This is a genomic window from Aureimonas sp. AU12 (genome assembly GCF_001463705.1).
In the GTDB taxonomy this organism is placed as follows: Bacteria; Pseudomonadota; Alphaproteobacteria; order Rhizobiales; family Rhizobiaceae; genus Aureimonas.
On the sequence record NZ_BBWH01000023.1, the window covers coordinates 1 to 54,635 of the forward strand.

The following is a 54,635-nucleotide window of genomic DNA, read 5'->3' on the forward strand; positions in this document are numbered from 1 at the left end:
CTCTGCTCGTCGGCGGCAATCCGTTCGCGACCTCCTCGATCTACGCGCTCATCCATGCGCTGGAGCGCGAATGGGGCGTCTGGTTTCCCAAGGGCGGCACCGGCGCGCTCGTGCGCGGCATGCTCAAGCTCTTCGAGGATATCGGCGGGCGGGTCGAGCTGAACGCCGAGGCGGCGCGGATCGAGACGGAGGGTTCACGGGCCACCGGCGTCACCACGCTCGACGGGCGTCGCTTCGCGGCCGACCTCGTGGCCTCGAATGCCGACGTCGTCCACACCTACGACAAGCTCCTCGCCGGCACGCAGCGTGGCATGAAGGAGGCCAAGCGGCTGAAGACGAAGCGCTTCTCGATGTCGCTCTTCGTCATCTATTTCGGGCTGAAGCGCCACCAGCCGCAGCTGCGCCACCACACGGTGCTCTTCGGCGCGCGATACCGGCAGCTCATCGACGAGATCTTCAAGGGCCGCGAACTGGCGGGCGACTTCTCGCTCTATCTCCACAGCCCCTGCGCCACCGACCCCTCGCTCGCGCCCGACGGCATGGGCAGCTACTATGTGCTCTCGCCCGTGCCTCATCTCGGCAATGCCGAGATCGACTGGTCGGTCGAGGGGCCGAAATATCGCGACCGCATCTTCGACTATCTGGAAGAGCGCTACATGCCCGGCCTCAAGGCCGATCTCGTGACGAGCCGCATCTTCACGCCGCTCGACTTCCAGTCCGAACTCAACGCCCACCACGGCTCGGCCTTCTCGCTCGATCCCGTGCTGACGCAGTCGGCCTGGTTCCGCACCCACAATCGCGATGCCGAGATCTCCAACCTCTTCTTCGTCGGCGCCGGCACGCATCCGGGCGCCGGGGTGCCCGGCGTCGTCGGGTCGGCCAAGGCGACGGCAGGCCTCATCCTCGGCGAACGGGTGGCCTGACGATGGCGGCGGGCGAAACACGCGATGTCGCGGCCTTCGCGGCGCGCTCGATAGCGGCGGGTTCGAAGAGTTTCGCCGCCGCCGCCCGTCTCTTCGACCCCGCGACGCGCGACAGCGTGATGATGCTCTACGCCTGGTGCCGCCATTGCGACGACGTGGTGGACGGGCAGGAGGGCGGGCGGGGCCAAGTCGCGTCGGCGCTTTCGGCCGATGCCCGCATCGCCGGCCTGCGGCGCGACACGCACGCCGCTTTGGGCGGCCAGACCGAAGGTCTCGATCCAAGCTTCCTGGCGCTGGCGGAAGTGGTGCGCCGGCATGCCATCTCGCCGCGCCTGCTCGACGAGCATCTGGCCGGCTTCGCCCTCGACGTCGCCGAGCATCGCTACCGAACGCTCGACGACCTCCTCGTCTATTGCTGGCATGTGGCGGGCGTCGTCGGGGTGATGATGGCCGAGGTCATGGGGGTGACGGACGAGGCCGTGCTCGACCGCGCCTGCGACCTCGGCCTCGCGTTCCAGCTCACCAACATCGCGCGCGACGTGGTGGAGGATGCGCGCGAGGGCCGCGTCTACGTGCCGCTGGACTGGCTGGCGGAAGAGGGTGTCGGCGCACCGGATCTCATCGACCCCGCCCACGCGGCGGCGCTCGCACGCCTGCGGGCGCGGCTCGTGGCGGCGGCCGAGCCCTATTACGCCTCGGCCCGCATCGGGGTGGACGCCCTGCCGCGCCGTTCGGCTTGGGCCATCGCCACCGCCCGCCTCGTCTATCGCCGCATCGGCACCAAGCTGGTGGCAGCAGGGGAGAGGGCGCAGGCGCAGCGGATCTCCACATCGACCCCGGAAAAGCTCGCGGCGATCGCCTCCGGCGGCTGGGCTGCACTGCGCTTTCGCGACTATGGCGGGCTTCCGCGCGATCCCGCGCTCTGGACCCGGCCCCGCCTCGGCGGCTGACCGACGCCCGGGTCGGAGCCTGTCAGATGCCGCTGCGGCGCTCGTCCGCCTGCTCGGCCCGCACCCGGCCCGATGCCTTGAGTTCGGCCGAGAGTTGGTCGACCGGCGGGGCATAGAGGAAGCCGAAGGAGACGCAGCCCTCGCGGCCCTTCACCGCGTGGTGCAGCCGGTGCGCCTGCACGAGGCGCTTGGCGTAGCCCTTGTGCGGAATGTGCCGGAAGGGCCAGCGCTGGTGTACCAGCCCGTCATGCACGAGGAAGTAGAACAGCCCGTAGAGGGTGATGCCGACGGCAATGGCTGTCACGACCGGCAGTTCGGCGAAGCGCCCGATGGCAAAGAGCGTGATGGCGAAGCCCGCGAAGACCACGGCGTAGAGGTCGTTCTTCTCGAACATCCCCTCGTGCGGCTCGTGATGGCTCTCGTGCCAGCCCCAGCCCCAGCCGTGCATGATGTATTTGTGCGCGGCCCAGGCGACGACCTCCATCACGAGGAACACCGCGATCGCGATCGCGCCGAAACCGAGCCAGCTGTCCGCCATGTCGTCGTCTTCCATTCTCGCGGGGGCTTCGATCGCCCTGCCGCGTTCGATTTGGGCCGCGTTCGATCTGGGATGGCCTTGCGTCGCACGCAAGACAATGCGGCGCTAGCGCGCGGCCTCGTGCTCGAGCACCGGCTCGTCGGCGGCCTCCGCCGGGATCGAGCCGGCGAAGATCGCCGCGACCATGGCATGAAGGCGCGAGCCCGGCCCGAACACGGCGTCGAGCCGCGCATCGGCCGCCGCGACGTGACGCTCGATGTGGCGGCGGACCTGCGTCGGCCCGATCATCGAGACGATGGTCGACTTGCCCCGGTCCTTGCCGACATCCTTGCCGATCGACACCGCGCTCGGCGCCCCGTCGAGAAGATCGTCGAGAAGCTGGAAGGCGAGGCCGATCTCGGCGGCGAAGGCGCGAAGGTCGGTGCGCACCGCCTCGCTCGCCTCGGCCGCGACGGCGCCGAGTTCCACCGCGGCGGTGAACAGCGATCCGGTCTTCAGGCCGTTGGCATCGGCGATCTCGGCGAGCGGGCGCTGGCCGCGCCCGCCGCGCAGATCCTGGAATTGCCCGGCGACGAGCCCGCGCGTGCCCACCGCCTCGGCCAGCACGGCCACCGCCTCGCCTCGCCGCGCCGGCGCCAGGCCCTCGACGCGGGCGAGCGTGCCGTAGGCGCCCGACAGGATCGCGATGGCCGCCAGCACGGCGACGTCCTCGCCATGGGCGCGGTGCAGCGCCGGACGCCCGCGGCGCAGCTCCGCATCGTCCATGCAGGGCAGGTCGTCGAGAATCAGCGAGGCGGCGTGCACCATCTCGAGCGCGCAGCCCGCGTCGAGCGCGGCGTCGGACGGACCGCCGAGATCCTCGGCGACGATCAGCGTCATGATCGGCCGCAGCCGCTTGCCGGGCGCCAGCACGCTGTCGCGCATGGCCGTGTCGAGGGCCGACTGCCCGGCCAGGACCGGCGGCATCAACGCATCGAGGCGCGCGTTCACGCGCCGCAAAAGGGCGTCGAGGCTGGAATCCGGCTCGGCTGTCATCGTGGCGTCGTCACTTTCCCGGCGTCGTCGACGCCACCATTTCATGTCCGATCGAATGCGGATACGGATTTCTAGCACGGACTGTAAGAGCGCGAAGCGCCCGCACGCCGTTCATGCCGCGTTCTGCGACGAAACGACTTAGCGCCAAGCCCCGGTGCGAATGCCAAGCCGCGGGCAGGGCAGAACGCTATCGTATGAAGCGAATCGAGCCGAAGGAAGGGACGGACAGCATGCCGGGAGAGGACATCCGATCGCGAAAGGGTGATCACCTCGACATCGTCCTCAAGCCCGCGCTGGTCCCGCCGCGCGCCGAGACCGGGTTCGAGGCCGTGCGTTTCGAGCATGTCGCGCTGCCCGAGATCGACCTCGACGCGATCGACCTCTCCGCCGCGTTCCTCGGCCGGCGGCTCGCCGCGCCGATCCTCATCTCGTCGATGACCGGCGGGCCTGAGCGCGCCGCGCGCATCAACGCCCGGCTCGCGGAGGTGGCGGAGGCGCTCGGGCTGGCGCTTGCGGTGGGCTCTCAGCGCATCGCGCTGGAGGGGCGCGGCAGTGGGGGCCTCGACCGGTCGCTGCGCTCGCTCGCGCCATCCGTGCCGATCCTCGCCAATATCGGCGCCGCCCAGCTCGGCCTCGGCTACGGCCTCGACGAGGCGCGTCGCGCCGTGGAGATGATCGATGCCGATGCGCTCATCGTCCACCTCAACCCGCTACAGGAAGCCGTGCAGCCGGGCGGCGACCGGCGCTGGAGCGGCATTCTCGGACGGATCGAGGCGCTGGCCCGCGATCTCGGCTGCCCGATCGTCGCCAAGGAGGTCGGCGGCGGCATTTCCGGCGCGGTCGCCCGGCGGCTGGTGGATGCGGGCGTCGGCATCGTCGACGTGGCGGGAGCCGGCGGCACGAGCTGGGCAGCGATTGAGGCCGAGCGGCTGGCCGATCCCCGCGCCCGTGCCGCCGCGCTACTCTTTGCCGACTGGGGCATTCCAACGGCGCAGGCGATCCGCGACGTGCGCGCCGCCTGTCCCGAGGCGGTGGTGATCGGCTCGGGCGGCATCCGCAACGGGCTCGACGCGGCCAAGGCGATCCGCCTCGGCGCCGATCTCGCGGGACAGGCGGGCGCCAGCCTCGCGGCCGCCGACGATTCGCTCGAGGCCGTCGCGGCGCATTTCGCCGGCGTCGTCGAGGAACTGCGCATCGCCTGCTTCTGCACGGGGTCCGCCGATCTCGAGGCGTTGCGCTGCGCCCCGTTGCTGCCTCCGAGGGGGTGAGGGGCCTCGGCGCCGGGCAGACGCCTGCCATGCCAATCGATTCAAGCTGAGTGCTCCGCCCTTTTCCGTTTGCCGCCCGATCCTCCCATCCGCTAAGCCGGACGCCGACTGGACGAACGATCCGATCCCGGAGGACGCATGAGCGCGACGCTGCAAGACCATCTCGCCCCCCTCGTCTCGGCTGGCGGCAGCCGGCGGGACGTCGCCGGTCTCATCACCGAGCTCGCGAAAGCCGCGGCCTCGCTGCAGCGGCTGATCTCGACGGGCGCCTCGGCAGGCGGCGCGGTGGCGACGGCTGCGGATGGCGGCGCCAACGGGGGCGGCGACATCCAGAAGGTGCTCGATCTCGAGGCCGACCGTCTGTTCCTGGCCGCCGCCCGCGCCGCGCCCGTCGCCTTCTACGGCTCGGAGGAGCAGGACGAGGCGGTGGCGCTGGGAACCGAGGGAACCCTCGCACTCGCCATTGACCCGCTCGACGGCTCGTCGAACATCGAGACGAACGTCTCGATCGGCACGATCTTCTCCGTCCTGCCGGTGGAGGAGGCGCACCGCGCCGATCCCGCCAGCGTTTTCCGCCAGCCCGGCCGGCGCCAGCTCGCCGCCGGCTTCTTCGTCTACGGGCCGCAGCTGCTTCTCGTGATGACGGTGGGCGAGGGCACCCACGTCTTCGGCTGGTCGCCAGAGACGGACGTCTTCACGAAGACGATGACGGTGACGATCCCCGCCGACGCCAAGGAATATTCGATCAACGCCTCGAACGCGCGCCACTGGGACGCGCCGATGCGCCGCTACATCGACCATTGCCTCGCCGGCAAGGACGGCCCGCGCGGGCGCGACTTCAACATGCGCTGGGTGGCCTCGATGGTCGCCGACGCCTATCGCATCTTCGTGCGCGGCGGCGTCTATCTCTATCCCGGCGACAGCCGGAAAGGCTACGCGCAGGGGCGGATCCGGCTCTGCTACGAGGCCAATCCTGTGGCCTTCTGCGCCGAGCAGGCGGGCGGCGCGGCGAGCGACGGCCTCAACCCGATCCTCGACCTCGTGCCCGAAGGCCTGCACCAGCGCACGCCTGTCGTCTTCGGTTCGCGGAACGAGGTGCTGGAAGTCGCCCGCACGCTTGCCGATCCCGCGAGCCTTTCGGAAGCCTCGCCGCTCTTCGGCGACCGGCCGGTCGGCGGCTTCTGACGATGGCCGGCGACATTCTCATCGCGCCGTCCATCCTGTCGTCGGACTTCTCGCGCCTCGGCGAGGAGATCGCGGCGGTGGACCGGGCCGGCGCCGACTGGATCCATCTCGACGTGATGGACGGGCATTTCGTGCCCAACGTCACCTTCGGCCCGCCGATCGTCGCCGCCGTGCGCAAGGCCTCGCCGAAGTTCTTCGACGCTCACCTGATGATCGAGCCGGCCGACCCCTATCTCGACGCCTTCGCCGAGGCCGGCTGCGAGGGCATCACCGTCCACGCCGAAGCCTGCCGGCATCTCGACCGCTCGCTTCAGCGCATTCGTTCGCTTGGCTGCAAGGCCGGCGTCGCGCTGAACCCGGCGACCTCCGAGACGGCGATCGAGCATGTCCTAGACCGGCTGGATCTCATCCTGGTGATGACCGTCAATCCCGGCTTCGGCGGCCAGCAGTTCATTCCCGCGATGCTCGAAAAAGTGCGCCGCGTGCGCGCGATGATCGGAAGCCGCGCGATCCGGCTGCAGGTCGACGGCGGCGTCGCGCCGGACACGATCGGTGATCTCGTTCGAGCCGGCGCGGACTGTTTCGTGGCGGGCTCGGCGATCTATCGCGGCGGCGAGGAAGCGGCCTACCGGACGAATATCGAGGCGCTGCGCCGGGCGGCGAAGGGTTAGCGGTAGGTTATCGGCCGGCCTCCAAGTGTAGCGCTCAAGATTTCGTGAGCGCGAGGTGAAGATCCCGCGTCTTTGCCAGTCTAGCTTAGGGACCGGATCGAAGTTCGCGGCGATCAGCTCGCCAAGACTGTTGCCGCCTCTCCCTGTCGCGCATCTTTTTGCGACGCACTGCGGAGAAAACCTTGCGCGACGACCGCGACATCACATCTAAGGCGCGCGGCGACGTTTGGGCGCAGGGCGGCTCGATGGGCTTGTCCGCCCCGGCATCGGAGCGGACGCGGCGAGACCGGATGGGCGAAGAGCGGCCCCGCGGGCTCGTCTTCATCGAATGGGAACGGCGGCCCGTGCGGCGTGCCACACGGGTTGAGGAGGGGTGAAGTTTGGAACCGACGCTTTCGGAGGCGGCACAGCAGACCGCGTTGACAGGACTGGCGACGGCCGATGTCGTGCCGACCTGGGTCTGGCTGGCGACCATCGGCGGCATCGCCGCCCTCTTCATCTTCGACTTCGTCACCCACGTCCGCAAGCCGCATGAGCCGACCTTCAAGGAATCGGCCCTATGGTCGACCTTCTACGTCACGCTGGCGCTTCTGTTCGGCTGGGGCGTCTGGCACTTCTGGGATCGCGAGCACGGCATCGAGTATCTCGCCGGCTTCATCACCGAGAAGTCGCTGTCGGTCGACAACCTCTTCGTCTTCGTGATCATCATGAAGAGCTTCCGGGTGCCGGCGGCCTACCAGCAGAAGGCGCTGCTCATCGGCATCGTCATCGCGCTGGTCATGCGCGGCATCTTCATCGCGCTGGGCGCGGCGGCGATCGAGCGCTTCTCCTGGGTCTTCTACCTGTTCGGCCTCTTCCTGCTCTACACGGCCTACAAGCTGGCGGTGGAAAGCTTCTCGCACGGCGCCAAGTCGACCGACGAGGAATACGAGCCGAACGCGCTGGTGAAGTACTTCCAGAAGCACCTGCCCACCACCGACGACTTCCGCGGCAATGCGCTGACGATCGTCGAGAACGGAAAGCGCTTCTTCACCCCGATGTTCATCGTGATCCTTGCGCTCGGCATGACCGATCTCCTGTTCGCGCTGGACTCGATCCCCGCGATCTACGGCCTGACGGATGCGCCCTACATCGTCTTCACCGCCAACGCCTTCGCGCTGCTCGGCCTCCTGCAGCTCTACTTCCTGCTCGGCGGCCTTCTCGACCGGCTGGTCTATCTCGGCCTCGGCCTGTCGCTCATCCTCGCCTTCATCGGCGTGAAGCTGATCATCCACGCGATGGAGGCCAACACGCTCTCCTTCGTCAACGGTGGCCAGCCGATCGATGGCCTGCCCCACATCACCACGGGCTTCTCGCTCTCGGTGATCCTCGGCATCCTCGTGGTCACCACGGTGGCCAGCCTCCTGAAGAGCCGTTCGGACGACCGCAAGGCCGGCTGACCCGACGCTCCCAGACGACAAGACGAGAAGCCGGCCCCGCGCCGGCTTCTTGCGTTTGGAGGGGTCAGACCCGAACCGGGTTCGACCAGGCATGGCGCCCGGCGGTATCGGTCGCGACGACGCGCAGCCAGTCTCCGGCAAAGCGCCGGACGGGCAGGCGCGCTTGCGTAATCGCCTCGCCGAAGAGGTTCTCGGCACGCGAGCCGCGCCCGACCAGCGCCACGTTGCGCGCCGGCGAGCAGCGCACCACGACCTCGTCGCCTTCGATGGCGATATCGTCGAATGTGGGTCCCATCGTCGAATAGGAATGCCCGGCCTTCATCGCCGCGAGGATCGCCTCCGGCTCGTCGCTCTCCGACTTCACCATCAGCCAGCCGCCGAAGGCGTCCATGATGCGAAAATGCGCGTCGTCGGCCGCGTAGGCGGTGAGGTCGTGGCCCTCGTTCCACAGGGCATCGAGAAGCTGAAAGCCGTCGGGCCGCGCGCATTCGAGGTCGCAGCCGGTGTTGTAGATCTCCACCGCATGGGCGATGCCGGCGAGCGCCCGTCCGTCCTCGATCGTCAGCGACGACCATTGCGGATGGGCGATCGCGACGAAGGCGCCGGCTTCGCGCGCCCGCCGCGCCAGTGCCACGCCGTCTTCGCCCGGCGCATTGGCCGCGAAATCCAGCGGCAGGCCGCAGGCGAGAATGTGCCAGACCTCGCCTTGCGAATTGACCGGCGCATGCAACTCGGCTCCGATGATCGTGGTGAAGTCCGCCGCCCGAAAGGCGCGCGTGTCGGCGAGCGGAAAGCCGAAGCGCTCCGCGAAATGGTCGGAGAGGCAGAGGAAGTCGTATCCGGCCGCGCGGTAGGCCTCGCAGACGTCGGACGGCGCGCGGGTGCCGTCCGACAGGGTCGAATGCGTATGGATGTTGCCGCGCCGGAACCGGCCGGGCGCGCGGAAGGCGTCGAATGTCATGGAATGCTCCTTCAGGACTGGCAAAAGCGTCATCGCGGCAGTGGAATGCCAATTCTTTTTGCTTGCCTCATTTCTGATAACCCGCTCACATGCAACCAACGTGACGGCCGGTTGAACGAGCGATCAATCGACACCGGACTGTCATGTGACGGTGGTAGGGCGGTGCCGGCGGGCGGCATGGCCCCGTGAGCGAGTTGGGCGCCGGCGTATCGAACGCCACGCGGCGCATGAGGGAGTTGGCATGGTTGAGATGTTGAAGCGCAGTGTCTCGTCGGTGGCGCTCGCCGCCTTCGCCCTCGGTGCGATCGCCGTTCCCGGCGCGCAGGCCCAGTCGATGGACGAGCTCGTGGCCGCCGCCAAGAAGGAAGGCCAGCTCACCACGATCGCGCTGCCGCACGACTGGTGCAACTACGGCGGCATCCTCGAAGGCTTCAAGGCCAAGTACGGCATCACGGTCAACGAGCTGAACCCCGACGCCGGCTCGGGCGACGAGATCCAGGCCATCAAGGCCAACCAGGGCAACACCGGCCCGCAGGCGCCCGACGTGATCGACGTCGGCCTGTCCTTTGGCCCCGCCGCCAAGACCGACAAGCTGATCCAGCCCTACAAGGTCGCGACCTGGGCCGACATTCCCGACGATGCCAAGGATGCCGAGGGCTACTGGTACGGCGACTATTACGGCGTCCTCACCTTCGAGGTGAACAAGGATATCGTCGAGACCGTGCCGCAGGATTGGGCCGATCTTCTCAAGCCCGAATACGCCAACTCCGTCGCGCTCGCCGGCGATCCCCGCGCTTCCTCGCAGGCGATCCAGGCGGTCTATGCCGCCGGTCTATCGAAGGCGCCGACCGGATCCGCGGTCGACATCGCCGCTGCCGGCCTCGACTTCTTCAAACAGCTGAACGCTGCCGGCAATTTCGTGCCGGTCATCGGCAAGCCCGCCTCGCTGGCGCAGGGCACGACGCCGATCATGATCCGCTGGGACTACAACGCCCTGTCGAGCCGCGACACGCTGGCCGGCAACCCGGCGGTCGAGGTCGTGGTGCCCAAGACCGGCGTCATCGCCGGCGTCTACGTCCAGGCGATCAGCGCCTACGCGCCGCACCCGAACGCCGCCAAGCTCTGGATGGAGTATCTCTATTCCGACGAGGGCCAGATCGGCTACCTCAAGGGCTACTGCCACCCGATCCGCTTCAACGCCATGTCCAAGGCCGGCAAGATCCCGCAGGACCTCCTCGACAAGCTGCCCCCGGCGGCCGCCTACGAGACGGCGAAGTTCCCCTCGCTGGAAGACCAGAACGCCGCCAAGACCGAGATCACCACCAAGTGGGACGGGGTCGTGGGCGCCAACGTCCAGTAATTCGGCATCGATCGAGGGGCCGCCGGATCTGTCCGGCGGCCCTGTCTCGAAAGGTGGAGGAAGCGGCAAGACCGGAGGCGCGGGTGTCGGCCATCACAGGATCCATCGACGCGACGACGCGCACCGGCACGCTGGGTCCCGCGGCCGATCGGGTGCCCAAGCGCTCGCTCGCCTGGCTCGGTGTCGTGCCGTTCTTCCTCTTCGCGCTGCTCTTTCTCGTCGGGCCGACGCTCTACCTCATCGTCGGCGCCTTTCAGGATCCGGCGGGCAACCTGACGCTCGCCAATCTCGTGGCGCTGGCGCAGCCGCAGATCCTCGCCGCCTACTGGATCTCCATCCGCATCAGCCTCGCCTCGGCCGCGCTCGGCGCGGTGATCGGCTTCTTCCTCGCCTATGCCATCGTCCACGGAAACCTGCCGGGCTGGATCCGGCCGGCGATCGTCACGTTCTCGGGCGTCGCGTCCAATTTCGCGGGCATTCCGCTGGCGTTCGCCTTCCTGGCGACGCTCGGGCGGCTCGGCCTCGTCACCGTCTTTCTCAACGAGGCCTTCGGCATCAACCTCTACCGCATGGGCTTCAACCTCCTGTCCTTCTGGGGGCTGACGCTCACCTATCTCTATTTCCAGATCCCGCTGATGGTGCTCATCATCGCGCCGGCCCTCGACGGATTGAAGCGCGAATGGCGCGAGGCCTCCTCGATCCTCGGCGCGTCGAACTGGCAGTACTGGCGCATGGTGGCGCTGCCCGTGCTCTTCCCGAGCCTTCTCGGCTGTTTCCTGCTGCTCTTCGCCAACGCCTTCGGCGCCATCGCCACCGCCTATGCGCTGACGGGGTCCTCCCTCAACATCGTGCCGATCCTCCTCTACGCGCAGATCCGCGGCGACGTTCTCTACAACCCCAATCTCGGCTACGCGCTGGCCTTCGGCATGATCGTCATCACCGGCTGCTCCAACATTCTCTACATCTGGCTGCGCTCGCGCGCCGAGCGGTGGCTGCGATGAGCGCCGTGACGGCCAAGGCCTCCGCGCCCAAGGCGCCGAGCGTGATGCTGTCGCGCATCGGGCCCTGGGCCATGGTGATCGTGGCTGCGCTCTACTTCCTCCTGCCGCTGGTCGCGACCTTCCAGTTCTCGCTGTCGATGATCCGCGGCACCTGGAGCTTCCAGTCCTATCGCGTCGTCTTCGCCGACGACGCCTTCCAGCGGACCTTCCTGTTCTCCACGGTCTGCGCGCTGGCGACGATCGTGATCGGCGCGGCCCTCGTGGTGCCCACCGCCTACTGGGTGCGCCTGCGCCTGCCGCGGCTTCGCCCGGTGGTCGAGTTCGTCACGCTCCTGCCGCTGGTGATACCGCCGATCGTTCTCGTGTTCGGCTATCTCCGGCTCTACAATTCCTCGTCCTGGCTGCCCTTCACCGGGTCGGTGGCCGGCACCAACGTCATCCTAGTCTTCGGCTATGCCGTGCTGGCGTTGCCCTACATGTACCGGGCGGTGGACACCGGCATGCAGGCGATCGACATCCGCACGCTGACGGAGGCCGCCGAAAGCCTCGGCGCCAAGCGCGGCGCCATCCTTTGGCAGGTGATCCTGCCGAACGTGCGCCCGGCCGTCATGTCCGGCGCCTTCCTCACGTTTGCCATCGTCATCGGCGAGTTCGTGCTCGCCAGCCTCCTCAACCGCCCGGCTTTCGGCCCCTACCTGCAGAATGTCGGCGCCAACCGCGCCTACGAGCCGGCGGCGCTGGCGATGATCTCCTTCGCGATCACCTGGGGCTGCATGGTGCTGCTGCAGATCGTCGGCGGACGGGCGCCGGGGCGGCGCAGCGCCGCCTCGACGAGACGATCCATCTTCCAGTTCGCAAGGCGGGCCCCGCGATGAGCTTTCTCGAGATCGCGGGCGTCCGCAAGTCGTTCGGCCCGACCACCGTCGTCCAGAATTTCGACCTCTCGGTGGAGCGCGGCGAGTTCATCTCGTTTCTCGGGCCGTCGGGTTGCGGCAAGACCACGATGCTGCGCATCGTCGCCGGCTTCGAGCGGCCGAGCGCCGGCACGGTGCGCATCGATGGCGAGGACGTGACGGACCTCGCCCCCAACGCCCGGCGCATCGGCATGGTGTTTCAGGCCTACGCGCTGTTTCCCAACATGAATGTCGGCGACAACGTCGCCTTCGGGCTCAAGATCGCCGGCATGGGCCGGGCGGAGCGTGAGGCCCGCGTCGACGAGATGCTGAAGCTTATCGGCCTGCCGCATGTGCGTGACCGCTATCCCTACCAGCTCTCGGGCGGCCAGCAGCAGCGCGTGGCGCTCGCCCGCGCCATCGCGCCCAAGCCCCGTGTCCTGCTTCTCGACGAGCCGCTTTCGGCGCTCGACGCCAAGATCCGCGTCTCGCTGCGCGAGGAGATCCGCGAGCTGCAGCGCGCGCTCGGCATCACCACGATCTTCGTCACGCACGACCAGGAGGAGGCGCTCTCCATGTCCGACCGCATCGTCGTGATGTCGGACGGGCGGATGGAGCAGGTCGGCACGCCGTTCGAGATCTACAATCGGCCGCGCTCGCGCTTCGTCGCCTCCTTCGTCGGCACGCTGAGCCTTCTTGAGGGCCGTGCCGAGATCGGCGGGCGCGTGGCGGTGGCGGGCCAAGAGATCGAGGCGGAAACGCCGGGCGCGCGTCCGGGCGACACCGTGACGCTGGCGCTGCGCCCCGAGGCGCTGTCGCTCGTGCCCTCGGCCGAACGGCGCAACCAGTTGACCGGCGAGATCGCCGATGTCGCGTTCCTCGGCTCGGTGGTGCGCATCCGCGCGCGCTTTGCCGCCAACGAACTGCTGATCGACACGTTCAACGATCCCGCCAGCCCGCCGCCCTCGCGCGGCCAGCCGGTGACCGTGCATTTTTCGCCCGACGACATCCAGTGCCTCGACGCCGCCACCGGCGCCAGCCATCGCCCCACCTCGCAGCGCCAGGCGCTGGACCTGCGGGCCGTCGAGCCCGTCTGAGGCAAGACCCGGACGCACGGAGGGTCCCGCGCACCCTTGTTTCCCGCGCGGGACGACCGACATCTGCGGCTTCGCCCCCATTGGGGCCGACGCCGGAGCCTTGCCGTCCTTGACCCCGTCCGATCGTTTGCCGTCGCTCGAAGCCGGTCCCGTTCTCTATGCCCGCGGCGCGACGCCCGTGGAATCGCAGCTGACCGTGCTGGCCGTGACGCGCGAGGGCGATCCTGCACCGGTGCTGGAACCCGAGGGCGGCGCGGCGCGCGCGATGACCCGCCGCGCCATGCTGTTCGGCCACGCGGTCTGGACCTCGGACTTCACGCTTCCGGCCAAGGACGCCGCGGCCTACCGCGTCAACGGCGAGCCGCACACGGTGCGCACGGACCTTGGCGGCGACCTGCGCGTCGCCTTCGTCTCCTGCAACGGGCAGGAGGAGGGCGACGAGGACCGCTCGCACGAGGACCGCGACGTCATGTGGCGCCGGTTGGCGCAGGAACACGAGAGCGACCCCTTCGTGCTGCTGCTTCAGGGCGGCGACCAGCTCTATGCCGACGAGGCGGTGAAGGCCCATCCCGAGACCGCCCGCTGGCACGAACTGCCGGTCGAGCGCCGGCCGGAGGTGGCGTGGGAGCCGGCGATGGCGGAGGCCGTGCGCGGCTATTTCTTCCGGCGCTATCTCCAGCTTTTCCGCCAGCCCGCGATGCGCATCCTCTCGGCCGGCGTGCCGACGATGATGATCTGGGACGACCACGACATTTTCGACGGTTGGGGCAGCCATCCCCCCGCGCTGCAGGAGAGCCCGGTGGCGCTCGGCCTGTTCGCCGCGGCGCGTGAGATGTTCGTCCTGTTCCAGCTCGGCGCCGGCCCGGATGCGTTGCCGACATGCGTGCCCGATGCCACGGGCGCCAGCCTCACCCACGCCGCGCGGTTTCCCGGCTTTGCGGTGATCCTCCCGGATCTGCGCTCGGAGCGAACGCCCGCCCGCGTCATGGGCGAAGCCGGCTGGCGGGCGCTGACCTCGGTGCTGGCCGAGGTTCCGGACGGCGACCGGCGGATCGTCGTTTCCTCGGTTCCCGCGCTCGGGCCCCGTCTCAGTCTCGTCGAGGCGCTGCTCGACTTCTATCCCGGCCAGCAGCAGTACGAGGACGACCTGCGCGACCAGTGGCAGAGCCGCGGCCACCGCGCCGAATGGATCCGCTTCCTCACCGCGCTGGAGCGCGAGGCGATCGAGCGCGCGGGACCTTTGACGGTGGTGTCCGGCGAGATCCATCTGGCGACGCGCGGCGAGATGCGCCTTCGCGACGGCACGGCGATCCACCAGCTCGTGGCGTCGGGCATCACCCATCCCAAACCGCCGCGGGCGATGGCGATCGGCCTCGGCCTCCTGTCGCGCCTCGGCCACGCGCCGCTGCGCGGGCGCCCGGTGCGCCTGAAGGCTCTGCCCGGCAAGAGCGCAACCTACACGGCCGAGCGCAACTATCTGGTGCTGACGCGCCGCGCGGATCGCTGGAGCGCGGCCTGGGAACTGGAGGAAAGCGGGCGCACGCCCGCCCTTGACGTCTGAGAGCCGAGGTCTGCAAGCCGGCTCCGACGAAGGGAGGGGTGGCGAGGGGCGGAGACGAGCGTTAAGGAGGGTCGATAGCCCACGATCCACCTTGCCCGTCCGCGCCGCTGCGCGGGTTTTCCGAGCGTCCATGATTTCGCAGAGAGCCAAGTATGCGCTGCGCGCGCTGACCCTTCTGGCCCGCCGGGGAACGGCGATGAGCACCGCCGAGATTGCGGAGGCGCAGTCGATCCCCCGCAAGTTTCTCGAGCAGATCCTCGTCGATCTCAAGCGCGACGGCCTGCTGCAGAGCCGGCGCGGCCAGCATGGCGGCTACGCGCTGCTGCGCCCGGCTGAGGCGATCACCTTTGGCCATGTGCTGCGGCTCGTCGACGGGCCGATCGCGCCGCTCCCCTGCCTCAGTCGCACCGCCTACCGGCGCTGCGTCGACTGCGCCGACGAGGGGACCTGCGAAATCCGCCGCGTCTTCGCACGGGTCGCCGCCTCGGCGCGCGAGGTCCTGGATCGCACCACCCTCGCCGACGCGCTGGCCGAAGATCCGGCGCTGGACGAACTCGTGGCGTGACGCTCAGCCTGCGGCGTTGACGCCGAAGGAGAAGTGCGGCGCGTGGGCGACCGAAGACAGCGCCGGGCCGGCGGCGGTCGCGTAGCGCTTCGGGTCGGGGCCCCGCAGGCTTTCGGCGAGGATCGCGGCGTCCTCCCAGCGTCCGAAGCCGCTGGCCGGGTTGATGTGGCCGGCGCGGCCGAGATCGAGGAAGCCCGATCCCCAGGCATCGGCGAAGGACCGCGCGGTGGCGATGGTCATGAACGGATCGTCCTGCGAGGCCACGACGATCGAGGGGAAGGGCAGGGGCTCGCGCGGGATCGGCGCGAAGCTCTCGAACCGGGCGTCGGCACGGGCCATGCGCGCGGCATCGGCCGGCGCCACGAGAAGCGCGCCCGCGACATGCGCCGCGGCCGGGCGCCGCGCCAGATGCGCCACGAGCACGGCGCCGAGACTGTGGGCGACGAGCACCGCGCCGGGCGTCGCCGCCAGATGCGCCTCCAGCGTGTGCAGCCAGTCGGAAAGACGCGGGGTCTCCCAGTCCTCCTGTTCGACGAGCACCGCGTCCGGCTCCTCGTCGGCCAAGAACCGCTGCCAATGTCCGTTCTCCGAACCCCGGAAGCCAGGGATCACAAGGGTCCGCGTCATCGTCGTCGCTCCTGCCGCCTCACTTGGGGCCAAGCTACCGAATGCGACGGATGATCCCCAACAAAAGCATACTGAATTGGTGGGGATATGGAGGCGATCGTTTCTGCCCCGTGGCCGATCGCAGGACGAGGCCGGTTTCCCTCACGGCATGACCGGCCAGAAGAAGGAGATGAGCGGCACGCCGACGAAGAGAACGATGAGCGAGAGCGGCAGGCCGAGGCGCCAGTAGTCGCCGAACCTGTAGCCCCCCGGCGCCATCACGATCGTGTTGCACTGGTGGCCGATCGGCGTGAGGAAGTCGCAGGCCGAACCCAGCGCCACCGCCATCAGGAAGGGATCGGGACTCAGGCCGAGGCGCAGCGCGATGCCCGCCGCGATCGGCCCGAGCATCAGCACGGTCGCGGCATTGTTGAGGAAGGGTGTCACCGCCATGGCGAGGATCGTCACCATGAAGAGCGAGGTGAGCGGCGACAGGCCCTCCAGGATGCCCGACAGCCAGCCGGCGATGAGGTCGGTGCCGCCGGTGGTCTGGATTGCCTCCGAAAGCGGGATGAGCGCGGCGAGCAGCACGATCACCGAGGCCTCGACCGTGTTGTAGGCCTCGTGCATGCTCATGACGCGCATGAGAAGCAGGATCACGGCGGCGCCGAAGAAGGCCGCGACGGCGCTGACGAGCCCGGTGGCGGTGAGGATCATCGCGACGGCGAGAACGCCGAGCGGCAGGAAGGAGCGACGATTGCGCCCCAGCACGATCGAGCGCTCGGCAAGCGGCAGGATACGCAGGGCGGCGAGCGCCTGCGGCACCGTCTCGCTCGTACCCTTCAGCACGAGGACGTCGCCCTCGCGCAGCCGAACGGACGCGAGGCGCTGCTCGATATTGGTGTTCGCCCGGCTGACGGCGAGGATCGAGACGCCGTGCGCCGATTCCAGGCCCAGCTTGCCGATGCGCGACCCGATCACCGGCGATTGCGGCGTCACCACGCCCTCGACGACGCTCTCGCTTTCGATGTCGGTGCGCCCCGCCGGCAGGTCTCCGGTGAGTTGCAGGCCGGCCCGCGCCACGGCGCGCTCGATGCCCTCGGGCTCGCCGCCGATGAGAAGGAGATCCCCGGCCTTCACAACCATGCCGGGTTCGGGCGCCATGCGGCGGAAGCGCTCGCGGATGACGGTGCGCACGAGAATGTCGTTGTCGGCGGCGGCTTCCAGGTCGGCGATCGTGCGCCCGGCGATCGGCGAGCCCTCGAAGATCTCGGCCTCGGCGGTGTAGGCGTCCATCGCGAAGGCGTCGCCCATCGAGCCGCCGGCCCGGCGCTTGGGGATGAGGCGTGAGGCGAAGGCGAGGAAGATGAAGCCGACGAACACGACGCCGAGGCCCACCGGGGCGTAGTCGAACATGCGAAAGGGCTCGCCGGTGACGTCCTGCCGGATCTTCGAGACGATGATGTTGGGCGAGGTGCCGACGAGGGTGACGAGGCCGCCGATGAGCGAGCCGAAGGCCATCGGCATCAGCAGCTGCGAGACGGAGGTGCCGTTCTTGCGCGCGACCTGCGCGGCGACGGGCATGAACATGGCGAGCGCGCCGACGTTCTTCGTCACCATCGAGAGGAGGGTGACGGCGCCGACGAGCACGGTCACCTGCCGCTGCGCCGTCTTCATGTGCGGCATCAGCGGGCGCATGATGTCCTCCACCACGCCCGAGCGTGCGATGGCGGCACTGACGAGGAGCGCTGAGACGACGATCACCACGACGTCGTCGGAGAAGCCGGAGAACGCCGCCTTGATCGGCACGATCCCGGTCGCCACGCCGGCGAGGAGGCCCAGCAGCGCGATGAGGTCGTAGGGAAGACGCCCCCAGACGAATCCGGCGACGGTCAGTCCGACCAATCCGAAGGCCAGGGCTTGGTCGAGGGTCATGAAGCCAGCGTCTCGCATGAAAAAAGGCGTTGCGACGAAGGCCGTCCCGTCGAACGAAACGCCGGGTTCGGCGTTGTCGCACGTGGCGCGGCATCCAGTCCCGCTTCGCCCGGGGGATGATGATGACGAAGAATGGCGTCGGAAACGGTTCCGACAATATGGCCGCGGGCGATGGGGCGCCGGGATTGGGCCGAACCGCGATCTTCGCGGGCCTGCTCCTGATGATCGCCATCGGCGCCTTCGGCTGGACCCTCTGGCAGTCGAGCCAGCGTGATGCCATCACGCAGGCCAACACGCAGGTGATCGCGGAGGCCGAGCGGCTTCTCTCGATGATGGCGAGCCTCGAATCCTCGACGCGCGGCTACGTGTTGGTCGGCACGCAGGAATTCCTCGATCCGTTCGCGCAGGCCGAGGCCGGCCTGGAGGCGCAGTTCACCCGTATGGCGGCGCCTTGGGCGCTGGCCGACGCCGATCCCGATCGCCTTCGGCGGCTGGAGACGCTGGTCGCCGAGGAAACCGCCTTCGAGAACAGGGTCGTCCAGGCTCGCCGCGAGCAGGGCTTCGAGCCCGCCGCCGAACTCGTGCGCAGCGGCCAGGGCAAGGCGATCATGGACCAGATCCGCGCCGAGATCGCCACGGCGCAGCGCAATGCGGTGATGCGCGTCGATTCCGGGTCCGCGGTCGCCGCGCGGAATGCGACGATCTCGAACATCGCGTTCCTCGCCGCCATACTGTCCGCTGCGGCGCTCGCCGTCCTCGCCTTCCGCCGCCACCTCGAAGGTCAACGCGCCGCCAGCCTCCTCACCTCGGTCCTTCAGAACTCCCCGGTCGGTGTCGGCTTCGTCGATAAGAACCTCAAGATCGGCCGCCTCAACGCCGCTTTCGTCAATGCCGGCGGCGCGCTCGGCCGCACGGTGCGCGTCGGCGACAGTCTGCCCGATCTCTTTCCTGACGAGCGCAAGCGTCTGGATCGTATGCTGGATGAGACGATGCGCCGGGGCACGGTCCATTCCGACATCGAACTGCGCACCGGCGAGGGAGACGCGGAGGCGATCTATCTCGCCAGCTTCTACCCGCTGCGGAACGAAGGCCGGGCGGCGGACACGATGGGCATCGGCGTTGTCCTGATCAACGCCACCAAGCGCATCCGCGCCGAGCGCTTTCTCGCCCAGTCCGAGGGTCGCTTCCGCTCGCTCATCGAGGCCACCTCCGCGATCGTCTGGTCGGCGCCCTCGTCCGGCCGGTTCAGCGGCGATCAGCCGGGCTGGGCCGCCTTCACGGGACAGAAGGAAGAGCAGTTTTCCGACTATGGCTGGACCGACGCTATTCATCCCGACGATCGCAAGCGCTCCTCGGAAGCGTGGACTAAGGCCGTCGCGTCGAAGTCTCCCTACAAGGTCGAGCATCGCGTGCGCCGCTCCGATGGCGAGTGGCGCGACATGCTGGCGCGTGCCGCCCCCATCGTCGGCGAGGACGGCGCGATTCGCGAATGGATCGGCACCCACACCGACGTGACCGATCAGAAGCGCACGGCCGCCGAGCTTGGCGAGACCAATCTCCAGTTCCGGGCAATTGCCGATAATATCCCGCAGTTCGCCTGGATCGCCCAGCCGAATGGCGAGATCCACTGGTACAATCAGCGGTGGTTCGACTACACCGGCAAGACGTTCGCCGACATGAAGGGGTTCGGCTGGCAGAGCGTCCACCATCCCGACCACATCACCCGCGTCGCCGAGGGGCTGAAGAGCCGCTTTGCCGCCGGAGAGCCCTGGGAGGACACGTTCCCGCTGCGCGGCGCCGACGGCGCCTATCGCTGGTTCCTGTCGCAGGCCAACCCGATCCGCGACGAGAACGGGGTGATCGTACGCTGGTTCGGCACCAACACCGACGTCACCAGCCAGCGGGCCGCAGAACAGGAACTGGCGGCGGCCAAGGAGGCGGCCGAGAACGCCAACCGCGCCAAGAGCCAGTTCATCGCCAACATGAGCCATGAGCTGCGCACGCCGCTTTCGGCCGTCATCGGCTATGCCGAGATGCTGGAAGAGGAGGTCGAGGACCTCGGCGAGAAGCATCTTCTCGCCGATCTCAAGAAGATCGAGGGCAATGCGCGCCATCTCCTGAGCCTCATCAACGACGTCCTCGATCTTTCGAAGATCGAGGCGGAGCGCATGGACACCTACGCCGAGACGTTCGATCTCCAGACGGTGATGGACGAGGTGGCCTCCACCGTCGGCTCGCTCGTCGCCAAGAAGAACAACCGCCTGACGGTGGAGCACGACGGTCAGCTCGGAAGCGTCCACACCGACCAGGTGAAGCTGCGCCAGTGCCTCATCAACCTCCTGTCGAACGCCTCCAAGTTCACCGAGGAGGGCGAGATCACAATGCGTGCGCGCCGCACCTCCGACGACGGGCGCGACTGGATCTCCTTCGAGGTGTCGGACAGCGGTATCGGCATGAGCCAGGAGCAGGTCGGCCGTCTGTTCGAGCGCTTCGCGCAGGCCGACAGTTCGACCACGCGCAAGTTCGGCGGCACCGGTCTCGGCCTTGCCATCACCCGAGCCTTCTGCAGACTGCTCGGCGGCGATATTGGTGTCCGGTCGACGGAAGGGCAGGGAACGACGTTCACGATCCGCATTCCCGCGCAGATCTCCGACACGCCGGACGAGGATGCCGCTCCCGCCCCGGAGCTTCCGGTCGAAGCGTCGGAGCGCCACGCATCGGCGGGCCTCGTCCTGGCGATCGACGACGATCCGCATGCCCGCGAACTCGTGGTGCGCTTCCTGACGAAGGAGGGCTTCGCCGTCCGCACTGCGGCGGATGGTCTTTCCGGACTCGAGATGGCGCGGCTGCTGAGGCCCGACGTGATCCTCCTCGACGTGACCATGCCGAAGATGGATGGCTGGACGGTGCTGACCGAGTTGAAGGCCGATCCCGAGCTCGCCGGCATTCCCGTGGTGATGATCACCATCCTCGACGAGCACTCGCTTGGCTACGCGCTCGGCGCCTCCGACTACCTGCTGAAGCCCGTGGAATGGAACCGGCTGAAGTCGGTGATGACGCGCTACCGCACCCCCGACAACTCGCTGATTCTCGCGGTGGACGACGACGAGGACGCCCTCCAGCGCACCGCCACGATGCTGGAGCGCGAAAATCTCAACGTCGTGACGGCGCTGAACGGCGAGGAGGCGCTGGAGCGCGTTGCCCTGGAACGGCCCGGCCTGATCCTTCTCGACCTCGTCATGCCCGTAATGGACGGCTTCGGCTTCCTGCATGCGCTTCGGTCGCGCGAGGAATGGCGCGACATTCCCGTCATCGTCCTCACCTCGAAGGATCTGACGACGGACGAGTTCAACCAGCTTCAGGGGCAGACGAAACAGATCCTGACGAAGGGCGACGTCGACCTGAGGGACCTTGCGGCGCAGATCCGCGTTATGGTCCAAGCGAACACACAAGATGATGATGGCAAGGACCCGCAGGCTCAGCAGGTCGAACTGGAGGTTCTCCCATGACACGTATCCTGCTCGTCGAAGACCACGAGGAAATCTGGGACTTCCTGTCGCGGCGTCTGCAGCGGCGCGGCTACGAGGTGATCCTTGCCCATGACGGCCAGGACGGGGTCGACAAGACCCGCGTCGCCAATCCCGACATCGTGCTGCTCGACATGAATCTGCCCGTGCTCGACGGCTGGACCGCGGCCAAGACCATCCGGGCCGACAGTTCCATTCCGCGCGTGCCGATCATCGCGCTCACCGCCCACGCTATGTCGGGCGACCGTGAGAAGACGCTGGCGGCCGGCTGCGACGACTACCATGCCAAGCCCGTCGACTTCTCCCGCCTGCTCGGCCAGATCGAGGCGCTGCTGCCGGCCAAGGCGGAAGCGGCGCAGTAGTCGTGCGCGGCGGGGCAGGGGATTTCTCATGAGCTTCGAATGGCTCTGGCGTTTCGCCGGCCGGGCGGCAGGTCCGCGCGACGGGCAGGGCCTGTCGCTGGAGGCGATCGACGCCGACCTGTCGCTGGGCTCGGCAACGGCGTCGACGTTGGCGAGCGCTCCCGCGCCATCTACGGCCGTGCCGGGGCGCAGAGACAGCGTCGAGGCGACGATTGCCGCCAAGTTGCTGGGAGCCCACCTTGCCAACCGGCACCAGACGTCCTTTCCGCTAACGCTCGATTTCGGATCCCTGTCGGAAGATGAGGGAGCAATGCTCGTCGATTTTGTGGCGGCGGCCCTCGCGGCCGACGGCATCGACGATGCCGAGCGGACCCGGCGCGCCGGCGAGATGCTGCGACGTGTCGGCGCATCGGCCGAGCAGGTCGGGCGACTGATCGAGGGACACGCCGCGATCGCCACTGGCGATCTGGCGACCGCCGCGCTCCGCCATGACAAGGCGGCCCATGCCTATGCGGTTTCGCTCCTCACCGTCGGCTCGCGCTCGACGGTCGGGCAATTGTATCTGACCTATCTCGCCGCCCGCCTCGGGCTGACGCAGCAGGTGGCGGGAAGCCTCAACCGGCGCTTTCGCGGCTGAGGTCCTGCAGGGCGGACTGAACCGTCTGCGATTCCACCAGAAGCTTGCGCGAAAGATCGGCGAGCGTCACCCAGCCGACCACCGCCCCTGCCTCGTCGCGCACCACGAGCCGCCGGACGCGGTGGGCGCCCATGAGGTCCATTGCCGTCTGAATGCTGTCGTCGCGGCGGCACCCGATCACCGGCGTCGACATGATGTCGGTTGCCGTCACCGCCTTGGGGTCGAGCCCGCGCGCCACCACCCGATACAGAATGTCGCGGTCGGTGACGACGCCGAGGATTTCGCTCTCCGACCCGATCGGCAGGCCGCCGACGTCGAGATCCCCCATCATCACGGCCAACTCGCTCGCGGGGTCTTCCGCACCGGCGAATTCGACGTGCCGGGTCATGACGGATTCGATCTTCAAGGCAGGTATTCCCGATGGAGGAGAGACGCGGACACAACGCATTGCACTGCGAAGAGTTCGAGCGATCCGAGGAACCAAAGCGCCGATCGCCGCTTTTCCCCGTGCAGCATTCCATCTTAGAGGCGGGACATCTCCTTGAACATCCTGAACACGGCGAAGTCGTTCGCGTCGGACCACGGCAAGCCGGGCGTCCAGAAATCACGCGTCGAGGCCGGACGGCCACACCCGCGCGGCGCCAACTGGGACGGGCGCGGCGTCAACTTCGCGCTTTTCTCCGCCAACGCGACGAAGGTCGAACTGTGCCTGTTCGACGAGACGGGCACGACCGAACTCGAGCGCATCGTCCTCCCGGAATACACGAACGAGGTGTTCCACGGCTATCTGCCGGACGCGCGCCCCGGCCTCGTCTACGGCTACCGCGTCCACGGCCCCTACGAGCCTGCCGCCGGTCATCGCTTCAACCCCAACAAGCTTCTCCTCGACCCCTATGCCAAGCAGCATGTGGGCGAACTGACCTGGGATCACGCGGTCTTCGGCTATACGATCGGCCATCCCGACGGCGACCTGTCGTACGACGAGCGCGACTCCGCGCCCTTCGTGCCGAAGTCGCAGGTCATCGATCCCGCCTTCACCTGGGGTGACGAGCGCCGTCCGAACGTGCCGTGGGAGCGCACGATCTTCTACGAGACCCACGTCAAGGGCTTCACCCAGCGCCATCCGTCGGTGACGGACCGCGAGCGCGGCAAGTTTGCCGGTCTCGCGAACCACGACGTCGTCAAGTATATCCAGAGCCTCGGCGTCACCTCGGTCGAGTTGCTGCCGATCCACGCCTTCGTCGACGACAGCTATCTCGTCGAGAAGGGTCTGCGGAATTTCTGGGGCTACAACACGCTCGGCTTCTTCGCGCCGGATCCGCGCTACATGGCCGGCCCGTTCGTCAACGAGTTCAAGGAACTCGTCTCGACCTTCCACCATGCCGGGCTCGAGGTCATTCTCGACGTCGTCTACAACCACACCGCCGAGGGCAACGAGAACGGCCCGACGCTCTCCTTCAAGGGCATCGACAACGCATCGTATTACCGGCTCATGCCGGACAACAAGCGCTACTACATCAACGACACCGGCACGGGGAACACCGTCAACACCAGCCACCCTCGCGTCATGCAGCTGGTGACGGACAGCCTGCGCTATTGGGCCGGTGAGATGCGGGTCGATGGCTTCCGATTCGATCTCGCGACCATTCTGGCGCGTGAGCCACATGGCTTCTCGGAAGAGTCGTCTTTCCTCCACGCCTGTATGCAGGATCCCCTGCTGACGCAGGTGAAGCTCATCGCCGAGCCGTGGGACTGCGGTCCGGGCGGCTATCAGGTCGGTCGTTTCCCGCCCGGCTGGGCGGAATGGAACGACGGCTACCGCGATACGATCCGCTCCTACTGGCGCGGTGACGAGGGCAAGGTTCCCGCCGTCGCCTCGAAGATCAGCGCGTCCGCCGATCTCTTCGACAAGCGTGGGCGTCGTCCGTGGTCGTCGGTGAACTTCATCACCGCGCATGACGGTTTCACCCTGCACGATACCGTCTGCTACAACGACAAGCACAACGAGGCGAACGGCGAAGACAACCGCGACGGCCATTCGCACAATCTCTCGAACAACTACGGCGTCGAGGGTCCGTCCGAAGATGCCGCACTGACGGACGTCCGCTTCCGCCAGCTGCGCAACTTCTTCACGACCCTTCTCTTCTCGCGCGGCACGCCGATGATCCTGGCGGGCGACGAGTTCGCCCGCACGCAGAACGGCAACAACAACGCCTATGCGCAGGACAACGAGATCGGCTGGGTGAACTGGGACGTGACGCCGGACGGCGTCGATCTCGCCGAGTTCGTCCAGAAGCTGATCATGGTGCGTCAGGCGCTGCCGATGCTGCGTCGCGGACGCTTCCTGCACGGCACGTTCGACGAGGAGATCGGCGTCAAGGACGTGACGTGGATCTCGCCTGGCGGCGGCGAGATGCAGGACTCCGAATGGAACGACAAGGGCGCGCGCTGCTTCGGCGTTCTGCTCGACGGACGTGCGCAGGACGAGGGCATCCGCCGTCTCGGCTCGGACGCGACGATGTTGATGGTGCTCAACGCCCACCACGACGTCGTCAACTTCAAGCTGCCTGCCGCCCCCGGTGGCCTGCGCTGGCGCTCGGTCATCGACACCAACGCCCCCAACCGCAGCGACCTCGTACCGTTCGAGTTAGGCACCGAGTACATGACCACGGGCCGCTCGTTCCTCGTCTTCCTGCTCGAGCCGGAAGATGGTCACCCGACTTCGGAGGCGTCGCACCGGGCGTTCACGCATGTGAGCGAGGCCTTCGACAAGGCTTCGAGCGATCGGGTGCATTTCGTGGAACCCGCGAAGGGCTGAATGAACGTCCTTCGGATGGAATGATGAAAGGGCCGCATCGTGGGATGCGGCCCTTTCTCTTTGGGTGAGGCCAACTGTGAGGGGGACTTACGAGGTCGCACGGGGTGCCGAACCACTTGCCTGTCCGTGCAAGAAGGGACGTCCGCCCTTGAACGGTTTTGTGGTGCGCGCGGGTCGTCTAGGCTATGCGACGGGCATGTCGCGCTTCACTATCCTCCTCGCAGGCCCGATCCTGCCGACGCCGGCGCTGCGCAACGCCGTTGCCGGGACGCGAGCCATCGCGGCCGATGCGGGCATCCGCCACGCGGCATCGCTCCACCTCGTGCCCGAACTCTGGATCGGCGATTTCGACTCGGCGCCCGACCCTGCCGTCGGCACTGGTATTCCCCGTGAAACCTTGCCGCGCGACAAGGCGCTGACCGATGGTGAACTGGCCATCGCCGCGGCTCTTGCCCGCGGCGCGACGTCGCTCCTTCTTGTGGGCGCGCTCGGTGGACGGAGCGACCATGCGTTCTCCAACCTCGTGATCGCGTTGAGGGAGGCGGAGGCCGGACGCACGATCGAACTCTTCGACGGGCGCGAACGAGGCTGGCCGCTGGCACCGGGCTTCCGCCGATACGACGCAGCCCGGGGCGCCCAGTTCTCGATCCTGAAATTCTCCGACCTCGCCGGCCTGACGATCCACGGCGCCCGCTTTCCGCTGGACGCCGTGGATCTTCCCTTCGCTTCGATCCTCACCCAGTCGAACGAAGCCGAAGGCCCACTGGAGATCGGCCTTACCCATGGCCGCGCGATCCTCCTCCTGCAGGCCGACCCGACGGTCCGTTGACCACCAGACAGCGTCTCGCGACCCATCGCCCCCTTTGCTCCCGTGCAAGGGATCGCGTATAAGCGACCGCAGGGTCCCATAGCTCAGCAGGATAGAGCACCAGATTCCTAATCTGGGGGCCGCTGGTTCGAATCCAGCTGGGATCACCAACGAATTCAGTGCGTTAGCCTGCTGGCGGCGTGTTGCGTTCCTACACCGTTCCTACAGGCGTTCCTACAGGCCTGTTTGCGGCTTGTTCCGGGCGGCCAGGCGCATGACCGCGACGCCCCTCGTCTTCTCCAGCGTTTTACGGCTGTAGAGGGCTGTGGTCGCGATCTGACTGTGATTCGCGTGATGCCGCATCGCCTCCAAATCGGCACCCGCATCCGTCCCTTCGGTCACGCCGCCGGCGCGACTGTCCCGGTTCCAGACCGTGAGCGGAACGCCCGCCTTCGTCGCGACTGCGCGCCACATTTGGTAGAAGTTGCGATAGCGATAGGGGAGGCCGGTGGTCTCGTTCTTGATCACTGGGCCGATCCTGCGATCGGGCGGGATCAACGCGAGGACATGAGCGACGAGCGGATAGGCGTTCGTGTCATGAACGGCATCCTGACCGGTCTTCGTCGTCTTCTTTCGCAAGATCCCGGCCGCGTCGATCTCACTCCAAAGCAAGCCCCCCGACCAGCGTCGGCCGCGCGCAACGATGCCGGCGGTGCTGCCCTGTTCGGCCTTCGCCCATATGCCGATCACGTCGATCTGGCGGAGCGTCAGCTCGAACTGCAGCGCCTGCGCGATGGCAATGCTCGGCCGCCCCATCTCGATCGCCTTCTCGATGATCGCCTTCGACTGCTCGAAGGTGACAAAGGCCTGACGGGTGCCGGGTGCCTCGAAGCGCATCGCCGCCAGAATGATCGCGAGCCTGGTGCATTCAGGCACGTCGACGGTGACGCCGAACTTGATCGCGATCCGTAGCAGCTGCATCGCCTTGAACGCGCGGCGGATGCGCTCCGCACCGATCGGTGCATCGTCCGTCTTCGCCGGCGCAGGCTCGCGCAGCTTCTTATACCAGCGTCGGAAGTCGCCCCCGTTCAAGCGAACGAGCTGGCGATCGCCGACTGTTCGTTCCAGGAGGTCCAGCGACTCGTCATACATGGCGCGCGAGTTTGGCTTGAGATCCCGATAGGGACTGTCGGGGCTTTTGCGGTAGAGCGTGATCAGGCCGCGTAGGGTCCCGTCGAAGCGCTTCGGCTTCGCGCCCTTGTCGTTGCTGATCCACTCCATCAGCTCGGCCGTGTAGCGCTGGCAGAGCGAGGCGATCTCGGCGGGGTCTTCGGAATGGATGCGGATGGTCGGCGTCGGATAAGTTTTGGCCTCGCGCGAGATCGCCGAGGCCACCCAATAGAGCGCCGTTCCGTCCTTCCGCCCCCGCCTTCGCAGGCCGGGTGTTCCTGTCATGTCCAGTTTTCCTCTCCGTCAGGATTGAGGGGCGCCATCGCCCCGCGATCATCCTGACGGACGCCATGCCGGCGGTCGAGATAGGTCCGGCATGCCGGCCAGTAACGCTTGCCTTCGAACAACGGGTCGCGGCGCGGGAAGCCGTCCTTCTCCAGCGTCTGTGCGATAGCGGGAAACAGGTCGCCCTTCACGCCGAGGCGCGTCGCAATCTCCTTGTCGCTTAGGAAGAGCTTGTCAGTCACGGCGCCCTGCCTCAGGACCGGCTGGTGCCGCGTCGACCAGGCCGAGAGCCATCCCGGCCGCGTCGGCCGTGTACCAGTGCTTGTCCCGCAGGAAGCGATAGTCGTCATACTTCTCGTCCGGGATCGAGAAACCCCGCCGCAGGGCGTCCCGCCGACGCCTGGCCGCCGTCGCCTTGGCCTGATTTTCAGCGGACGCCAGCCTGTCCAGCGTCGCCTTCTGGAACTCGAGGTCCTGCCAGCGCCGGCGGTTCTCGCGCGCCACCGCTTCCCTGTGCTCGGCCGTCATCGGGACACCCGTCAGCCGCTGACGCTGGATCGCCGCTGCACGATTCCTGTCGCCCCAGCCGAGCTTGCGGACGCGGGATTTGATCCCATCGGGGGAGCATTTCATGATGGCCTCGATCTCACGATAGGAGAGCATGGGATCGCGCCGGTTGAGGAGGCGCCGCAGCCAGCCGTCGTACTTCTCGTTCCATGGGAAGCGCTTGGCGGTGTCCTTCTTGTCGATGCTCGTCACGCCCCTCGGCATCACCGATCCTCCATCTCGGCCGTCTCGGGTGGGACGGCTGCAAGGGCGGCGCGGCCCTTGATGAGTGATTGTACGGCCTCCAATGCGGAGGGCAGATCATCGGGGCCGTAGCTGTCCGCAAGAGCCTGAAACCCATCATCGTGCTCTTGGCATAGCTCAAGGATCGCATCGCTTTCGACCTCCCAACATTCGGGACGCCCTTGTAACGGATCGTCGCCGAAATGAGCCGACGCGCTCGCCCATGTCGTGAACGTCTGCGCGCAGTGGAAGCACGTCCAACCATGAGGCGGAGCCGGGCGCTCGTCGTTCTCCATCTGCCACCGCAGCTTATCGGCATGGACGCGAAGCTCCATGATGTGCCGCTCTTGCAGACTGGTGGCGTCGATCTCGACTGTCTCCCGCAAGCTCCCATCCCTGCCAGACAGGGGCGCGGGGGCGGTGGAGGCGATGATGGCTTCCGCTTGCTCTTCATAAGCCATCCAACACGGCAAGGGCTCGTTGTTTGGGCCACATATCTTACCGATGGGAGCGTCTTCATCGGGATCTTCGCCGTAGGATGCGCTGATGATGCGCGCGATACGTTCGGCTTCCCGCAGCCCCTCCGCAGGCGTCTCGACAGGTTGGTGCATCGGGCAACCATCCAGAGCGTCACGCTCGGCCTTGAGCGCAGCCATGGCGCGGTTCAGCGTCTCGGCCGGATCAGCCCCGGCAACGACCTGAACGCGGAGACTGTCACCGTCCACCCGGAGGTCGATGGTGATCCTCGTGGCGTTTTCCGCAGGCGTCTCGACGGGAAGGACGGGGCGAGCGACGAGGGCGTGACGAGCCGCGCGAAATATCTTCGGCGCATGCCATTTCGGATCGTAGATGATGGTTTCCGGCCCCGGGTAGTTCTTTTCAAAGTATGCGAGGAACTGCGGATAGGCCGGATCGTTCGTTGCATCATCCGGCACGGCTTGGGGCTGATCGGGGGTGACGGTCGGGGAAAGCGGATCGTCGCCGTTCATGAACTGATAGTCGGTGATGTCGTGGCGCGCGGCGTCGGCTCGCAGGACAGCGCGGACGCGAGCCAAGAGCGAGGGCGGCTTGGCGCTGGTGACCAAGCGCGCGTGGTAGGCGTCGGTGGTCTCGTCAGGGCGGCGGGTCATGGTTGGGCGTCCTCTCGACGAGTATTGGTGTGGGTGGCGGTAAAGCGGCTGATGGCGAGGCGCAGCTCGTCCGTCTTGCGGATCGTCTCGCGCGAGATCAGGCCACCGTTGCCGCCTCGGCCGTGGGTGCCGCTGTCGTCGAAGGTGATCGCGTCGACGGCAGCCTTCGCGGCCTTCAGGAGGGGTGCGAGGTCTGACGTCATCCTCAAACCTTCTGCGGCATGAGGACGAGTTCCCGGCGATCGTCGCCGAGATCGAGGACCATCGTCGGCGCCGATGGATCAAGGAAGCCGAACTGGATCTGCGAGCCCTTGAAGCTCTCCAGAAAGTCCGTCACGTATTTAGCGCTAAAGCCGATCTTCAGTTCGAAGTCGCAGTCGACTTCCATCTCGTCGGCTGCCTCCCCGAGCTTCGACGAGCTGGAGAGGCGCAGAAGGCCCGGCGTGAAATGCCAAGTCACCGTCCGATCCTTACCAATCGCGTAGACACCGACTCGCTCAACCGCTTCTCGCAAGGGCGCGACGGCAATCTTCGCCTTCAGTTCGTTGCCGCGTGGAATGAACCGGTTGTAGTCAGGGAACGTGCCGTCGATAAGCTTCGACGTGATGGAGAGCCGAGGCGTCCTGAACCGAATGAAGGCGTCGGTCACTTCGATCTCGACTGGATTGTCGCTCTTGCCTGCCAGTAGGCCGAACAGCTCCGTCGCGAGCCGAGGAACGATGACGCCCGGCATACCAAACGCACCTTCGGGCGGCTCCAGACTAAGCTTCGAGAGCCGGTGCCCGTCTGTCGCGACGGCCGTCAGCGCGCCGTCAGGGGCATGCATATAGATCCCGTTGAGGTAGTAGCGGGTTTCCTCTTTGCTGATCGCGAAGCCGACCTTGTCCGAGATCGTCGTGAGGTCGACGGCCGGGATCGTGAAGCTATGAACGTCGCCTCGATAAACGACATCCGGGAAGTCCGAAGCCGGAAGGGTCTGGCACTTCGCGCGGGAGCGGCCTGACGACATCGTCAGCCAAATATCGCCGACCTCAATCTTAACAGGCGCGTCCGGCATCTTCTGTAGGGAGTCTTGGAAGAGATCCTTGTGGACGCAAATCGCCCCGGGAATTGCGACATTCACGCCTTCGGCCGAGGCGACGGCCGTGATGTCGATATCCGTCGAGGTGACCGACACGAGCCCATTTGCCTCGGCTCGAAGCAAAACATTCGAGAGGATCGGGTGGCTGTCCTTTTTAACGACGACCTTGGACATGTTCTTCACGAGCGGCAGGAGCGCGTCGCGATGCATGGTGAAAGCGAGGACGAGTGCGCTCACAGGAAGCGCCTCGCGGGCTCGGCCTGGCGATCGGCAACAATGCGCTTGACCGTCGACGGCAACGGGACATCACCCGGCGCTAGATCCCGCAGAAGATCTAGCACCGCGTCCATATCGCCAGAGGCTGCGAGTTCTGCCAAGCGAGGAAGTTCCTCGGTGACACGATACTGAAACTCGATCGCGCGTTCGGCCTGCGGTGAATCGCTGATGACCTCGATATTGAGGTCGCGCTCCTCGACCTCTCGCATCACCTGATCGTCCGACAGGCCGGAAAGATCGACGACGATCGCGATCGGCGCCCTTGCAGTCTCGCGGTCGCCAAGCTCGATATCGACGAAGCGCTGAATGACATGCGTGCGGCCGCTCATCGGTCGAACCTCACGCCAGTCACAGGGAAGGCGCCAGGCTCGTCGCCGCTGTCGCAGAACTCGAAGAGCTGTTCGCGCGGGTCCTTCGCCAGCGGCGGCTGCGGGCGCATCCAGTGCTGGCGAACCGGCAGAGGCTCCGTCCGAAGCCGCTGCAGCTCCTCATCGGCGACGAGGCCTTTGAAGGCGGTCTCAATCTGAAGGAAGTCCGCCGGCGACACGGGCACGGGGCGAACGTGCCCCTCGACGTAGGCCGAGTGCATCTCCCCGTCATCTGTGGTGAGACAGATCCACTTAGCCATCAGGGTTGCTCCCCGATAGTAGCCACCGGCTCGTAGAGCCCGCCAATGACGTCGACGACCATCATAGCCATGTTGGCAGTGTCGACGGCTTCTCGAATGGCGGCGGTGCGATTGGCTTCCAGGTTGCGCACGCCCTGGCATACAAGCAGGTCAGTAGCCGTATGCGCCTTACAGGCCTCCTCGAACACGCGATAAGCGAGGTCCTGCGGCTTGTCGTTTTTCCAGCCGCCCTTGTGCTCGTTGGCTCGCAGCTCGCGTTTCATCAGAAAGGCGAAGCGATCGACCTCGGCATAGTCCGAGGCCGGGACCGCGATCGGGGCCAAGGCGAAGGCCGGAAGGCGCGCGGCAAGGTGACGGGCGCGCTCGCGGAAACCCTCGTGTAGATCCGGGGCATCGATCCATAAGGTTCGCTCGCCCATCTCAACGCGCACGGTTGGATTGGCGAGCGCGTGGGCGTCGTTCTCGTCCTCGTCGGCCTCGAAAAGGGCGCGTGCCAGCGTGTCGATCTGGTCGGGCGTCGGGGTCGCCGGCTCCACCGCGATCGGCAGGGCCGAGCCGGTCGGCTTTGCGGCCTGCTTGGCGCGGATCTTCGCCATGGTTGCCGGCTCGCCGACGCGCGCCAGCTCGCGGCGGGCCTCGTAGCCGATTTCTATTCCGAAGGTGTTGCAGAGCGCGGCGAGCGTCACCATCGTCCCGCCAACCTCTTGGCGCTGGTCGCCCTTCGGACGAGCGTAGACGTAGGCTGCAAGGGCGATGACCCGCTCGGCCGGGAGGCCGCAAGCCTGGACCAGCTCCAGCGCCTCTTCGACGAAGCGGTCGCATCGCTCGGTGGCGTCCTCGGCCACTGCCGCAGGAAAGCACTCGGCCATCCAGAGGCCGACACCATTCTGGAAGTCGTCCATCAGCGTGCCTCCGCGATCATGACGGCGCCGATCGGTGCGCTCGTCGAGTGAGCGATGGCGCCGGCGGCGACCATGCCGACGAAGGCAGCGACGGCCATGAACTCCAGTGCGAGGCGGCCGAGGCGGCGGGCGGGGCGAAGATGGGCCGCGATGCGGCGGATCTCGACGAGTTCGCGGGAGAGAGCGCGCATCAGACGATCTCCCGCAGGAAGGCGAACACGAAGACCGAGCCGACGAGGACGAGGGCACCGATGATCGCCTGTTCGAGGTAGTCGTCGCCCGTCTGGTCGGTGGACTGGCGCGCCATCGGCTTTGCGGCGCCGTCTCCGATGGGTTCGGCGTCGGCCTGCGTGACAAGGCGGACGCCGGGGAGCTGGTAGGACCGGGCGCTCATCAGGAAGCCGCCCGGTTGGCACGGCACATGTCGGCGACGGCGTCGGCGACTTCGCGGCCGAGGTCCGTCAGGTCGGCGCGATCGAGAGCGCGGCGACGCCCGGCGCGGACCTTGCAAAGGTTGCGCATTGCGAGCTGCGTGACGTGCTCGGCCGGGACCATCGGGCCTTCCGGCGGGGTCCAGCCACGCGGGCCGCGATGGTGCGTACCAGCGGCAAGGCGCTTCAACGAGTTGTGGAGGTGGGGCGGGACTTCAACGCGGCCGATAGTGCCGCGTAGGAGCGAGGGTTGCACAGGCATGCTGGGCTCCATTCATTGAGAACGGATATCTGTAACGCTGTACGTGACAGCGGTCAACATGATCGTAACGCCCCACGTGACGGACCGCATTCCTAGGTTTTCCACAGGCAGGAATAAGTTCTTGATTTGTTCTTTTTAGCGGGTCAGGTTCTGCCATCCGAGGTAACCAAAGGGAGTGGTGCCGTGAAAACCTACTACGTCGTGCAAACCTATTCGGTGAATGCCAAACGGAAGATCGAAGCGGACACGCCGCGCCAAGTCTCAACCGAGAGCGAAGCGCTGCGGCTTTCTGGGCGTCTAAGCGAGACTAAATTTGGGGTAGTGGCATTCAGCCGAACCGGCGACCCGGAATCCGGTGACTGGGAAGATGCGAAGATCCTCTTCCAGTTCGGCGACTTCACTCAAGAAGACGCTGACGCTATTCGCGCTGCAGCTTAGCCCGTCTTGCCGGCCAGTGCGCGGAGGACGGCCATCGTCTGCTCGTCTCGCCGCTGCGCAAGTATACGAAGGAGGTCGACAACCTCGCCCTCCTTCGTCGGATCTTTCGTCAATAGATCTGCTGGCTCAACGCCAAGCGCCCTTGCCGACGCCTCCAGAAAGTCCTGGGTATATGGTTGGGCGCCGGTCTCTATGCGTCCGATGTTGGCGTGCGTCATCAGCGGAACGCCAGGCGCGCTTTCAAGCATGTCAGCGAGCTTACGCAGCGAATAGCCGCGATACTCGCGCCACGCGCGAATGAAATGCTTCTCTCTGGCCGGACCCGTCATGTCGCGATGATATCTCGCCACCCCGAGCCCGTGGTCACGTGGGGCGTTACAGATTTGAATTGCCATCTGTCACGCTCAACGTTACAACGCTTTTATGCAAAGCCACCCCCTCAAGACCTACGCCCGAGAACACAAGGTCACCCTCGCTCAAATCGCGGTGGCCGCTAAGACAAGCCGGATGACGCTTCACCGCGTCATTCGAGGCGAGAACACGACACTAGATCTGCTCGGCCGTATCAGTGATGCGACTGATGGGGCCGTGTCGGTTCAGGCGCTCGTTGCCGCCAGGAATGCCTGTCTCGAAGGCGAACATCACGAGAAATCGGCAGCCCTTCTTTCGCAGAGGGCTGCGTCTTGAGCGCCGCTGTCCGCCGGCTGTCCGCCCCCGCAAACGACAATCTCGGCGCAGTCGACGTCTTCTTGCGGCGCTGCCGGCCAGACCCGTCGCGGTCAGCCGTCGAGGTGCTGGCTGCCTTCTGCGCGCAGTCGAGCCTGATGGACTGCGTTGGCGATATGCTTGATCGCCTCGGCATGGATGGGGTGGGGCCGAAGACCCTTGTCCACCAGATGGCGCTCCATGCGCTTCACGGCGTTCACCTCAAGGTCCGTCAGGAACTCGTCGGGATCGAGACCGGCGCGGCGGAGGGCGACTGCCATGTCCGCTAGCACGTCCGCCATGGCAATGAGCGCCATGAGGGCGGAGGCGTCCGCCTCCCCCAGCGTCATCTCGTGTTTCGGCATTTCAAGTCTCCATCGCGTGGGTTGCGGCGCACCCGCGATGGTGATGCGCGCGACGGCGGGAGTCCAGCACGTCCGCCGTCGCGCGCTTTCGTTTCCGATCCATCCTGAGGTTTCGGCATGACAGACCGCCTTGCTCCCGACGAGCGCGCGTTGAAGGCGACCGGCCACGCGCTGATGGTCGCCGCCGGCGGATGCACGGCCGCGCAGATCATTCTCGGCCATAAGAGCCCGTCAACGATCAGCGCGCAGGCCTCGATGTCCGAGCCGGATCGCTGGATGAACGTCCGCGACGTGATGACGCTCGAATATCACGTTCAAGAGCCGATCGTGTCTCGCTGGATGGTCGACCGGCACAGTGCCGACGCCCGGCGTGTGTTCGCCCCGATCGACGATGGTTCGATTATGCATTTCGTCCGCGAGTGCGGCGAAGCCAAGCTCGCCCTTATTGCCAGCCACGAGCGCCGCCGGTGCGACGGGACCTATAGCGCCGCCGATCGCGCCCTGACGATCCGCGAGTTGCGCGAACTGGAGGAAGGCGCGCGGGATCTGCGCGAACGGCTGGAGGCGCAGCTATGACGATCTGGCAACCGGGCATGCGCTGCGTGTGCGTGAGCGCAGGCCGCGTCCTCTACGATTTGCCGTTGAAACGGCCGGTCAAGGGAAACGTCTACACCGTGCGCGCCGTGGACACCTGCGCCCTGACCGGGGCGGCGAGCCTGTTGCTCGATGAACTCGACAACCGGGATTGCATTGAGCGGGTCGTTCGTATCCAGGGCCAAGCCTACCGCCTGGGTGTCGAGCCGGCCTATCTGGCGAGCCTGTTCCGCCCGCTCTCCGAGACCCGTCTCGACCAGTTTCGACAACATCTCGCCCCGACCCCGCGTCGGAAGGCCGACGCCTGATGACGGCCGCAACGCGTGTCATCATCGCGGACGGCATGACGGATGCTGGCGGCGACGCCGGCGCCTTCATCGCGTCGGTGGTCGACGAGGTCAACGCGGCCTGGGCGCGGCGCGGCGTCGCCGGCGTCGAGATCGTCTGCGCCGAGTGGGAGAACGCCCGCCGCCGCATCTTCCTCGAAACCATCCCCGGCGCGCAGTCTCTCACGGTAGGCCGCGTCAGCGAGCATTTGAAGGCGGAACGCGCCAAGGTGGCCGAGCGGTTCGCGGACGGCATGGGAAAGCTCCTGTGACGATCCGTTTAAACGCTTGCCTAGAGTGCGGTCTCGACTTGGTGCCTGGCGCACGTGAGCGCGAGTTCTGTGCCTCGCCCTGCCGGATGGCCTGGAACAACCGGCGCCGCGATCGGGGCGCCGAGCTGTATGACCTTTACATGGCGCACCGTTGGGAACGGTCGGACGCGCAGGCGCGCGGCGTGTTCCAGGCGATCAATCGTCTCGCCAGCGAGTTCCGCCGCGAGGATCGCGATCGGCGCAGCGGACGCCGCTCTTGGCGCCGGACGGAAGTCGTCCTGTCCGAGCGCCCGCACCTGAAATCCACGACCTATTGCATGAGGCCTGGCCGGTGAATGTCGTCTGCGATGCGGGCGCTTCGGCCCGTCGTGATCCCTTCGACCTGGCGCTGGAGGATGGCGCCGGGTGCCTTGCGTATCTGATGAACGCGGCGGTGCGCGGCGGTGGCTCTGTGGCCGACGTCGTTCGTGGCCGACCGATCGCCCATCTCTCTGCCCGCACGCTTCGCACGATGGGCGTCGCGCTGGAGCCGGTGCCGGGTTCGAAGTTCATCGCCGTCGCGACCGCGCACCCGGCGCTGGCCGAGATCTTCGCGCCGACGCTTTGGATCGGCGATTGGGCGACGGCGCTCCTGACGCTGCCAGGCGCCATTCGGTCGGGGCGCATGTCGTTCGGCCGCGTCTATGCGCCGATCGTCCTCGTGCCGCGCCAGCTCCTGCCAGGGTCGCTGCAATGAGCGCGGTCGCCGCCCGGCTGCGGGATCTGTTCGTCGAGGAGGCGCGCGGCGTTGGGATCGGCGAGGCCATGCCCTTGCTGCCGCTCGGCGGCTTGCGGGCTATGTCCGTCACGGGCGAGCATGTCGGCCCGTGTCCGCTTTGTGGCGGCCGGGACCGGCTGCAGGTGAAGCCCGGTGTCGGTTGGCTTTGCCGTGGCGCGGCCGAGGGCCGTGATGCGATCGGCCTGGCCGCGCATGTGCTCGGCCTCGACTTGAAGCGCGGTGGCGACTTCCTCGAAGCCTGCGCGGCCGTGCTCGGCCGATCTGTGCCGGATGGCCGCGACGAGGACGAGGCGGCGACGCGCGAGCGGGCCGAACGCATCGCGGCGCGTAAGCAAGCGGCCGAGGCGTCGGCGGCGCAACGCGAAGGCGAGGCGCACGACTTCCGGGCGGCCGAGCAAGCCAAGGCGCGCGGCAAGTGGCAGCACGGCGAGCCCGATGGCCTGCACCTGACCTATCTCGCGCGGCGCCTGCAGCGCTACATTCGCGATCTGCCGGTGGCGCCCTTCCTGCGGACGATCGCGGCCGAGACCTACTGGCATGGCCGGGACGAACGCGACCCGCGCCGCGTGCCCGTCGAGCTGTTCACGGGTCCGGCCATGGTGGCGCCGTTCGTGGCGCCTTCCGGGCATGTCATCGGCTGTCATCTGACGTGGATCGATCTCGCGCGGCGGCCGAAGTTCCGCCCGCTCATTCTCGACCCGGCGGCACCGCGCGGCGACCCTCTGCCGTCGAAGAAAATGCGCGGCACGAAGAAGGGCGGGCTGATCCCGCTCATCGGGTTCTACCAGCATGACGGGCTGATCCTGCCCGATCCGCACCGCCCGCGCTTCGTCAGCGGCGAGGGGATTGAGAACACGGTGATCGCGGCGCTGGCGGAGGGGCCTCGCGCCGACACGATCTATGCCGCCGCCGGCGACCTCGGCAATCTCGCCGGCCCCGCCGATCAGACATCGCGTTTCACGCATCCCGAGATTCGCAAGCCGGACAAGAATGGGGTGATGCGCCCCGTCTTCGTCAAAGGGCCGATCCCGCGCGCCGATCAATCGCCCGACGACGCGATGCAGGTGCCGCCCTGGGTGAACGAGATCCTGCTGATCGCTGATAGCGACAGCGAACCTTACGCCACCGCCTCCGACATGGCGCGCGGCAAGGCTCGGCTCGGAGCGGGCGGCGCCATCGTCGGCATCGCCTGGCCGCCTGCGGGAATGGACTTCTCCGATATCGTCTCACTCTCTCCCCTCGGAAACTGACATGGCCAAAAAAGACGATCCGAACCTTGCGATCGTGCGCGAGGCCCTGGCGGCCGCGCAGGCGCAGGCAACCGCAACGGCGAGCGCCGAACCTGCGGACGCTCCAGAGGAGGGCGAAGCCCTTCCGGTTGCCCGATCTCTCGACATTCCGCGGGCGCGCCAGACCGAGACGCCAGAGCCGAACACCGTCTGGTGGTGCTCGCATCTCGATCAGTCCGACACCGACAACGCGCGGCGGCTGATCGCTCACTTCGGCAGTGATCTCGTCGTGCTGAAGCAGGAAGGCGGCAAGGATGCAGCCTATGGCGTCTGGAACGGCCAGCATTGGGACCTGTCCAACGGCAATCAGGCGGCGCTCGGTCTCGCGCAGCTCCTCGGCGAGCGCATCCAGTTGGAGGCCGCCGAGCTGGTGCCAACGAACGGCGAAACGCGCGTGATCGAAGCCGCGATGGAAGCCCGCGATAAAGACGAGGACGCGCGCTCGCCCGCCGAGATCATCAAAGTCGCGCGTGCCGACGACGTGCTGGAGAAGCTATCGGGACGGATGGGCAAGCGGATCCAGTGGGGCATCGCGGCAAAGAACGCCAACAAGCTGACCGCAATGCTTAAGTGCGCGGCGCCGCACCTGATGCGCCCGGCCGACGCCTTCAACTCGCATCACCACAAGGTCGCGGTGAAGGGGCACACTCTCACGTTCCACCACGGGACGGAGCTGGTGCCGAACCCCGACCTGGAGCGCGAGGACGCCCCGGCCGATGCGCCCGACGCGATCCCCGCGAAGTATGCGCGCGTCAGCGTGAAAGTCGGTCATGAGCGCGAGGATTACTCCACGGCCGTCGTGCCGACCGCCTATGACCCGAACGCGAAGTGTCCGCATCTTACGGCCTTCCTCGAGGAGTTCGTACCCGACGCGGCCAACCGCCGTTTGATCCAGGTCGCCTTCGGCCTCGGCCTTCTTGGCGTGACCGTGCAGAAGCTGTTCTTCCATCTCGGCAAGGGCGCGAACGGCAAGTCGATCCTGATGGAAGTCATCTGCCGGGTGCTCGGCGGCTATGCCGTGACGCTGGAGGCGAACAGCTTCTTCGGTGATAGCGGCCAAGCCGGCGCGGCATCGCCGGATCTCGCCCGGCTGCACAATGCCCGGCTCCTGCGCGTCCAGGAGCTGCCGGAAGGCGAGGAACTGCGCGTCGACCTGGTGAAGAAACTGACGGGCGGTGAGAAGATCCCGGTTCGTCAGCTGTTCCAAGGCTATTTCGAGTTCTGGCCGATCTTCACCGCGCATATGAGCGGCAACGGCTATCCAAAGATCTCGGACATGAGCAACGGCATCTGGCGCCGCATGACCGTCATCTATTGGCCGATCGTGCTCGACGACGCTCGCCAGCGCAACTTCGAAGAGGTCGTCGGCGAGTTCGAGCCGGAGCATTCCGGCATCCTGAACTGGCTGATCGAAGGCGCACTGATCTACCTGCGCGAGGGGCTGACGATCCCGGAAGACGTCGTGCGTCAGACCCGGAAGTATCAGGCCGCCATGGACCCGACCGCGGCCTTCCGCGAGCGCTGCGTGCTGCACAGTCAGGGCGAGGCTGTCACGGCTATGGAGATGTATGAAGCCTATGTCGCCTGGGCCGAGGACACGGCGAACAAGCCGATCTCGATGACGGGCTTCGGCAAGATCATGGTGAAGCATCACGAGCGCGAGGACGGGCGCACACGGCGCTATCTGAACGTCCAGCTCGTCAACGTGCCGGAGCGCCGGCGGCGGAGCAAGACGGAAGCCGAGCAGCCGGACGATTACCCGGAAGGCTATGCCGGGCCGGAGCCAAGGGACGGCGAGGAATAGCCATGCCCTCCTGCTCCCTCCCTTTGCGCCCCGCTGCGCGTGGCGCTCATTCTCGGCCCTGCCTGGGGATCTGTGCCATGCCGCGTCCGCCCTGATCCTGTTCGGTCTCGGGTTTCGATCGGTCGGTTGCTTCCGAACCCTCTTCGCGAGGGATCGGGAAAGGTGCGCCTTCAGGGCGCGAGGGTTTGCGAGGGTTGGAGAGGGTTTGCGAGAGTGAGGGGAAACGTGGCAACGCCTTGTGGCGCCGAGGTTTGCGAGGGTCTGCGAGGGTTCCTCGCGTATACGCGCGAAACGACTATTCCGGCCTAGTCTCGGTCTTATGCTGATGGACCCCGAAAACTATCGCAACCCTCTCTAAATCCAACCAAGCCACTGAAATCAATAGATCTATCGATCTTCTGCCAACCCTCTCAAACTCTCGAAAACTATCGTTCAACTATCGCAAGGCTTGGCTGTGAGTAAGAAACCCATCGAAATTAGTGCTTTGCTGGCTTGGACCTATGGGGAGGAGCTTCCGAAACTGGAGCGGTTCCTCGACGACGAGCGGGAGGAGTTCCTAGCCAGCCCGGCGCCCTGGGACTCGATCACGCGGCTGGCGATCCTCGGCGTTCGGGTCGATACGTCGGGCAGGGCGCCGGACGTTCGGGCGCTGGAGTACCCGGACCCTGATGCGCTGATTGTTCACGAGGCGGTGCAGGGGCTGGCGTCGTGGGAGATCGCCATGCCGGAGGGGTGGAGCGCCCTCGGCGACTGCACAGGCCTGACGGCGGCCGAGATGGCGGACGCGCACCGGGACGGCCTTGCCATCGCGGCACCGAAGGGGGACCGCCTGGCGGCGCTTATCCGGCGGCTCGCCATGACGGGTCGCACTCCGCCATGGCACGACCATGGACCTATCTTCCGTCGGCTGGTCTGCGGTGCCAACGGCAAGCCCGCTTGGTTTCGGATGGTGCGCCAACCGATCGGGCAGGGGCGCCCGTCATGCGACGTCGAGGTCGACGGCTACAACAAGTCCCGGCAGCGGCCCTATGAGGGCGCCTATCGGAAGCACTATCTCGATCCTTCGCCTTCGGTGCTGGTGTCCGAGCGGGTCGATTATCAGCTATGGGCGCTCGCCCTGCATGCGTTGGCGGGTGATCTGGCTCGCCGTCTCGGACGCTTCACGGTTCTACCCTGCCGCGTTCCCATGTGGCCTTGGGAGGGTGAGGAAGGGCCTTCGCAGCCTCGGGTTCTCGTCGCGGCGAAATCCACAGAGCCGCGTCAGGCGGGCAATGAGGCCGCTTGACGCGCGGGTGGAATTTGACATACCTCTCATGGTGCGAGGAACCCAACCCCGGAGCGGAGACGCTGCCGGGGTTTTCGTTTGAGGAGGACCGATGCCGACACGGCCAGCGTCCTTCCGTCCTCGTCATCAGCCAACGCGCATCGTCCTCGAACGAGAGTACGAAGCTCGGCGGCGCCAAGCGCATCCATGGCGCGCCCTCTATAAGACGCCGCAGTGGCAGGCGATCCGCGTCTCGGTCTTCGCGGCCGAGCCGCTATGCCGTCGCTGCGCCTCGTCCGGCCTCGTCGTGCCGGCGACCGTCGTCAACCACGTCGAGCGCCACCACGGCGACCCGGTCAAGTTCTTCGCCGGCCCCTTCGAACCCCTCTGTAAGCCCTGCCACGACGGCGAGGTGCAGCGAGAGGAGCGCCGCGAGGCCGCCTCAGGCCCCCCAGTCACCCGCCGACCCGGCCTGTGACCGAAAAGTGACACGAGGGGGAGGGGGGGGTCGAAAGTCGGGGGCCTAAGGGGCGGGACCGGCAGGTTAACTCGCTCTTTGTCTGCGCGAAATTTCCGCTGGCGAAACTTTTTCTTTTGAACTGCGGGGTCGGATCGGCCTCGCCAAGGGGTTCACGATGGGTCGACGCAAGGATGATCCCGCCTTGCAGGCGGCCAAAGGATACCCCGGCAAGCGCAAGCCGATGACGGATCGCCGGATCAATGCCGCTGCGGACCAGGCCGAGCGCGAGGCGAGCGAGGCTCACCCGTTCGCCGTGCCGGTGCTCTTCACGAAGGCGCCCGCCTACTATCGGCGTGCGATCGAGCTGTGGAAGTCGCTCACCGAGACGCTTCTCGCGTCCGGGCGGCGGCGGCCTGGCTATCGGGCGGCCCTCACGCGCTACTGCATGTGGTCGCAGATGTATGAGGGCGCGGCGGAAGACCTGCGGCGCGACTGTCCGAAGGGCGGCTTCACCATGAAGTGGACGCCGGTCGGCGGCGCCGAGCGCGTCATCCAGCATCCGGCGATCAAGATCATGCAGCAAGCCGAGCCGATCCTGCGCGCGATCGAGGATGACTTCGGCTTCAACCCGCGCTCCGATGGCGCGCTCGTTCGGGTCGAGAGCTTCAACCGCTCACAGCAAGGCGACCTGTTCGGCGCGTCCCGCCCGGCGGCGCCGGCGGCGGATGCGCCCGGCGTGGCTGCGACTGCGCACGACGCCTCGGCCGACCCGATGGACCTCATGAACGGCGCGGACGCTCGATCGCCGTCGACGATGCAGTGACGCGATGACGGACACGCTCGCGACGGAGCTGCCGCCCTGGCTTCATCCCGTCGCGAGCGATCCCGCCTATGAATGGGCGGTGCTCGCCTGGCGACGGGCCGGCAAGGTCGAGGGATCGTGGTTCGATACTGCCAAGGCCGACGCGGTGGTGCTGGCCTGGCCGCGCATCTTCCGCCTGACGAACGACCGCTTCCGGGGCGTGCCGTTTAAACTCCTGCTCTGGCAGGAGATTACGGTTCGCCTCCTGGTCGGCTGGAAGATGCCGATCGAGATCGTCGACCCGGCGACGCATCTGCAAGCGGTCGCGCAGGTTCGCGTGTTCCGGCGGCTGGATCTCTGGATCCCGCGCAAGAACGGCAAGTCCGAGTTCCTGGCGGCGCTCGGTGTCCTGTTCTTCTGCCTCGAAAAGGTGCCGGGCGCCGAGGGCTACGTCTTCGGCCGCAACGAAGACCAGGGCCGGGTCGCCTTCGACAAGATGGCGGCCATCATCTCGGAAGGGGTGGGGCTTCGCGAGGATCGGCATGGCAACGTGCGGATCATCCTCATGAAGAAATCGATCTTCCTGCGGGAGACCGGATCGACCTTGCATCTCCTCACCGGGAAGCCGGATGGAAAGCATGGCCGATCCCCGACCGTGATCGTCGGCGACGAGATCCACGAGTGGATCACGCGCGAGCTGGCGGACACGCTGCGGCAGGGCACGGGCGCTCGCCTGCAGCCGATCGAGTTGTACGCCTCGACGGCGGGGCGCAAGTCCGGGCGCGTCGGGTGGGAGTGGTACAACGAAAGTCTGGAGATCATGTCGGGGGTCGCCGACGATCCCCGCATCCTCGTCGTTCACTTCGCGATCGGCGAGGAAGATGACTGGACGGATGAGGCCATCTGGCGGAAGGCGAACCCCTCGCTCGGCCTGACACCAACGCTCGATTACCTGCGCACCGAGTTCAAGGCGGCGAAGGGCAAGCCGGTCAAGGAAGCGATCTTCCAGTGCTACCATCTGAACCGATGGGTCGACCAAGTCGGCGGCTGGATTCCGAAGTCGAAATGGAAGCTGTGCGCGATCGAGCCTGACGGCTGGAGGACCCTGCGCGAGCGGATGCGCGGGCGCCGCGCGTTCTCGGCTTGCGATGTGTCCGCGACGCGCGATCTCACGGCGCAAGTCGTGATGATTGAGCCTGAAGGCGACGACGATCGGTGGACGCTGATCCCCCGGTTTTGGGTGCCGGAGGGGACGCTCGACGAGCGCGCCAGTCAGGATCGGCGCGTCGACTGGAAAGGATGGGTGCAACGGGGCGCGCTCATGACGACGCCAGGCGATAGCGTCGATCAAAACTATGTCCTGAAGGCCATCGAAGAGGACGCCGCGCACTTCAATCTGGTCGCGCAAGGCTTCGATCCCTGGAACGCCGTCAAGCTGATGACCGATCTCGAAGCCAACGGCTTCCCGGTCGAGCTGATGGTGCGCATGCGGCAGGGCACGGCGACGCTCGGCGAGGCGACCAAAGAGTTCGAACGAATGGTCTTCGCCGGGCAGATCGACCACGGCGGGCACCCGGTCCTCGCCTGGATGGCGGGGCATTGTCAGGTCCGCTTCGACGAAAACCTGAACTACGTGCCGGCCAAAAAGGGCAGCGCGGACAAGATCGACGGCATCGTTGCCAGCGTCATGGCAACCGCCCTGGCGACCAACAGGGAAGAGGTCCCAACCATGGACGAGTTCCTGTCCAACCCGGTGTTCGGCTGACATGGGCGTTCGCGATGCCATTGGCGGCTGGCTGATCAAGTCCGGCCATAACATCAGCACGACCGACGCGAAGGCGTCGCGGATCTGGAGCCGGGTCCTCGGCGGCGGCGGTGAAAGCGACGCCGGCGAGACCGTCACCGTCGACGTGGCGTTGCAGCTGGCGACCGCCTGGGCTTGCGTTCGTCTGATCTCGGAAACGGTGGCGACCCTGCCGTTCATGCTCTACCGCGACGAGCGGGACGGCAGCCGGACGGTGGCAAAGGATGATCCCCTCTATGGGATCCTTCACGACCAGCCGAACGCGGACCAGACGGCGGTCGAGTTTTGGGAGGGCGTTGTCTTCTGCATCCTCACCTGGGGCAACGCCTACGCCGAGAAGGTCTTCATCGGATCGCGCCTGGTGGCGCTCCTGCCGCTTCGGGCGGACTGGATGCGGGTCGGCCGCGACGAGAGCGGCGCCCGTGTCTACCGTTACGGCGACCCGAAGGGCCGGCGCGAGCTGACCGAAGACGAGGTCATGCATGTTCGAGGGTTCGGCAACGGCGGCGACGTCGGCCTGTCGCCGATCCTCTACGGCCGCCAGACGCTCGGCGCGGCCCGTGCGGCGGACAAGGCGGCGGCAAAGATGTTCGCCAACGGCGTTCGGCCGAGTGGTGTCCTCGAAATGTCGCAGATCCTCAAGCCGGACCAGCGCAAGGATATCCGCGAGAACGTGATCGCTCCCTTCGCCGGCGCCATGAACGCGGGCGGCGTGTTCCTGGCAGAAGGCGGCATGAAGTTCTCGCCGGTGACGTTCACGCCGGAAGACGCGCAGATGCTGGAAACGCGCGCCTTCCACGTCGAAGAGATCTGCCGGTGGTTCAACGTCCCGCCGATCCTGATCGGTCACTCCTCGTCGGGGCAGACCATGTGGGGATCGGGCGTTGAACAGATCATGCTCGGCTGGCTGGTCCTCGGCCTGCGCAGCATCCTGAAGCGGATCGAGTCGGCGGCGAAGCGCTCGCTGATCACCCCCGATCGGCGCGCCGGGCTGCACCCGGAGTTCAATATCGAGGGGTTGCTGCGGGCTGACAGCAAGACGCGGGCCGAGCTGATCTCGACCTACGTGCAGAACGGCATCTGGAGCCGCAACGAAGTCCGCCAGCGCGAGAACATGCCGCCCTATGCCGGCGGCGAGATCTACACGGCGCAAACCAACCTGTCGCCGGTGGATCGGCTCGGGACGCAAGTCGCGGTGAAGACCGCACCTGACGACGACGCCTGACGGCGCGTCCGATCGCGCTTCGGCGCCCTGCCACAATCGAGGGAAGACAATGGACGGTAGCAACTTCGTTGCGCCGCTCGAACTCAAGTTCGCGTCCGAGGGCGTGGGCGAGTTCGAGGGCTATGGCGCGATCTTCGGCAACATCGACAGTCACGGCGACCTGATCGCGCCGGGTGCCTTCGCGGCGAGCCTCGCGCAGCACAAGGCCAAGGGCACGATGCCGGCGATGTTCGTCCAGCATGGCCCGGCACTCGGCGGCGACAGTCTGCCCTCCGGTGTCTGGCAGGAGGTCGAGGAAGACTCGCGCGGCCTGAAGGTGAAGGGCAAGATCAGCGCGCTCGACACCGATCACGGGCGCCGGCTGCGCGGACTGATGCAGGACGGCGCCATGCGCGGCCTGTCGATCGGCTATCGGGTGGCGCCGGGCGGCGCCGCGACGGGGCGCAAGGCGGGGCAGCCCCGCCGGACGCTGAACACACTCGATCTCGTCGAGATCTCGATCGTCCGCGATCCCTCGAACATCGAGGCGCAGGTGTCCGGGATCAAATCCGAGAGCGACCCGCTCCGCGCCTCGACCGCCATCGCCGCCGCCATGCGGCTGCACGACAAGTCGATGGGCGAGAATTACGCCTATTCCAGCCCGCGCGATAAGGCGCTGCTGATGAACCATTTGCGGGACGCGCACGAGGCCCTGACGGGCACGCGCGCCCCGACCGATCTCGACGGCTGGAAGGAAATTCCGACCGTTCGCGAGATCGAGCGGATGCTCCGGGAGGAGTTCAGTCTGTCTCGATCCGAGGCCAGCGCCGTTGCCGAGCGCCGGTTCAAGTCTGTCCCTCGGGATGAGGGCGGCGAGACGAAATCCGAGGACACGTCGGCGCTCCGCAGTGTCCTCGACGGCTTCAAGCTTCCTTCCTTCTCTTGAGGACATTCCCATGACCCAGCGTATTCTGCGCGGCGCATCCATCGCCGCGATCTTTGCCTCGCATGTCGGTCCCCGCATCATGCTCGCCCCGCCGAACGAGGGCGGCGGAGGGGGCGGCGACGATCGCGATCTCGGCCAGCTCGCCAAGGATCTGAAGACCGCCACCGACGAGGTGAAGACCTTCGCCGAGAAGGCGAACACCGAGATCAAGAACCTCGGCAAGGTGACGGACGAAACCAAGGAAGCGGCCGACAAGGCGCTCGTCGAGATGAACGGGATCTCGGCCCGTCTCGGCGAGGTCGAACAGAAGCTCGCACGTCGCCCTGGCGCGAGCGGCGCCACTGAACACAAGTCGGCGGGCGAGATCGTCGTCGAGAGCGAGGAATACAAGGCGGCCTCGCCGCGCGGCACGTCCTTCAAGGGGCAGTTCCGCGTCGAGGTGAAGGCGATCACCTCGGCCAGCGCGACCGGCGCCTCGGCCTCGACCGCGCTCGTGCCCGCCGATCGCCAGGCCGGCATGGTCGAGCTGCCGCGCCGCGGTCTCGTCGTTCGCGATCTCCTGACGCCCGGCCGCACGGTCTCGGCCTCGATCGAGTATGCGCGAGAGAAGGTGTTCACGAACAACGCCGCGACCGTCGCCGAGAACCCCTCGGCGCCGAAGCCGGAGTCGAACATCACCTTCGAGCTGGTGACGACGAACGTCCGCACCATCGCGCACTGGATCCCGGCCTCGAAACAGATCCTCGCCGACGCGCCGCAGCTGCAGAGCGTCATCGACGGTCGCCTTCGCTACGGTCTGGCGTACCGCGAGGATGAACAGCTTCTTCTCGGCGACGGCACGGGGACGAACCTCACCGGCCTGATGACGCTCGCCTCGGTCTACTCGGCTCCGTCCGGCGTCACCGTGAAGATGCCGACGAAGCTCGATCTTTTGCGGCTCGCCATGCTGCAGGCGACGCTGGCGCTCTACCCGGCGACCGGCACGGTTCTGCATCCGACCGATTGGGCGGATATCGAACTCACGAAGGACGCCGGCGGCAACTATATCTGGGCCAATCCTGCATCTTTGCTGGGTCCGACCCTGTGGGGACTTCCGGTCGCGCAGTCGCTGGCGATGCCGCAGAACAATTTCCTCACCGGCGCGCTTCGCTATGCTGCGCAGATCTTCGACCGCGAGGACGCGGACGTGCTGATCTCGACCGAAGACCGCGACAACTTCGTGAAGAACATGGTGACGGTCCTCGCCGAAGAGCGCCTGGCGCTGGCGATCTACCGTCCGCAGGCCATGGTGCGCGGCACCTTCTCCTGATCGTGACAGCATAGGCGGCCTCCGGGCCGCCTTTCTCGTTCCTCGTTCGAAAGGATACGGCCGTGGCCGATCAAGTCAGACTGAAGTCGCTCACCGTCTTCGCCAGCGACCGTATTACCGTCTTCGCCGAGGGTGCGAGCGAGGGCACGAAGGGCGGCGCCGTCGTCTCGGGACAGGAGTTCGAAACCGATCTTCTGCATGCCCGCGACCTGGTGCGGCTCGGCAGTGCGGAGCCGACGAACCCGGCGGACCTCAACGGGGAGGTCGGCCCGCTCGAAGCTCATTACAGCGTGTCGGCGTCCGACTGGAAGCGCTACCAGGCGGCCGATGACGCGGCGGCCAAGCAGATCGAGGCCATCCGCGAACGCGTCAACCAAGTGGCGGCGGAGGCCGACTCCGATATCGAAGGCCATCGCCTTCGTGTCGAGTACGAACGCGAAGAGGCCGACCGCTGGATTGAGCGGCATCAGGCGCGTGCCGAAGAGGCGCGTCTGCAGGCTGAAGACCTGATCGCTTCCTTCGCGGTGAAAGTCGACGAAGCTCGCAGCTTGGCGTCGCCTGCCGGCGCGTCTGCCGATACCGTTGTTGGCGGTGACGGTGGAAACGCGGAAGCGACAAGCCCGGCAGAGGGTGCCGAACCCGCCCCGGTCGCGCCGGCTGCAGAGCCTGACGCCGCCACCGCGTCGCCGAAGGCCAGCAAGAAGTCGAGTTAACGCCCATGCCCGACCTGGTCCTGCATACCGCTCCAGCGGTCGAGCCGATCGAGGCCGACGAGGTCGCCAAGCGTCTCGGCCTGTTCGAGGTCGACGATCGGATCGGCGCCTTCATCACCGCCGCCCGGCAGTCGCTGGAGGGTGTGCGGGGCTCGCTCGAACGGGCGCTGATCACGCAAACCTGGGACCTCTATCTCGACGAGTTCCCATGCGGCGAGCTTCGGCTCCCGTTCCCGCCGTTCCAAGAGGTCGTCGAGATCACCGTCACCGACGACGCCGGCGCCGAGCTTCCGATCCCGCGATCCTCCTACCGGGTGTTGAAGGGCGAGTTCGGCCGGGTGCTGCCGGTCGGGTCCTGGCCGAGAGTCGGCGCGATCGGACAGGGTGTGCGCATTCGCTTCGTCGCCGGTTATGGCGATGACGGTGCGGCGGTCGAGAAGGCCGCCGCACCGATCGTCCAGGCGCTCGTGCTCATGGTCGGGCGCATGCTCGCGGTAAGCCGGGCCGACATGGCGCTGCGCTCACGCACCGTCGAGGGTGTCGGCGCGACGACCTGGATGAACCCGGACGATGTTCGCAAGGGCATCACCGCCACCGAGGACGCGCTCCTCGCACCGTATCGGGTTTACTCATGACCCCGCGCGCCCGCGAGATGCTGCAAGCCTATCATGAGGAAATGCCGCGCTGGCGGATCGCGCTTCGCCGCGACGGCGAGGCCGATTGCCAGGCGCGTGCGAAGGTCGTGGACTTCGACGAGGCCGAGATCGTCGGCGGCATCCAGGAGGGTAAGCGCAAGCTTCTCGTCCTAGCGTCGGGTGTCACCTGGTCCGATCCGCTACGCGAGGGCGACCTCGCGATCGTCGACGGCGCGGAACTCTACGTCAACACGGTCGACGACCAGCGGCGCCGCGTCGACGGCACGCTGATCGCCTACGAAGTCACGGCGGGCGGGCGATGAAGCCTTCGAAGATCGCGCCGATCTTCCGCGAGGTCGAATTGAGTTTCGCGGCGCATTCCTCGCCGAGGGTGCGCTCGAGAAAACTGGCGGCTTATGCGCTGGAAAAGATCAGCGAGGCAAAGCGGATCAATGGCACGGCCGATCGGCCCGCTCCGCATCGTCAGATCGTCGACGGCCGGGAGGGCGCGCCGCTCGCCTCGGTGAAACCCGATGGCGTGATCGTCGCCCGCTTCAATCTCGTCACCGAGACGCTGATCTGGATCGGCGACGAGCTGATGAAGAACAGTCCGGTGCTGACGGGGCAGTTCGCGCGCAGTCACGTCCTCTACGTCGACGGGGTGCCGCATGTGCCGGGAACGCCTTACCCGGACGGCGAGGAATACGCCTTCATCAACGTCCAGCCCTATGCCCGGCGGATCGAGAAGGGCTGGTCGAAGAAAGTCCCGGACGGTCTCTATGAGGGCGTCGCGACGATGGCGGCGCAGCGGTTCGGCAACATCGCCCGGATCGGCTTCGCCTGGCGCTCACTGGAGGGCGCTGGCGCGCTCGATGCCTGGGCCGGCAAGACCAGCATGACGCGCAAGGATCGCGACCTCAAAGGGGCGGACCTGCAGGAGTGGCTGAAACGACAACCCGCGATCACCGTGAGGCCGAACTGACATGGCGCACCCGCATGTGATTGCTGCCGTCGACGCCCGCTTCCGTGCCGGCTTCGTCGAGCCGGATTGTCCGATCCGAGAAGTGAACGAGAAGCCCGGCGCCGACAAGACGCGCACGGCCTTCGTCGTGCTGCAGTTTCCCTGGTGCCGCTCGGATCCCGCGACGGTCGGGGCGCCGGGCGGCCAGTGGTTTTCCGAACAGGGGACGTTCCGCTTTGTCATCGCCCTGCCAAAGGGCGAAGGGCTCGGCCAAGGGCCGACCTGGGCGGAGCGGATCGCGGCTCTGTTCCGCAGCGAAGAGTTCGAAGGTCTGTGGTGCATGGCGCCGGGCTCGCCGGTCATCGACGACCGTAACGAGACGGATGCTTACTTCCGGCTTTCGTTCAGCGTGCCTTACGAGTTTCAATTCCAGCAACCGGAGATATCACCATGATCACCGTCGCCAATCGTTCCGATCGTCCGCAGATCCTGCCGCAGAAGGGCAAGGATGCCGTCGAGATCCTGCCGGGCGAAACCGCCAAGGTCGAGATCGACGCCGACAACCCGCATGTTGCCGCCAAGGTGCGCGCAGGGCTGATCGAGATCGCGACGACGAAGGAAGAAACGAAGGCCCTGATCGCGTCGACGTCGACCGATGCGGCCTCGAAGTCCGACACGAAGGCCTCGGCGGCCTAAACGCCCGACGCCTTCGCAGCTTTCCGAACTCTCGCCGCCGGCGAGATCCATGGCCGCCCTTGAGGGGCGGTTTTTTGTTGCCCTGACCATAGAGAGGAGCGGCCATGTCCCGCATCTATAAAACCGGCAAGACGAAGGTCGCGATCGGCAAGGCGTCGGAAGACGTCGTGACGCTGGCGACCTTTGAGGCCGACACGACCTATGTCGAGTTCGACGGCATCACGAACATCGGCGGCTTCGGCGACACGGCCTCGCTGATCACGTCCGACCACGTCAATTCGGGTCGGACGAAGAAAGCGGTCGGCACCCGCAACGCCGGGTCGATGACGCTCGCCTGCGACCGTCAGCCGAACGATCCCGGCCAGCTCGCCGGCATCGCCGCCGCTGATACCGACGACCGCTACAACATCCGCGTCACCATCCCGGTCGGCAAGGGCAAGTTCGAGGTCGATTACCTCACCTGTTACGTCCTGAGCCGGAACAAGGATTTCGGCGGCTCGAACGACGCACAGAAGATCACCTTCAATCTCGAACTCGATGAAGCTCCGATCTCGAAGCCCGCCGCCGTCTGACCCCATCGCCTGCAGGCGAGGGCGGCGGCGTGAAGTATCGGGCGCGCCGCCGCCCAACTCCCCCGAACCCGATGACACCCGAACTCGCGACACGCGAACCCGATAGGACAATCCCATGACCCCCCTTTCCAATGACGTCGAAGTCGAACTCGGCGGCGATACCCATCTCCTGCGGCCGAGCCTGAAAGCCGCGACCGCGATCTCGCGCCAGTTCGGCGGCCTCGTCGGTGCCATGCAGGCGGCGCTGAACGGCAACCTCGACGCGTTCCAGTTCGTCGTGAAGACCGGCATCGTGACGGCGAAGAACATCTCGACCGAAGACCTGAAGGAATTGGTCTGGAGCGCCGGCATGCGCAAATTGAGCGACCCGGTCTCGAAGTATCTGACGCTCCTCCAGAACGGCGGCAAGGATCCCGACGCCGACGAGGAAGACGCCTCGACGGGAAACGGCGGCGAGGGCTAACGCCCGACGAGCTGCACGTCTCGATCTACAGGGCGGCGCTGGTCGCCCTGCCGGCCTGGAGCGATGACGAGATCATGTCGTGTGATCTCGGCCGCCTCCGGCTGGCGATCGACGCGGCGCAGGCCGAGCGCGGCGCCGAGCATCGGTTCCAGATGCGCATCCACGGCCATCAGGTCGAGGAACCCCCGCCGCCAGACCAGACCGACGAAGAGATGGTCGCATCGGCACGCAACGTCATGGCGATGTTTCGCCGGCGGGCCGTCGACCCCGACGACGATGATTGAGGGCGGCTCACGGGCCGCCCTTTTCTGTTCCCGCCCGACGAACTGCCGCGAGGATCCATGGCCGCCACCGAACAGCGCATCGACGAGCTGGTCTTCCGCGCGAAGACGGAAGGCATCGACCAGGCCAAGGCGGCGCTTGGCGGACTGCAGGCGGCGCATGCCGGCGCCGGGCAGGCTGCCGGCGAGAATGCCCGTGTTCACGAAGAGGTCGGGCGCGCCATGCGCAATCCGACCGCCGCCTTCGACGATCTCCGGCGCAAGCTGGAAGGCTCGCCGGCGGCCTGGAAGGCGCTGGAGCGGGGCCTGCGCGTCGTCAGCCGCGCGGCCGACGAGGGCAAGAGCGAGATCGCCGCCCTCGACCAGACGGTCGACGACCTCCTGCGCAACTTCCAGCGCGCCGTCGCCCCGAAGCTCTCGCCGAGCGTCGACCTGACGCCGCTGAAGGCGATGATCGGCGAGACCAAGCGTTTCGACGACCAGGCGCGCGCCATGGCCCGCACCTTCCTGAAGAACGCCGAGGATGCCGAACAGGCGCTTCGCCTTCAGGCCAAGGCCGCCGAGGACCTGGCAACCCGCACGGCCAAGTTCCGCGCCGAACTCGATCCTCTGTCGGCCGCACAGGCGCGCCTGAACGCGCAGCTCGCGGAAGCCGCCTCGCTGCGCGATGCCGGCGCGATCGGCGACGACGAGGTGATCCAGCGCACCCGCCAGCTGAACAAGGAATTCGACGACCAGGCGCGCCGCCTCGGCGTCGCGAACGACAATCTCAAGCTCACCTCGGGACAGGTCCAGGGGCTCGGCTACCAGATCAATGACGTCGGCACGATGCTGGCGATGGGTGCTTCGCCGTTCCAGGTTATTGCCAGTCAGGCCGGACAGGTGGTCCAGGTCCTGCAGGAGGGCGGCGGCGTCAAGGCGAGCCTCGCGGCGATCGGCGCGACCTCGATCGCGACGGCCCGCACCATCCTTGCGGCCATGGGTCCGGTCGGGATGGCCTTCACCGGCATCACGATCGCCGCCGGCGCCTTCGCGCTCGCCATGCGCAAGGATATCCCGGACGCGTCGGCGACGCTGGAGAAGCACGAGCGCATTCTCGGCCAGATCTCCGACCGCTATGAAGGTCTCGCCGACAAGGTTCGCCAGTTCGGCCAGAATGCCGCCTCGACGCTTGGCGTCCAGGCTGGTGCGGTCGGGCGCGATCTCGCCACCGTCCTCGCCGAACAGCGCAAGCAGGCCGAGCGCGCCTTCGTCGGCGGCAGCGATTACACCGGCTTTGCCATGTTCGGCACTGACGACTCGTCGCAGATCCCGTCGCTGCCGAAGTTCGAGCCGATCCGCGCTCAGGTCGAGGCGTTCCGCAAGTCTCTGCGCGACGGCAATCCCGATATCGACGGCTTCCGCAAGAGCCTGTCGGCAGCCTATGCGCTCGCCGGCAACAATGAGCCGATGCGCAAGGCGATCGAGGCGGCGTTCCAGTTCACCGACAGCCTGTCGGCGACGGAAGCGGCGATCGAGGCGAACAAGGCTGCCCTGCAGGCCCTGAACCCGGAGTTCACTCGGCTGATCGAGCGGACGAAGGCGTTTCAGGACGCCATGGGCGAACTGCGCACGCTCGGCCCCGACGTCGGGACCGCTGCCGACCGCATCCAGGCGGCTTTCGACGAGGCCTCATCGTCAGCGCAGTCTTATGGCCAGATCGTCGCGGCGGCCAACGCGGCGAATGCGGCCTCGGCCGAGTTGGCGCGTCCCTCGATCGAGGCGCTGCAGGAGGCGCAGGATCGTCTGGCGAACCTGAAGCTTTCGCCGAACGAGCGGGCGATTGCCGAGATCAAGCAACAGTCCGACGCGAAGATCGCCGAGCTGCAGCGCGTCAACGGATCGGAAGCGGCCATCGCTGCCGAGCGGCAGCGCCGGGACGCCGAGGTTGCCGGCGTTGCCCTGGAGGCAAGCCGAGCCGAGACCGCGCGCCGTGCCGGCTATGAGCTCGACGTGCGTGCCATCACGGCGCGGACGTCAGTCGAGAAGGCGGCGATCGAGGCCGAGCGAGTGCGCATCGACCTGATCGCGCAGGGTGTCTCGGCAAGCGAAGCCTCGGCCCGTGCCGAAGAAACGCGGGCGCTGGCAATGGTGCAGTCGACGAATGCTCTGTCGGAAGCTCTGCGCCAGCGCACGGAAGCCGGCCAGGCACAGGTCGACCAGGCGCAGTTCGAGTTGACGCTCGTCGGCCAGAGCGCAGCCGAGACGGCACGCCTGACGGCTGAATATCAGATGCTCGCCACCGCCAAGGAAGCGGCGCGGGCCGCTGGCGAGGTCGTGAGCGATAGCGAGGTCGCCGCGATCAAGGCGCAGGCCGCCGCGATCGGCGAGGCGACGGGCGCTTTGCAGCGTCTCAACTTCGAGCGCGATATCGCCTTCGATCGTCAACAGGCGTCCCGCTCGCCGGAGGAGCAGGAGATCGCCGAGCGGCTGCGCTCGATGGGTGTCGAGTACGAGAGCGCGCAGGGCAAGGCCGATGCGGCGCAGCTGCGCCTGAACAAGCGGCTGCACGAGACGAACGACCTGATCGCCGGCATGCGCGACGACGGGAAGGACGCCTTCCTCGATCTCGTCGACGCGATCGGCTCGGGCGAGGATGCCTTGAGCGCCTTCGCCGGCGCCTTTGCGGGCCTCGGCAAGCAACTGGCGAGCCTTGCCACCGACAAGATCTTCGATCGCCTCTTCGGGGGTGTCGGCGATACCGGATCGACGACCAATGTCGGCGGCATCCTTGCCAACGTCGGAACCTCGATCCCTTCCTACAGCGCGGGGTCGCTCGGCGAGACCAACTCGGCTCCCCTCGGCCGTGTCGATCGCGCAC

General features: G+C 66.9%; 62 protein-coding genes and 1 tRNA gene (1 of these 63 running past the window's edge). 43 read left to right on the forward strand and 20 right to left on the reverse strand.

Annotated features, from left to right (window positions below):
- Positions 1–923, forward strand: a 923-nt coding sequence (gene crtI, locus AUL33_RS08790; RefSeq protein WP_156419337.1) for a phytoene desaturase family protein, incomplete at its 5' end; no start/stop codon positions are given.
- A gap of 2 nt (positions 924–925) precedes the next feature.
- Positions 926–1,873 (forward strand): phytoene/squalene synthase family protein, encoded by a 948-nt coding sequence (locus AUL33_RS08795; RefSeq protein ID WP_062206681.1) that lies wholly within the window; start codon positions 926–928, stop codon positions 1,871–1,873.
- 22 nt (positions 1,874–1,895) lie between these two features.
- Here the strand turns inward: AUL33_RS08795 and AUL33_RS08800 are convergent, their stop codons facing one another.
- The gene (locus tag AUL33_RS08800) at positions 1,896–2,411 is read right to left on the reverse strand and encodes a sterol desaturase family protein (RefSeq protein WP_062206898.1); all 516 of its coding nucleotides are present in this window, start codon (positions 2,409–2,411) and stop codon (positions 1,896–1,898) included.
- A 105-nt stretch (positions 2,412–2,516) separates the two neighbouring features.
- Positions 2,517–3,446: a polyprenyl synthetase family protein gene (locus tag AUL33_RS08805; RefSeq protein WP_062206683.1), complete on the reverse strand. Its 930-nt coding sequence runs from the start codon at positions 3,444–3,446 to the stop codon at positions 2,517–2,519.
- A gap of 230 nt (positions 3,447–3,676) precedes the next feature.
- On the opposite strand from AUL33_RS08805, the gene fni reads away from it, so the two are divergent.
- The 4 genes from fni (at position 3,677) to AUL33_RS08830 (ending at position 8,009) form a co-directional block, all read left to right on the forward strand.
- A complete protein-coding gene (fni, locus tag AUL33_RS08810; RefSeq protein ID WP_062206900.1) occupies positions 3,677–4,714 on the forward strand; it encodes a type 2 isopentenyl-diphosphate Delta-isomerase in 1,038 nt (345 codons plus the stop codon).
- Positions 4,715–4,852: 138 nt separating this feature from the next.
- The gene (locus AUL33_RS08815) at positions 4,853–5,899 is read left to right on the forward strand and encodes a class 1 fructose-bisphosphatase (protein ID WP_062206685.1); all 1,047 of its coding nucleotides are present in this window, start codon (positions 4,853–4,855) and stop codon (positions 5,897–5,899) included.
- Between the two features lie 2 nt (positions 5,900–5,901).
- The gene (rpe, locus tag AUL33_RS08820) at positions 5,902–6,570 is read left to right on the forward strand and encodes a ribulose-phosphate 3-epimerase (RefSeq protein WP_062206686.1); all 669 of its coding nucleotides are present in this window, start codon (positions 5,902–5,904) and stop codon (positions 6,568–6,570) included.
- Between the two features lie 380 nt (positions 6,571–6,950).
- Positions 6,951–8,009, forward strand: coding sequence for a TerC family protein (locus AUL33_RS08830; protein ID WP_244492077.1), 1,059 nt, complete (start codon positions 6,951–6,953; stop codon positions 8,007–8,009).
- A gap of 64 nt (positions 8,010–8,073) precedes the next feature.
- Here the strand turns inward: AUL33_RS08830 and AUL33_RS08835 are convergent, their stop codons facing one another.
- Entirely contained in the window at positions 8,074–8,970 is an 897-nt protein-coding gene (locus tag AUL33_RS08835) for a CehA/McbA family metallohydrolase (protein ID WP_062206691.1), read from the reverse strand.
- A gap of 250 nt (positions 8,971–9,220) precedes the next feature.
- On the opposite strand from AUL33_RS08835, the gene AUL33_RS08840 reads away from it, so the two are divergent.
- From AUL33_RS08840 to AUL33_RS08865, 6 genes are all read left to right on the forward strand, one after another.
- The gene (locus AUL33_RS08840) at positions 9,221–10,330 is read left to right on the forward strand and encodes an ABC transporter substrate-binding protein (protein WP_062206904.1); all 1,110 of its coding nucleotides are present in this window, start codon (positions 9,221–9,223) and stop codon (positions 10,328–10,330) included.
- A 131-nt stretch (positions 10,331–10,461) separates the two neighbouring features.
- Positions 10,462–11,331 carry an ABC transporter permease gene (locus tag AUL33_RS08845; RefSeq protein ID WP_374754417.1) on the forward strand — a complete coding sequence of 290 codons (870 nt, stop codon included), beginning with the start codon at positions 10,462–10,464 and terminating at the stop codon, positions 11,329–11,331.
- Positions 11,328–12,206, forward strand: a complete 879-nt coding sequence (locus tag AUL33_RS08850; RefSeq protein WP_082652451.1) for an ABC transporter permease — start codon at positions 11,328–11,330, stop codon at positions 12,204–12,206. Before AUL33_RS08845 ends, AUL33_RS08850 begins: the two co-directional genes overlap by 4 nt.
- On the forward strand, positions 12,203–13,321 hold the full coding sequence (locus AUL33_RS08855) for an ABC transporter ATP-binding protein (RefSeq protein ID WP_062206693.1): 1,119 nt from the start codon (positions 12,203–12,205) through the stop codon (positions 13,319–13,321). Before AUL33_RS08850 ends, AUL33_RS08855 begins: the two co-directional genes overlap by 4 nt.
- Before the next feature lie 109 nt (positions 13,322–13,430).
- Positions 13,431–14,882: an alkaline phosphatase D family protein gene (locus tag AUL33_RS08860; protein WP_062206697.1), complete on the forward strand. Its 1,452-nt coding sequence runs from the start codon at positions 13,431–13,433 to the stop codon at positions 14,880–14,882.
- 130 nt (positions 14,883–15,012) lie between these two features.
- Positions 15,013–15,447 (forward strand): Rrf2 family transcriptional regulator, encoded by a 435-nt coding sequence (locus AUL33_RS08865; protein WP_062206702.1) that lies wholly within the window; start codon positions 15,013–15,015, stop codon positions 15,445–15,447.
- 3 nt (positions 15,448–15,450) lie between these two features.
- Here the strand turns inward: AUL33_RS08865 and AUL33_RS08870 are convergent, their stop codons facing one another.
- Both AUL33_RS08870 and AUL33_RS08875 read right to left on the reverse strand, forming a co-directional pair.
- Positions 15,451–16,074, reverse strand: coding sequence for an alpha/beta hydrolase (locus AUL33_RS08870; RefSeq protein WP_062206707.1), 624 nt, complete (start codon positions 16,072–16,074; stop codon positions 15,451–15,453).
- Positions 16,075–16,215: 141 nt separating this feature from the next.
- Positions 16,216–17,988, reverse strand: a complete 1,773-nt coding sequence (locus AUL33_RS08875; protein WP_062206712.1) for an SLC13 family permease — start codon at positions 17,986–17,988, stop codon at positions 16,216–16,218.
- 122 nt (positions 17,989–18,110) lie between these two features.
- On the opposite strand from AUL33_RS08875, the gene AUL33_RS08880 reads away from it, so the two are divergent.
- From AUL33_RS08880 to AUL33_RS08890, 3 genes are read left to right on the forward strand one after another with little or no spacing between them, the layout of a single operon-like run.
- Positions 18,111–21,497: a response regulator gene (locus tag AUL33_RS08880; RefSeq protein ID WP_192843165.1), complete on the forward strand. Its 3,387-nt coding sequence runs from the start codon at positions 18,111–18,113 to the stop codon at positions 21,495–21,497.
- A complete protein-coding gene (locus tag AUL33_RS08885) occupies positions 21,494–21,877 on the forward strand; it encodes a response regulator (protein ID WP_062206717.1) in 384 nt (127 codons plus the stop codon). The genes AUL33_RS08880 and AUL33_RS08885 overlap by 4 nt, the downstream gene beginning before the upstream one ends.
- A gap of 28 nt (positions 21,878–21,905) precedes the next feature.
- Positions 21,906–22,514, forward strand: coding sequence for a DUF533 domain-containing protein (locus AUL33_RS08890; RefSeq protein ID WP_062206719.1), 609 nt, complete (start codon positions 21,906–21,908; stop codon positions 22,512–22,514).
- On the opposite strand, the gene AUL33_RS08895 is transcribed toward AUL33_RS08890, so the two are convergent.
- The gene (locus AUL33_RS08895) at positions 22,492–22,920 is read right to left on the reverse strand and encodes a CBS domain-containing protein (RefSeq protein WP_082652455.1); all 429 of its coding nucleotides are present in this window, start codon (positions 22,918–22,920) and stop codon (positions 22,492–22,494) included. The two genes, AUL33_RS08890 and AUL33_RS08895, sit on opposite strands and share 23 nt — an antisense overlap.
- Before the next feature lie 135 nt (positions 22,921–23,055).
- Here AUL33_RS08895 and glgX point away from each other — a divergent pair, with 135 nt between their 5' ends.
- The 3 genes from glgX to AUL33_RS08910 all read left to right on the forward strand — a co-directional run bounded on the left by glgX (position 23,056) and on the right by AUL33_RS08910 (position 26,310).
- Positions 23,056–25,332: a glycogen debranching protein GlgX gene (glgX, locus tag AUL33_RS08900; RefSeq protein WP_374754415.1), complete on the forward strand. Its 2,277-nt coding sequence runs from the start codon at positions 23,056–23,058 to the stop codon at positions 25,330–25,332.
- Between the two features lie 196 nt (positions 25,333–25,528).
- Complete coding sequence (locus AUL33_RS08905; protein WP_062206722.1) at positions 25,529–26,161, forward strand: thiamine diphosphokinase; 633 nt, start codon at positions 25,529–25,531, stop codon at positions 26,159–26,161.
- A 72-nt stretch (positions 26,162–26,233) separates the two neighbouring features.
- A tRNA-Arg gene (locus AUL33_RS08910) sits at positions 26,234–26,310 on the forward strand.
- Between the two features lie 64 nt (positions 26,311–26,374).
- Here the strand turns inward: AUL33_RS08910 and AUL33_RS08915 are convergent.
- The 12 genes from AUL33_RS08915 to AUL33_RS21590 form a co-directional block, all read right to left on the reverse strand.
- The gene (locus AUL33_RS08915; protein WP_244492079.1) at positions 26,375–27,535 is read right to left on the reverse strand and encodes a site-specific integrase; all 1,161 of its coding nucleotides are present in this window, start codon (positions 27,533–27,535) and stop codon (positions 26,375–26,377) included.
- Positions 27,536–27,591: 56 nt separating this feature from the next.
- Positions 27,592–27,837 carry a hypothetical protein gene (locus tag AUL33_RS08920; protein WP_062206725.1) on the reverse strand — a complete coding sequence of 82 codons (246 nt, stop codon included), beginning with the start codon at positions 27,835–27,837 and terminating at the stop codon, positions 27,592–27,594.
- Positions 27,830–28,366, reverse strand: a complete 537-nt coding sequence (locus tag AUL33_RS08925; RefSeq protein ID WP_062206727.1) for a hypothetical protein — start codon at positions 28,364–28,366, stop codon at positions 27,830–27,832. Before AUL33_RS08925 ends, AUL33_RS08920 begins: the two co-directional genes overlap by 8 nt.
- The gene (locus AUL33_RS08930) at positions 28,366–29,514 is read right to left on the reverse strand and encodes a hypothetical protein (protein WP_062206729.1); all 1,149 of its coding nucleotides are present in this window, start codon (positions 29,512–29,514) and stop codon (positions 28,366–28,368) included. The genes AUL33_RS08925 and AUL33_RS08930 overlap by 1 nt, the downstream gene beginning before the upstream one ends.
- A complete protein-coding gene (locus tag AUL33_RS08935; RefSeq protein WP_062206731.1) occupies positions 29,511–29,717 on the reverse strand; it encodes a hypothetical protein in 207 nt (68 codons plus the stop codon). Before AUL33_RS08935 ends, AUL33_RS08930 begins: the two co-directional genes overlap by 4 nt.
- 2 nt (positions 29,718–29,719) lie before the next feature.
- Entirely contained in the window at positions 29,720–30,832 is a 1,113-nt protein-coding gene (gene dnaN, locus AUL33_RS08940; RefSeq protein WP_062206734.1) for a DNA polymerase III subunit beta, read from the reverse strand.
- Positions 30,829–31,200 carry a hypothetical protein gene (locus tag AUL33_RS08945; RefSeq protein ID WP_062206736.1) on the reverse strand — a complete coding sequence of 124 codons (372 nt, stop codon included), beginning with the start codon at positions 31,198–31,200 and terminating at the stop codon, positions 30,829–30,831. The genes dnaN and AUL33_RS08945 overlap by 4 nt, the downstream gene beginning before the upstream one ends.
- Positions 31,197–31,499, reverse strand: a complete 303-nt coding sequence (locus AUL33_RS08950; protein ID WP_062206738.1) for a hypothetical protein — start codon at positions 31,497–31,499, stop codon at positions 31,197–31,199. The genes AUL33_RS08945 and AUL33_RS08950 overlap by 4 nt, the downstream gene beginning before the upstream one ends.
- A complete protein-coding gene (locus AUL33_RS22510) occupies positions 31,499–32,188 on the reverse strand; it encodes a hypothetical protein (protein ID WP_192843166.1) in 690 nt (229 codons plus the stop codon). Before AUL33_RS22510 ends, AUL33_RS08950 begins: the two co-directional genes overlap by 1 nt.
- Positions 32,189–32,400: 212 nt before the next feature.
- Complete coding sequence (locus AUL33_RS08960) at positions 32,401–32,592, reverse strand: hypothetical protein (protein WP_062206740.1); 192 nt, start codon at positions 32,590–32,592, stop codon at positions 32,401–32,403.
- Positions 32,592–32,795 (reverse strand): hypothetical protein, encoded by a 204-nt coding sequence (locus tag AUL33_RS08965; protein WP_062206742.1) that lies wholly within the window; start codon positions 32,793–32,795, stop codon positions 32,592–32,594. The genes AUL33_RS08960 and AUL33_RS08965 overlap by 1 nt, the downstream gene beginning before the upstream one ends.
- Positions 32,795–33,094 (reverse strand): hypothetical protein, encoded by a 300-nt coding sequence (locus AUL33_RS21590; RefSeq protein ID WP_082652457.1) that lies wholly within the window; start codon positions 33,092–33,094, stop codon positions 32,795–32,797. Before AUL33_RS21590 ends, AUL33_RS08965 begins: the two co-directional genes overlap by 1 nt.
- A 183-nt stretch (positions 33,095–33,277) precedes the next feature.
- Between AUL33_RS21590 and AUL33_RS22100 the strand changes: the two genes are divergently transcribed.
- Positions 33,278–33,532, forward strand: a complete 255-nt coding sequence (locus tag AUL33_RS22100; RefSeq protein WP_156419338.1) for a hypothetical protein — start codon at positions 33,278–33,280, stop codon at positions 33,530–33,532.
- Here AUL33_RS22100 and AUL33_RS08970 read toward each other — a convergent pair.
- Together AUL33_RS08970 and AUL33_RS08975 are read right to left on the reverse strand one after the other, a co-directional pair.
- Positions 33,529–33,861 carry a helix-turn-helix domain-containing protein gene (locus AUL33_RS08970; protein ID WP_062206744.1) on the reverse strand — a complete coding sequence of 111 codons (333 nt, stop codon included), beginning with the start codon at positions 33,859–33,861 and terminating at the stop codon, positions 33,529–33,531. The two genes, AUL33_RS22100 and AUL33_RS08970, sit on opposite strands and share 4 nt — an antisense overlap.
- A gap of 450 nt (positions 33,862–34,311) precedes the next feature.
- Positions 34,312–34,602: a hypothetical protein gene (locus AUL33_RS08975; RefSeq protein WP_062206756.1), complete on the reverse strand. Its 291-nt coding sequence runs from the start codon at positions 34,600–34,602 to the stop codon at positions 34,312–34,314.
- 150 nt (positions 34,603–34,752) lie between these two features.
- On the opposite strand from AUL33_RS08975, the gene AUL33_RS08980 reads away from it, so the two are divergent.
- The 24 genes from AUL33_RS08980 to AUL33_RS09095 form a co-directional block, all read left to right on the forward strand.
- Positions 34,753–35,178: a hypothetical protein gene (locus tag AUL33_RS08980; RefSeq protein WP_062206757.1), complete on the forward strand. Its 426-nt coding sequence runs from the start codon at positions 34,753–34,755 to the stop codon at positions 35,176–35,178.
- Entirely contained in the window at positions 35,175–35,504 is a 330-nt protein-coding gene (locus AUL33_RS08985) for a hypothetical protein (protein WP_062206759.1), read from the forward strand. Before AUL33_RS08980 ends, AUL33_RS08985 begins: the two co-directional genes overlap by 4 nt.
- Complete coding sequence (locus AUL33_RS08990; RefSeq protein ID WP_062206762.1) at positions 35,504–35,794, forward strand: hypothetical protein; 291 nt, start codon at positions 35,504–35,506, stop codon at positions 35,792–35,794. The genes AUL33_RS08985 and AUL33_RS08990 overlap by 1 nt, the downstream gene beginning before the upstream one ends.
- Positions 35,795–35,934: 140 nt before the next feature.
- The gene (locus AUL33_RS22770; RefSeq protein ID WP_244492080.1) at positions 35,935–36,129 is read left to right on the forward strand and encodes a hypothetical protein; all 195 of its coding nucleotides are present in this window, start codon (positions 35,935–35,937) and stop codon (positions 36,127–36,129) included.
- Positions 36,126–36,530 (forward strand): hypothetical protein, encoded by a 405-nt coding sequence (locus AUL33_RS09000; protein ID WP_082652469.1) that lies wholly within the window; start codon positions 36,126–36,128, stop codon positions 36,528–36,530. The genes AUL33_RS22770 and AUL33_RS09000 overlap by 4 nt, the downstream gene beginning before the upstream one ends.
- Positions 36,527–37,822, forward strand: coding sequence for a hypothetical protein (locus AUL33_RS09005; RefSeq protein ID WP_062206767.1), 1,296 nt, complete (start codon positions 36,527–36,529; stop codon positions 37,820–37,822). Before AUL33_RS09000 ends, AUL33_RS09005 begins: the two co-directional genes overlap by 4 nt.
- A 1-nt stretch (position 37,823) precedes the next feature.
- A complete protein-coding gene (locus AUL33_RS09010) occupies positions 37,824–39,665 on the forward strand; it encodes a phage/plasmid primase, P4 family (protein ID WP_062206769.1) in 1,842 nt (613 codons plus the stop codon).
- Between the two features lie 454 nt (positions 39,666–40,119).
- Entirely contained in the window at positions 40,120–40,950 is an 831-nt protein-coding gene (locus AUL33_RS09015) for a hypothetical protein (protein WP_082652470.1), read from the forward strand.
- 91 nt (positions 40,951–41,041) lie between these two features.
- On the forward strand, positions 41,042–41,407 hold the full coding sequence (locus AUL33_RS09020) for a hypothetical protein (protein WP_062206773.1): 366 nt from the start codon (positions 41,042–41,044) through the stop codon (positions 41,405–41,407).
- 157 nt (positions 41,408–41,564) lie between these two features.
- Complete coding sequence (locus tag AUL33_RS09025) at positions 41,565–42,212, forward strand: P27 family phage terminase small subunit (protein WP_062206775.1); 648 nt, start codon at positions 41,565–41,567, stop codon at positions 42,210–42,212.
- Between the two features lie 259 nt (positions 42,213–42,471).
- Positions 42,472–43,956, forward strand: a complete 1,485-nt coding sequence (locus AUL33_RS09030; protein WP_244492087.1) for a terminase large subunit — start codon at positions 42,472–42,474, stop codon at positions 43,954–43,956.
- 1 nt (position 43,957) lies between these two features.
- Positions 43,958–45,220, forward strand: coding sequence for a phage portal protein (locus tag AUL33_RS09035; protein WP_062206777.1), 1,263 nt, complete (start codon positions 43,958–43,960; stop codon positions 45,218–45,220).
- A 49-nt stretch (positions 45,221–45,269) separates the two neighbouring features.
- Complete coding sequence (locus AUL33_RS09040) at positions 45,270–46,145, forward strand: HK97 family phage prohead protease (RefSeq protein ID WP_062206779.1); 876 nt, start codon at positions 45,270–45,272, stop codon at positions 46,143–46,145.
- 10 nt (positions 46,146–46,155) lie between these two features.
- Positions 46,156–47,454: a phage major capsid protein gene (locus tag AUL33_RS09045; protein WP_082652461.1), complete on the forward strand. Its 1,299-nt coding sequence runs from the start codon at positions 46,156–46,158 to the stop codon at positions 47,452–47,454.
- Positions 47,455–47,516: 62 nt separating this feature from the next.
- Positions 47,517–48,167: a hypothetical protein gene (locus AUL33_RS09050; protein ID WP_062206781.1), complete on the forward strand. Its 651-nt coding sequence runs from the start codon at positions 47,517–47,519 to the stop codon at positions 48,165–48,167.
- Between the two features lie 5 nt (positions 48,168–48,172).
- Positions 48,173–48,802, forward strand: a complete 630-nt coding sequence (locus AUL33_RS09055; protein WP_062206783.1) for a hypothetical protein — start codon at positions 48,173–48,175, stop codon at positions 48,800–48,802.
- Entirely contained in the window at positions 48,799–49,125 is a 327-nt protein-coding gene (locus tag AUL33_RS09060; protein WP_062206785.1) for a hypothetical protein, read from the forward strand. The genes AUL33_RS09055 and AUL33_RS09060 overlap by 4 nt, the downstream gene beginning before the upstream one ends.
- On the forward strand, positions 49,122–49,784 hold the full coding sequence (locus AUL33_RS09065) for a hypothetical protein (protein WP_062206786.1): 663 nt from the start codon (positions 49,122–49,124) through the stop codon (positions 49,782–49,784). The genes AUL33_RS09060 and AUL33_RS09065 overlap by 4 nt, the downstream gene beginning before the upstream one ends.
- Position 49,785: 1 nt before the next feature.
- Positions 49,786–50,217, forward strand: a complete 432-nt coding sequence (locus AUL33_RS09070; protein ID WP_062206788.1) for a phage tail terminator-like protein — start codon at positions 49,786–49,788, stop codon at positions 50,215–50,217.
- Positions 50,214–50,459, forward strand: coding sequence for a hypothetical protein (locus tag AUL33_RS09075; RefSeq protein WP_062206791.1), 246 nt, complete (start codon positions 50,214–50,216; stop codon positions 50,457–50,459). Before AUL33_RS09070 ends, AUL33_RS09075 begins: the two co-directional genes overlap by 4 nt.
- Positions 50,460–50,563: 104 nt before the next feature.
- A complete protein-coding gene (locus AUL33_RS09080) occupies positions 50,564–51,031 on the forward strand; it encodes a hypothetical protein (RefSeq protein ID WP_062206793.1) in 468 nt (155 codons plus the stop codon).
- 115 nt (positions 51,032–51,146) lie between these two features.
- The gene (locus AUL33_RS09085) at positions 51,147–51,494 is read left to right on the forward strand and encodes a hypothetical protein (protein WP_062206794.1); all 348 of its coding nucleotides are present in this window, start codon (positions 51,147–51,149) and stop codon (positions 51,492–51,494) included.
- 74 nt (positions 51,495–51,568) lie between these two features.
- Positions 51,569–51,778, forward strand: coding sequence for a hypothetical protein (locus AUL33_RS22665; protein ID WP_062206795.1), 210 nt, complete (start codon positions 51,569–51,571; stop codon positions 51,776–51,778).
- Between the two features lie 57 nt (positions 51,779–51,835).
- Positions 51,836–54,635 carry the 5' portion of a phage tail tip lysozyme gene (locus tag AUL33_RS09095; protein ID WP_062206797.1) on the forward strand. It continues 3,203 nt past the right edge of the window, so only the first 2,800 of its 6,003 coding nucleotides appear in the window; the start codon lies at positions 51,836–51,838; its stop codon lies beyond the right edge, outside the window.

What these genes read in the sequence shown, in the direction of transcription:
- AUL33_RS09080 (WP_062206793.1), top strand. Translation starts at nt 50,564, where the DNA reads ATGTCCCGCATCTATAAAACCGGCAAGACGAAGGTCGCGATCGGCAAG.
- AUL33_RS08960 (WP_062206740.1), bottom strand. Translation starts at nt 32,592, where the DNA reads ATGCGCGCTCTCTCCCGCGAACTCGTCGAGATCCGCCGCATCGCGGCC.
- AUL33_RS09030 (WP_244492087.1), top strand. Translation starts at nt 42,472, where the DNA reads ATGCCGATCGAGATCGTCGACCCGGCGACGCATCTGCAAGCGGTCGCG.
- AUL33_RS08880 (WP_192843165.1), top strand. Translation starts at nt 18,111, where the DNA reads ATGACGAAGAATGGCGTCGGAAACGGTTCCGACAATATGGCCGCGGGC.
- AUL33_RS08945 (WP_062206736.1), bottom strand. Translation starts at nt 31,200, where the DNA reads ATGAGCGGCCGCACGCATGTCATTCAGCGCTTCGTCGATATCGAGCTT.
- AUL33_RS08870 (WP_062206707.1), bottom strand. Translation starts at nt 16,074, where the DNA reads ATGACGCGGACCCTTGTGATCCCTGGCTTCCGGGGTTCGGAGAACGGA.
- AUL33_RS22510 (WP_192843166.1), bottom strand. Translation starts at nt 32,188, where the DNA reads ATGGTGACGCTCGCCGCGCTCTGCAACACCTTCGGAATAGAAATCGGC.
- AUL33_RS08815 (WP_062206685.1), top strand. Translation starts at nt 4,853, where the DNA reads ATGAGCGCGACGCTGCAAGACCATCTCGCCCCCCTCGTCTCGGCTGGC.
- AUL33_RS08890 (WP_062206719.1), top strand. Translation starts at nt 21,906, where the DNA reads ATGAGCTTCGAATGGCTCTGGCGTTTCGCCGGCCGGGCGGCAGGTCCG.
- AUL33_RS08935 (WP_062206731.1), bottom strand. Translation starts at nt 29,717, where the DNA reads ATGACGTCAGACCTCGCACCCCTCCTGAAGGCCGCGAAGGCTGCCGTC.
- AUL33_RS22665 (WP_062206795.1), top strand. Translation starts at nt 51,569, where the DNA reads ATGTCGTGTGATCTCGGCCGCCTCCGGCTGGCGATCGACGCGGCGCAG.
- AUL33_RS08875 (WP_062206712.1), bottom strand. Translation starts at nt 17,988, where the DNA reads ATGACCCTCGACCAAGCCCTGGCCTTCGGATTGGTCGGACTGACCGTC.
- AUL33_RS09065 (WP_062206786.1), top strand. Translation starts at nt 49,122, where the DNA reads ATGAAGCCTTCGAAGATCGCGCCGATCTTCCGCGAGGTCGAATTGAGT.
- AUL33_RS08855 (WP_062206693.1), top strand. Translation starts at nt 12,203, where the DNA reads ATGAGCTTTCTCGAGATCGCGGGCGTCCGCAAGTCGTTCGGCCCGACC.
- AUL33_RS08865 (WP_062206702.1), top strand. Translation starts at nt 15,013, where the DNA reads ATGATTTCGCAGAGAGCCAAGTATGCGCTGCGCGCGCTGACCCTTCTG.
- fni (WP_062206900.1), top strand. Translation starts at nt 3,677, where the DNA reads ATGCCGGGAGAGGACATCCGATCGCGAAAGGGTGATCACCTCGACATC.
- AUL33_RS08975 (WP_062206756.1), bottom strand. Translation starts at nt 34,602, where the DNA reads ATGCCGAAACACGAGATGACGCTGGGGGAGGCGGACGCCTCCGCCCTC.
- AUL33_RS22770 (WP_244492080.1), top strand. Translation starts at nt 35,935, where the DNA reads ATGGCGCACCGTTGGGAACGGTCGGACGCGCAGGCGCGCGGCGTGTTC.
- AUL33_RS09020 (WP_062206773.1), top strand. Translation starts at nt 41,042, where the DNA reads ATGCCGACACGGCCAGCGTCCTTCCGTCCTCGTCATCAGCCAACGCGC.
- AUL33_RS08950 (WP_062206738.1), bottom strand. Translation starts at nt 31,499, where the DNA reads ATGGCTAAGTGGATCTGTCTCACCACAGATGACGGGGAGATGCACTCG.
- AUL33_RS09075 (WP_062206791.1), top strand. Translation starts at nt 50,214, where the DNA reads ATGATCACCGTCGCCAATCGTTCCGATCGTCCGCAGATCCTGCCGCAG.
- AUL33_RS21590 (WP_082652457.1), bottom strand. Translation starts at nt 33,094, where the DNA reads ATGCCTGTGCAACCCTCGCTCCTACGCGGCACTATCGGCCGCGTTGAA.
- AUL33_RS08925 (WP_062206727.1), bottom strand. Translation starts at nt 28,366, where the DNA reads ATGCCGAGGGGCGTGACGAGCATCGACAAGAAGGACACCGCCAAGCGC.
- AUL33_RS08985 (WP_062206759.1), top strand. Translation starts at nt 35,175, where the DNA reads ATGACGATCTGGCAACCGGGCATGCGCTGCGTGTGCGTGAGCGCAGGC.
- rpe (WP_062206686.1), top strand. Translation starts at nt 5,902, where the DNA reads ATGGCCGGCGACATTCTCATCGCGCCGTCCATCCTGTCGTCGGACTTC.
- AUL33_RS08835 (WP_062206691.1), bottom strand. Translation starts at nt 8,970, where the DNA reads ATGACATTCGACGCCTTCCGCGCGCCCGGCCGGTTCCGGCGCGGCAAC.
- AUL33_RS09070 (WP_062206788.1), top strand. Translation starts at nt 49,786, where the DNA reads ATGGCGCACCCGCATGTGATTGCTGCCGTCGACGCCCGCTTCCGTGCC.
- AUL33_RS09040 (WP_062206779.1), top strand. Translation starts at nt 45,270, where the DNA reads ATGGACGGTAGCAACTTCGTTGCGCCGCTCGAACTCAAGTTCGCGTCC.
- AUL33_RS08990 (WP_062206762.1), top strand. Translation starts at nt 35,504, where the DNA reads ATGACGGCCGCAACGCGTGTCATCATCGCGGACGGCATGACGGATGCT.
- AUL33_RS08970 (WP_062206744.1), bottom strand. Translation starts at nt 33,861, where the DNA reads ATGACGGGTCCGGCCAGAGAGAAGCATTTCATTCGCGCGTGGCGCGAG.
- AUL33_RS09045 (WP_082652461.1), top strand. Translation starts at nt 46,156, where the DNA reads ATGACCCAGCGTATTCTGCGCGGCGCATCCATCGCCGCGATCTTTGCC.
- AUL33_RS09055 (WP_062206783.1), top strand. Translation starts at nt 48,173, where the DNA reads ATGCCCGACCTGGTCCTGCATACCGCTCCAGCGGTCGAGCCGATCGAG.
- AUL33_RS08795 (WP_062206681.1), top strand. Translation starts at nt 926, where the DNA reads ATGGCGGCGGGCGAAACACGCGATGTCGCGGCCTTCGCGGCGCGCTCG.
- AUL33_RS08965 (WP_062206742.1), bottom strand. Translation starts at nt 32,795, where the DNA reads ATGAGCGCCCGGTCCTACCAGCTCCCCGGCGTCCGCCTTGTCACGCAG.
- AUL33_RS08885 (WP_062206717.1), top strand. Translation starts at nt 21,494, where the DNA reads ATGACACGTATCCTGCTCGTCGAAGACCACGAGGAAATCTGGGACTTC.
- AUL33_RS09025 (WP_062206775.1), top strand. Translation starts at nt 41,565, where the DNA reads ATGGGTCGACGCAAGGATGATCCCGCCTTGCAGGCGGCCAAAGGATAC.
- AUL33_RS09085 (WP_062206794.1), top strand. Translation starts at nt 51,147, where the DNA reads ATGACCCCCCTTTCCAATGACGTCGAAGTCGAACTCGGCGGCGATACC.
- AUL33_RS08805 (WP_062206683.1), bottom strand. Translation starts at nt 3,446, where the DNA reads ATGACAGCCGAGCCGGATTCCAGCCTCGACGCCCTTTTGCGGCGCGTG.
- AUL33_RS09005 (WP_062206767.1), top strand. Translation starts at nt 36,527, where the DNA reads ATGAGCGCGGTCGCCGCCCGGCTGCGGGATCTGTTCGTCGAGGAGGCG.
- AUL33_RS09035 (WP_062206777.1), top strand. Translation starts at nt 43,958, where the DNA reads ATGGGCGTTCGCGATGCCATTGGCGGCTGGCTGATCAAGTCCGGCCAT.
- AUL33_RS09060 (WP_062206785.1), top strand. Translation starts at nt 48,799, where the DNA reads ATGACCCCGCGCGCCCGCGAGATGCTGCAAGCCTATCATGAGGAAATG.
- AUL33_RS08905 (WP_062206722.1), top strand. Translation starts at nt 25,529, where the DNA reads ATGTCGCGCTTCACTATCCTCCTCGCAGGCCCGATCCTGCCGACGCCG.
- AUL33_RS08850 (WP_082652451.1), top strand. Translation starts at nt 11,328, where the DNA reads ATGAGCGCCGTGACGGCCAAGGCCTCCGCGCCCAAGGCGCCGAGCGTG.
- AUL33_RS08800 (WP_062206898.1), bottom strand. Translation starts at nt 2,411, where the DNA reads ATGGCGGACAGCTGGCTCGGTTTCGGCGCGATCGCGATCGCGGTGTTC.
- AUL33_RS08840 (WP_062206904.1), top strand. Translation starts at nt 9,221, where the DNA reads ATGTTGAAGCGCAGTGTCTCGTCGGTGGCGCTCGCCGCCTTCGCCCTC.
- AUL33_RS09010 (WP_062206769.1), top strand. Translation starts at nt 37,824, where the DNA reads ATGGCCAAAAAAGACGATCCGAACCTTGCGATCGTGCGCGAGGCCCTG.
- AUL33_RS08930 (WP_062206729.1), bottom strand. Translation starts at nt 29,514, where the DNA reads ATGACCCGCCGCCCTGACGAGACCACCGACGCCTACCACGCGCGCTTG.